Source organism: Methylocystis sp. (assembly GCF_021731785.1).
Taxonomy (GTDB): Bacteria; Pseudomonadota; Alphaproteobacteria; order Rhizobiales; family Beijerinckiaceae; genus Methylocystis.
Genome location: NZ_JAKFWS010000004.1, coordinates 1 through 55526 on the forward strand (window position 1 = coordinate 1; position 55526 = coordinate 55526).

Annotated in this window: 58 protein-coding genes and 2 pseudogenes (1 of these 60 running past the window's edge); 34 read left to right on the forward strand and 26 right to left on the reverse strand. The window is 63.9% G+C overall.

The genetic code is table 11. The annotated features are described in order from the left end of the window. A pseudogene (locus QZ964_RS00285) lies at positions 1-363 on the reverse strand (tRNA pseudouridine(38-40) synthase TruA); the annotation flags it as partial. A gap of 383 nt (positions 364-746) precedes the next feature. Here QZ964_RS00285 and QZ964_RS00290 point away from each other — a divergent pair. The 5 genes from QZ964_RS00290 to QZ964_RS00310 all read left to right on the forward strand — a co-directional run bounded on the left by QZ964_RS00290 (position 747) and on the right by QZ964_RS00310 (position 6424). Continuing rightward, the gene (locus QZ964_RS00290; RefSeq protein WP_292527830.1) at positions 747-1316 is read left to right on the forward strand and encodes a L,D-transpeptidase; all 570 of its coding nucleotides are present in this window, start codon (positions 747-749) and stop codon (positions 1314-1316) included. 151 nt (positions 1317-1467) lie between these two features. Beyond that, positions 1468-3396: a 1-deoxy-D-xylulose-5-phosphate synthase gene (gene dxs / locus QZ964_RS00295; RefSeq protein ID WP_292527831.1), complete on the forward strand. Its 1929-nt coding sequence runs from the start codon at positions 1468-1470 to the stop codon at positions 3394-3396. A 126-nt stretch (positions 3397-3522) separates the two neighbouring features. Continuing rightward, positions 3523-3966 carry a DUF123 domain-containing protein gene (locus QZ964_RS00300; protein ID WP_292527833.1) on the forward strand — a complete coding sequence of 148 codons (444 nt, stop codon included), beginning with the start codon at positions 3523-3525 and terminating at the stop codon, positions 3964-3966. Positions 3967-4036: 70 nt separating this feature from the next. Continuing rightward, on the forward strand, positions 4037-5530 hold the full coding sequence (gene hisS / locus QZ964_RS00305) for a histidine--tRNA ligase (protein ID WP_292527835.1): 1494 nt from the start codon (positions 4037-4039) through the stop codon (positions 5528-5530). Positions 5531-5605: 75 nt separating this feature from the next. Further along, positions 5606-6424, forward strand: a complete 819-nt coding sequence (locus QZ964_RS00310; protein WP_292527836.1) for a universal stress protein — start codon at positions 5606-5608, stop codon at positions 6422-6424. An 85-nt stretch (positions 6425-6509) separates the two neighbouring features. Here QZ964_RS00310 and QZ964_RS00315 read toward each other — a convergent pair whose 3' ends face one another. Both QZ964_RS00315 and QZ964_RS00320 read right to left on the reverse strand, forming a co-directional pair. Continuing rightward, positions 6510-6995, reverse strand: a complete 486-nt coding sequence (locus QZ964_RS00315) for an META domain-containing protein (protein WP_292527838.1) — start codon at positions 6993-6995, stop codon at positions 6510-6512. Positions 6996-7062: 67 nt separating this feature from the next. Continuing rightward, positions 7063-8058, reverse strand: coding sequence for a D-glycerate dehydrogenase (locus tag QZ964_RS00320; RefSeq protein ID WP_292527839.1), 996 nt, complete (start codon positions 8056-8058; stop codon positions 7063-7065). Between the two features lie 360 nt (positions 8059-8418). On the opposite strand from QZ964_RS00320, the gene QZ964_RS00325 reads away from it, so the two are divergent. After that, positions 8419-8874, forward strand: a complete 456-nt coding sequence (locus tag QZ964_RS00325; RefSeq protein WP_292527840.1) for an SH3 domain-containing protein — start codon at positions 8419-8421, stop codon at positions 8872-8874. On the opposite strand, the gene QZ964_RS00330 is transcribed toward QZ964_RS00325, so the two are convergent. The 3 genes from QZ964_RS00330 to irrA form a co-directional block, all read right to left on the reverse strand. Continuing rightward, positions 8875-9249 carry a response regulator gene (locus tag QZ964_RS00330; protein ID WP_292527842.1) on the reverse strand — a complete coding sequence of 125 codons (375 nt, stop codon included), beginning with the start codon at positions 9247-9249 and terminating at the stop codon, positions 8875-8877. Further along, a complete protein-coding gene (locus QZ964_RS00335) occupies positions 9246-10232 on the reverse strand; it encodes an HWE histidine kinase domain-containing protein (protein ID WP_292527844.1) in 987 nt (328 codons plus the stop codon). The genes QZ964_RS00330 and QZ964_RS00335 overlap by 4 nt, the downstream gene beginning before the upstream one ends. Before the next feature lie 80 nt (positions 10233-10312). Continuing rightward, a complete protein-coding gene (gene irrA / locus QZ964_RS00340; RefSeq protein WP_292527846.1) occupies positions 10313-10759 on the reverse strand; it encodes an iron response transcriptional regulator IrrA in 447 nt (148 codons plus the stop codon). 248 nt (positions 10760-11007) lie between these two features. Between irrA and fabA the strand changes: the two genes are divergently transcribed. The 4 genes from fabA to QZ964_RS00360 all read left to right on the forward strand — a co-directional run bounded on the left by fabA (position 11008) and on the right by QZ964_RS00360 (position 14026). Then, positions 11008-11532 (forward strand): 3-hydroxyacyl-[acyl-carrier-protein] dehydratase FabA, encoded by a 525-nt coding sequence (fabA, locus tag QZ964_RS00345; RefSeq protein WP_292527847.1) that lies wholly within the window; start codon positions 11008-11010, stop codon positions 11530-11532. Positions 11533-11576: 44 nt separating this feature from the next. After that, on the forward strand, positions 11577-12800 hold the full coding sequence (fabB, locus tag QZ964_RS00350; RefSeq protein WP_292527848.1) for a beta-ketoacyl-ACP synthase I: 1224 nt from the start codon (positions 11577-11579) through the stop codon (positions 12798-12800). 97 nt (positions 12801-12897) lie between these two features. After that, positions 12898-13707: an enoyl-ACP reductase FabI gene (gene fabI / locus QZ964_RS00355; RefSeq protein WP_292527849.1), complete on the forward strand. Its 810-nt coding sequence runs from the start codon at positions 12898-12900 to the stop codon at positions 13705-13707. A gap of 4 nt (positions 13708-13711) precedes the next feature. Next, complete coding sequence (locus QZ964_RS00360; protein ID WP_292527851.1) at positions 13712-14026, forward strand: cytochrome c; 315 nt, start codon at positions 13712-13714, stop codon at positions 14024-14026. Positions 14027-14051: 25 nt separating this feature from the next. Here QZ964_RS00360 and QZ964_RS00365 read toward each other — a convergent pair whose 3' ends face one another. Continuing rightward, positions 14052-14399, reverse strand: coding sequence for a four-helix bundle copper-binding protein (locus QZ964_RS00365; RefSeq protein ID WP_292527853.1), 348 nt, complete (start codon positions 14397-14399; stop codon positions 14052-14054). A 320-nt stretch (positions 14400-14719) separates the two neighbouring features. Between QZ964_RS00365 and QZ964_RS00370 the strand changes: the two genes are divergently transcribed. The 8 genes from QZ964_RS00370 (at position 14720) to phoB (ending at position 22348) form a co-directional block, all read left to right on the forward strand. Continuing rightward, positions 14720-15793 carry a lysylphosphatidylglycerol synthase domain-containing protein gene (locus QZ964_RS00370; protein WP_292527854.1) on the forward strand — a complete coding sequence of 358 codons (1074 nt, stop codon included), beginning with the start codon at positions 14720-14722 and terminating at the stop codon, positions 15791-15793. Between the two features lie 20 nt (positions 15794-15813). Next, positions 15814-16887, forward strand: a complete 1074-nt coding sequence (locus QZ964_RS00375; RefSeq protein WP_292527856.1) for an ATP-binding protein — start codon at positions 15814-15816, stop codon at positions 16885-16887. A gap of 151 nt (positions 16888-17038) precedes the next feature. Continuing rightward, positions 17039-18082: a phosphate ABC transporter substrate-binding protein PstS gene (gene pstS / locus QZ964_RS00380; RefSeq protein WP_292527857.1), complete on the forward strand. Its 1044-nt coding sequence runs from the start codon at positions 17039-17041 to the stop codon at positions 18080-18082. 233 nt (positions 18083-18315) lie between these two features. Continuing rightward, positions 18316-19233, forward strand: a complete 918-nt coding sequence (pstC, locus tag QZ964_RS00385; RefSeq protein ID WP_292527955.1) for a phosphate ABC transporter permease subunit PstC — start codon at positions 18316-18318, stop codon at positions 19231-19233. A gap of 11 nt (positions 19234-19244) precedes the next feature. Further along, a complete protein-coding gene (pstA, locus tag QZ964_RS00390; RefSeq protein WP_292527858.1) occupies positions 19245-20087 on the forward strand; it encodes a phosphate ABC transporter permease PstA in 843 nt (280 codons plus the stop codon). Next, positions 20084-20869: a phosphate ABC transporter ATP-binding protein PstB gene (gene pstB / locus QZ964_RS00395; RefSeq protein ID WP_292527860.1), complete on the forward strand. Its 786-nt coding sequence runs from the start codon at positions 20084-20086 to the stop codon at positions 20867-20869. The genes pstA and pstB overlap by 4 nt, the downstream gene beginning before the upstream one ends. 22 nt (positions 20870-20891) lie before the next feature. After that, positions 20892-21608, forward strand: a complete 717-nt coding sequence (phoU, locus tag QZ964_RS00400; RefSeq protein WP_292527862.1) for a phosphate signaling complex protein PhoU — start codon at positions 20892-20894, stop codon at positions 21606-21608. Beyond that, on the forward strand, positions 21605-22348 hold the full coding sequence (gene phoB, locus QZ964_RS00405) for a phosphate regulon transcriptional regulator PhoB (protein WP_292527864.1): 744 nt from the start codon (positions 21605-21607) through the stop codon (positions 22346-22348). The genes phoU and phoB overlap by 4 nt, the downstream gene beginning before the upstream one ends. A gap of 12 nt (positions 22349-22360) precedes the next feature. On the opposite strand, the gene QZ964_RS00410 is transcribed toward phoB, so the two are convergent. After that, complete coding sequence (locus tag QZ964_RS00410; protein WP_292527866.1) at positions 22361-22873, reverse strand: GcrA family cell cycle regulator; 513 nt, start codon at positions 22871-22873, stop codon at positions 22361-22363. Between the two features lie 404 nt (positions 22874-23277). On the opposite strand from QZ964_RS00410, the gene QZ964_RS00415 reads away from it, so the two are divergent. The 7 genes from QZ964_RS00415 to prfB all read left to right on the forward strand — a co-directional run bounded on the left by QZ964_RS00415 (position 23278) and on the right by prfB (position 31122). Beyond that, positions 23278-24474 (forward strand): aspartate aminotransferase family protein, encoded by a 1197-nt coding sequence (locus QZ964_RS00415; RefSeq protein ID WP_292527867.1) that lies wholly within the window; start codon positions 23278-23280, stop codon positions 24472-24474. Next, positions 24474-25418 (forward strand): ornithine carbamoyltransferase, encoded by a 945-nt coding sequence (gene argF / locus QZ964_RS00420; RefSeq protein ID WP_292527869.1) that lies wholly within the window; start codon positions 24474-24476, stop codon positions 25416-25418. Before QZ964_RS00415 ends, argF begins: the two co-directional genes overlap by 1 nt. After that, positions 25418-26389: an Hsp33 family molecular chaperone gene (locus tag QZ964_RS00425; protein ID WP_292527957.1), complete on the forward strand. Its 972-nt coding sequence runs from the start codon at positions 25418-25420 to the stop codon at positions 26387-26389. Before argF ends, QZ964_RS00425 begins: the two co-directional genes overlap by 1 nt. 21 nt (positions 26390-26410) lie before the next feature. After that, entirely contained in the window at positions 26411-27118 is a 708-nt protein-coding gene (locus QZ964_RS00430; protein ID WP_292527870.1) for a fumarylacetoacetate hydrolase family protein, read from the forward strand. A gap of 118 nt (positions 27119-27236) precedes the next feature. Next, positions 27237-28733 (forward strand): pyridoxal-dependent decarboxylase, encoded by a 1497-nt coding sequence (locus QZ964_RS00435; protein WP_292527958.1) that lies wholly within the window; start codon positions 27237-27239, stop codon positions 28731-28733. 68 nt (positions 28734-28801) lie between these two features. Beyond that, positions 28802-29890, forward strand: a complete 1089-nt coding sequence (locus tag QZ964_RS00440) for a CorA family divalent cation transporter (RefSeq protein WP_292527872.1) — start codon at positions 28802-28804, stop codon at positions 29888-29890. A 100-nt stretch (positions 29891-29990) separates the two neighbouring features. Then, a protein-coding gene (prfB, locus tag QZ964_RS00445) for a peptide chain release factor 2 (protein ID WP_292527874.1) occupies positions 29991-31122 on the forward strand; the annotation gives its coding sequence in 2 pieces (ribosomal slippage) (positions 29991-30059 and positions 30061-31122; 1131 coding nt in all). 6 nt (positions 31123-31128) lie between these two features. On the opposite strand, the gene QZ964_RS00450 is transcribed toward prfB, so the two are convergent. Then, the gene (locus QZ964_RS00450; RefSeq protein ID WP_292527875.1) at positions 31129-31521 is read right to left on the reverse strand and encodes a PIN domain-containing protein; all 393 of its coding nucleotides are present in this window, start codon (positions 31519-31521) and stop codon (positions 31129-31131) included. Between the two features lie 5 nt (positions 31522-31526). Beyond that, positions 31527-31763 (reverse strand): AbrB/MazE/SpoVT family DNA-binding domain-containing protein, encoded by a 237-nt coding sequence (locus QZ964_RS00455; RefSeq protein ID WP_292527876.1) that lies wholly within the window; start codon positions 31761-31763, stop codon positions 31527-31529. A 294-nt stretch (positions 31764-32057) separates the two neighbouring features. On the opposite strand from QZ964_RS00455, the gene ffh reads away from it, so the two are divergent. From ffh to rimM, 3 genes are all read left to right on the forward strand, one after another. Next, entirely contained in the window at positions 32058-33593 is a 1536-nt protein-coding gene (gene ffh, locus QZ964_RS00460) for a signal recognition particle protein (RefSeq protein ID WP_292527877.1), read from the forward strand. Between the two features lie 70 nt (positions 33594-33663). Further along, the gene (gene rpsP, locus QZ964_RS00465; RefSeq protein WP_292527879.1) at positions 33664-34026 is read left to right on the forward strand and encodes a 30S ribosomal protein S16; all 363 of its coding nucleotides are present in this window, start codon (positions 33664-33666) and stop codon (positions 34024-34026) included. Positions 34027-34229: 203 nt separating this feature from the next. Beyond that, a complete protein-coding gene (gene rimM / locus QZ964_RS00470) occupies positions 34230-34772 on the forward strand; it encodes a ribosome maturation factor RimM (RefSeq protein WP_292527880.1) in 543 nt (180 codons plus the stop codon). On the opposite strand, the gene QZ964_RS00475 is transcribed toward rimM, so the two are convergent. Both QZ964_RS00475 and QZ964_RS00480 read right to left on the reverse strand, forming a co-directional pair. Next, complete coding sequence (locus tag QZ964_RS00475) at positions 34769-35080, reverse strand: hypothetical protein (RefSeq protein WP_292527882.1); 312 nt, start codon at positions 35078-35080, stop codon at positions 34769-34771. The two genes, rimM and QZ964_RS00475, sit on opposite strands and share 4 nt — an antisense overlap. 5 nt (positions 35081-35085) lie before the next feature. Further along, positions 35086-35361: a BrnT family toxin gene (locus tag QZ964_RS00480; protein ID WP_292527883.1), complete on the reverse strand. Its 276-nt coding sequence runs from the start codon at positions 35359-35361 to the stop codon at positions 35086-35088. Positions 35362-35717: 356 nt separating this feature from the next. Here QZ964_RS00480 and trmD point away from each other — a divergent pair, with 356 nt between their 5' ends. Together trmD and QZ964_RS00490 are read left to right on the forward strand one after the other, a co-directional pair. Then, positions 35718-36425: a tRNA (guanosine(37)-N1)-methyltransferase TrmD gene (gene trmD, locus QZ964_RS00485; RefSeq protein WP_292527885.1), complete on the forward strand. Its 708-nt coding sequence runs from the start codon at positions 35718-35720 to the stop codon at positions 36423-36425. Positions 36426-36535: 110 nt separating this feature from the next. After that, positions 36536-37078 carry a DNA starvation/stationary phase protection protein gene (locus tag QZ964_RS00490; protein WP_292527887.1) on the forward strand — a complete coding sequence of 181 codons (543 nt, stop codon included), beginning with the start codon at positions 36536-36538 and terminating at the stop codon, positions 37076-37078. Between the two features lie 21 nt (positions 37079-37099). On the opposite strand, the gene QZ964_RS00495 is transcribed toward QZ964_RS00490, so the two are convergent. The 3 genes from QZ964_RS00495 to QZ964_RS00505 form a co-directional block, all read right to left on the reverse strand. Further along, complete coding sequence (locus QZ964_RS00495) at positions 37100-37981, reverse strand: 3-hydroxybutyryl-CoA dehydrogenase (RefSeq protein WP_292527960.1); 882 nt, start codon at positions 37979-37981, stop codon at positions 37100-37102. A gap of 204 nt (positions 37982-38185) precedes the next feature. After that, entirely contained in the window at positions 38186-39130 is a 945-nt protein-coding gene (locus QZ964_RS00500; protein WP_292527889.1) for an FAD-binding protein, read from the reverse strand. Positions 39131-39132: 2 nt separating this feature from the next. Beyond that, positions 39133-39879, reverse strand: coding sequence for an electron transfer flavoprotein subunit beta/FixA family protein (locus tag QZ964_RS00505; protein ID WP_292527891.1), 747 nt, complete (start codon positions 39877-39879; stop codon positions 39133-39135). 911 nt (positions 39880-40790) lie between these two features. On the opposite strand from QZ964_RS00505, the gene QZ964_RS00510 reads away from it, so the two are divergent. After that, on the forward strand, positions 40791-41612 hold the full coding sequence (locus QZ964_RS00510; RefSeq protein ID WP_292527892.1) for a hypothetical protein: 822 nt from the start codon (positions 40791-40793) through the stop codon (positions 41610-41612). Between the two features lie 150 nt (positions 41613-41762). On the opposite strand, the pseudogene QZ964_RS00515 reads toward QZ964_RS00510, so the two are convergent. The 9 genes and pseudogenes from QZ964_RS00515 to QZ964_RS00555 form a co-directional block, all read right to left on the reverse strand. Next, positions 41763-41858 (reverse strand): annotated as a pseudogene (locus QZ964_RS00515) (IS1595 family transposase); the annotation flags it as partial. 1 nt (position 41859) lies between these two features. Beyond that, a complete protein-coding gene (locus QZ964_RS00520) occupies positions 41860-42678 on the reverse strand; it encodes a rhomboid family intramembrane serine protease (protein ID WP_292527894.1) in 819 nt (272 codons plus the stop codon). A gap of 54 nt (positions 42679-42732) precedes the next feature. Next, positions 42733-44160: a lipopolysaccharide biosynthesis protein gene (locus QZ964_RS00525; protein WP_292527895.1), complete on the reverse strand. Its 1428-nt coding sequence runs from the start codon at positions 44158-44160 to the stop codon at positions 42733-42735. A gap of 115 nt (positions 44161-44275) precedes the next feature. After that, positions 44276-47362 (reverse strand): isoleucine--tRNA ligase, encoded by a 3087-nt coding sequence (gene ileS, locus QZ964_RS00530; protein ID WP_292527896.1) that lies wholly within the window; start codon positions 47360-47362, stop codon positions 44276-44278. 214 nt (positions 47363-47576) lie between these two features. Next, the gene (locus QZ964_RS00535; RefSeq protein ID WP_292527899.1) at positions 47577-47849 is read right to left on the reverse strand and encodes a hypothetical protein; all 273 of its coding nucleotides are present in this window, start codon (positions 47847-47849) and stop codon (positions 47577-47579) included. A 65-nt stretch (positions 47850-47914) separates the two neighbouring features. Beyond that, the gene (locus QZ964_RS00540) at positions 47915-48886 is read right to left on the reverse strand and encodes a bifunctional riboflavin kinase/FAD synthetase (RefSeq protein WP_292527901.1); all 972 of its coding nucleotides are present in this window, start codon (positions 48884-48886) and stop codon (positions 47915-47917) included. A 16-nt stretch (positions 48887-48902) separates the two neighbouring features. Continuing rightward, positions 48903-49388 (reverse strand): MaoC family dehydratase, encoded by a 486-nt coding sequence (locus QZ964_RS00545; RefSeq protein WP_292527903.1) that lies wholly within the window; start codon positions 49386-49388, stop codon positions 48903-48905. Between the two features lie 62 nt (positions 49389-49450). Next, positions 49451-50353, reverse strand: a complete 903-nt coding sequence (locus QZ964_RS00550; RefSeq protein WP_292527905.1) for a TIGR01459 family HAD-type hydrolase — start codon at positions 50351-50353, stop codon at positions 49451-49453. Then, entirely contained in the window at positions 50350-51066 is a 717-nt protein-coding gene (locus QZ964_RS00555; RefSeq protein WP_292527906.1) for a carbonic anhydrase, read from the reverse strand. The genes QZ964_RS00550 and QZ964_RS00555 overlap by 4 nt, the downstream gene beginning before the upstream one ends. A gap of 111 nt (positions 51067-51177) precedes the next feature. Here QZ964_RS00555 and QZ964_RS00560 point away from each other — a divergent pair, with 111 nt between their 5' ends. From QZ964_RS00560 to QZ964_RS00570, 3 genes are all read left to right on the forward strand, one after another. Then, positions 51178-52047, forward strand: a complete 870-nt coding sequence (locus tag QZ964_RS00560; protein WP_292527908.1) for a CoA ester lyase — start codon at positions 51178-51180, stop codon at positions 52045-52047. A gap of 68 nt (positions 52048-52115) precedes the next feature. Next, complete coding sequence (locus tag QZ964_RS00565) at positions 52116-53483, forward strand: hypothetical protein (RefSeq protein WP_292527910.1); 1368 nt, start codon at positions 52116-52118, stop codon at positions 53481-53483. 15 nt (positions 53484-53498) lie between these two features. After that, entirely contained in the window at positions 53499-54899 is a 1401-nt protein-coding gene (locus tag QZ964_RS00570; RefSeq protein ID WP_292527911.1) for a heme biosynthesis HemY N-terminal domain-containing protein, read from the forward strand. A gap of 41 nt (positions 54900-54940) precedes the next feature. On the opposite strand, the gene QZ964_RS00575 is transcribed toward QZ964_RS00570, so the two are convergent. Together QZ964_RS00575 and QZ964_RS00580 are read right to left on the reverse strand one after the other, a co-directional pair. Further along, positions 54941-55483: a Smr/MutS family protein gene (locus QZ964_RS00575; protein ID WP_292527913.1), complete on the reverse strand. Its 543-nt coding sequence runs from the start codon at positions 55481-55483 to the stop codon at positions 54941-54943. Then, a protein-coding gene (locus tag QZ964_RS00580) for an MltA domain-containing protein (protein ID WP_292527915.1) crosses the window boundary here: on the reverse strand, positions 55480-55526 show its 3' portion. Its footprint extends 1072 nt past the window's final position; the window shows 47 of its 1119 coding nt (coding positions 1073-1119); its start codon lies beyond the right edge, outside the window; the stop codon is at positions 55480-55482. Before QZ964_RS00580 ends, QZ964_RS00575 begins: the two co-directional genes overlap by 4 nt.

Consider the following 55526-nt stretch of genomic DNA (forward strand, 5'->3'; position numbering starts at 1 on the left):
CGCGCGGCGATTGTCGATGACATAGAGATAATGGCGGCGGATCGCGGAAAAGCGCGCTTCGAAATCGTCGTCAACCGCCCGCGCCGAAAGCACCGCGATCGGATCGGGCTTCAGATGCGCATTGATCGCGTCGCGCAGCCGGTCGACGCGCCAGTCGCGCGCGAGATCGATATGCGCCACTTGCCCGAGCGCATGCACGCCGGCGTCGGTGCGGCCCGCCCCATGCACGACGGCGCGCGCGCCGCCATTGATGGCGACGACGGCCTCTTCGAGGCGCTGCTGTACGGAAACGCCATTCGCCTGTCGCTGCCAGCCGACAAAAGGCGCGCCGTCATATTCGATGGTCAACGCGAAGCGTGGCACGGCGAATTGTTGGAGCCTGTTTCGAAATTATGAAGTCTCATAGAGGGAGGCGCAGTCACTTTACCTCTGCGGCGCTAGCAAACGCGAAACGCCCTCGACAAATTGGACGGCGATTTCGATAGCTTGTCCGGCTTCAGAAAGGCTAACGCCCACGTCGTCGCCAATGGCATAGTCGGCCGAGGCCTTCAGATTGTATGCGCGCGCCAAAAAAGCAGCAAAGCTCCTATCAATGCCCGGATCTTCCCTAGCGAGACGCGCGAATTCGCTGCGGGCGCCATGGTGACCACTCGGCTGGCCGGACCGCCCTGGTCCGCGCCCCGTTAACCGAAAAAGCTCGTAAATCCGGGCGATTCATCGGCGCGCCTTTACGATTGGGCGCCGGCGTGTTTAGGTCCGACATGGCCAGCGTTCTGCGTTTATTCGCCATCCTCGCCGCGGCTGTTCTGTTGACGGCCGCCCCTGCCGGCACCGCTGTGCGCATCAGAATCGACCTTGCAGCGCAAAGGCTCGAGGCGGTCACGCCGCAGGGCGAGACCGTGACCTGGAAAATCTCAAGCGGCCGCCGGGGTTACGAAACGCCCACGGGACATTACGGCGTCATGCGCATGGAGGCCGATCATCATTCCGACGAATATGAACAGGCGCCAATGCCCTACGCCATCTTCTTTTCACCGCGCGGCCTCGCCATCCACGGCAGCTACGAGCACGGTCTGGGCCGTCCGCTTTCCCATGGCTGCGTGCGGCTCGCGGTTCCCAACGCGCGACAGCTTTTCCAGTGGGTGGAAAAAGATGGAGCGACGATCGAAATCACCGGCGGCGGCGGCGCGATCGCCCGCGATGAGCCCGAGCGCCCGCGCCTGGCGCGCCAGCCGCGCTCCCAGCCGCGCCCCATGTACCGTCCCGATTATCAGGAGCCCGCATTCCCATCCAATATGGGAGACTTTCCCTTCTAACCACGCCTTCGCCTCTATTCGCCCCCGTTGCAACTTGGCAACAGTGTTCGACAGAATCGCGATGGACGCCTCGGCGCGTTTGCTGGGGTGCTTTTTAACGGGTAAAGCTCGGATTTCTGGCGCTTGTTGACGACCGAGCAGAGTAGAGCCATTGACGACATCCAAGACCCCCCTCCTCGACCGGATCGCCACCCCCGAAGATCTGCGCAAGCTGCGCCCCAGCGAACTCAAGCAGGTCGCTGACGATTTGCGCCACGAGACGATCGACGCCGTCTCGGTCACCGGCGGCCATTTGGGGGCTGGTCTCGGCGTGGTCGAGCTGACGGTCGCTCTGCATTATGTTTTCGACACGCCGCGCGACAAGCTGATCTGGGACGTCGGCCACCAGACTTATCCCCACAAAATCCTCACCGGCAGGCGCGACCGCATCCGAACGCTGCGCATGGGCGGCGGCCTTTCCGGCTTCACCAAGCGGGCCGAAAGCGAATATGACGCCTTCGGCGCCGGCCATTCCTCGACCTCGATTTCGGCCGGACTCGGCATGGCCGTGGCGCGGGATCTCGCCGGCGGCGACAATCACGTCGTGGCGGTGATCGGCGACAGTTCGATGTCCGCCGGCATGGCCTACGAGGCCTTGAACAACGCCGGAGCGCTGCGCTCCCGCTTGATCGTCATCCTGAATGACAATGACATGTCGATCGCCCCGCCGACGGGCGCGATGTCCGCCTATCTCGCCCGCCTCGTTTCCGGCGGCGCCTATCGCTCGATCCGGGAGGCGGCCAAACAGCTCGCCAGCCATTTGCCGCGCTTCATCTACGACAAGGCGCGCAAGGCCGAGGAGTTCTCGCGCAGCTTCATCACCGGCGGCACAATGTTCGAGGAACTCGGCTTCTACTATGTCGGGCCGATCGACGGGCACAATCTCGACCATCTGCTGCCCGTCCTCAAGAACGTGCGCGACAAGGACGACGGCCCGGTCCTCGTTCATGTCGTCACCCAGAAGGGCAAGGGTTTCGGACCGGCGGAGGAATCGGCCGACAAATGCCACGCCGTCAACAAATTCGACGTAGCGACCGGCATTCAGATCAAGCCCAAGGCCAATGCCCCGACCTATACGAATGTTTTCGCCAGGGCGCTGATCGCCGAAGCAGAACATGACGACAAGATCGTCGCGGTCACGGCGGCGATGCCATCGGGCACCGGCCTCGACATTTTCGGCAAGGCCTTTCCCCACCGCACCTTCGACGTGGCGATCGCCGAACAGCACGCCGTCACCTTCGCGGCCGGCCTCGCCTGCGAAGGCTACAAGCCGTTCTGCGCGCTCTACTCGACCTTCCTGCAGCGCGGCTACGATCAGGTCGTTCACGATGTGGCGATCCAGAACCTGCCGGTGCGCTTCGCCATGGACCGCGCCGGCCTCGTCGGCGCCGACGGGCCGACTCACGCCGGCGCTTTCGACCTCGCCTATCTCGGCTGCCTGCCGGGTTTCGTCATTATGGCCCCCGCTGACGAGGGCGAGCTGATGCATATGGTGGCGACGGCTTCGGCCTATGACGATGGCCCGATCGCCTTCCGCTATCCGCGTGGCGAGGGGCTGGGCATCGAATTGCCGGAGCGCGGCGACATTCTCGAAATCGGCAAGGGGCGCATCTTGCGCGAGGGCTCAAGGGTCGCGATTCTCTCGCTCGGCACACGGCTCGCCGATTCCTTGAAGGCGGCGGCGGAGCTTGAGAATTACGGAGTTTCGACGACCGTCGCCGACGCCCGCTTCGCCAAGCCCATCGATCGGGATTTGCTGCGCCGGCTTGCCGCCAACCACGAGGCGCTTATCGCCATCGAGGAAGGTGCGATCGGCGGCTTTGGCGCGCAGGTCTTCCAGGCGCTCTCCGAAGATGGGCTGCTGGACGGCGCGCGCGGCGCATTCAAGTTCCGCAGCATGACCCTGCCCGACGCCTATATCGACCACGACAAGCATGAGCTGATGATCGCCAGGGCGATGCTCGACAGCCAGGCGATCGTCTCCAAGGTTCTCGAGCTTTTGGGCGACGAAAAGGGCGCCGCGCGGGTGATGATCGCCTGAAGCGCGCGCACCGCGCTTGCGTGGAAGTCTCCCCAATAGAAATTTGCCGCTCCCGCGCGAGATCAGCGGCGCGCGCCAACCCTCTCCCCTGTGGGAGAGGTGAGCGCGCGGGATTTTTCATTTAGCATGCCGATGATTTTCTGCGTCTCCGCCTCCGACGCGCCATCGTCGCCCGGCGCCTATGTGCTTTGGCTGCAACTCGGCGCGCCGCTCGACGTTCGCATCGGAAAAATCTCGGCGACGCTTCCCGCGGGAGACTATCTTTATTGCGGCTCCGCCAAAGGTCCGGGCGGCCTGCGCGCCCGGCTCGCGCGACATATGCGGAAGAATAAGCGTGCGCATTGGCATGTCGATCAGCTCACCTTCGTGGCGAAGGCGCTCGGCGCCTTTGTCGAAGAAGGCGGCGACGAATGCGCGCTCAACGCCGCGCTCGACGATCTACCAGTCCCGATCGCCGGCTTCGGCAGTTCCGATTGCCGCCGCTGCGCCGCACATTTGCGATTCTGGCCGGAAGGCGCGGCGCTTCCTTCCCGGTGGGAAAATGCTAGGAAGGCGGCGAGATTCACCTAAGAGCGAGCCGCAGAGCGCGGCCCGAACTCTCTAGAGGCGCGGGCGACCGATTCCGCGGCCAAGCAGGCTTATGTCTAAAGACGAAAGCAAATCCAAAGTTGAAGCGCGGACGCCGCGCGGGCTTGCCGATCGCGAGGCCGGCGAACTCGCGGCCACCGGCCGGATGCTCGACGTGATCCGCCAAGTCTACGAGCTTTACGGGTTCGAGGCGCTGGAGACGCCGGCGATCGAATACACCGACGCGCTCGGCAAATTCCTGCCCGACCAGGACCGGCCGAACGAAGGCGTCTTTTCTTTTCAAGACGACGACGAACAATGGCTGTCGCTGCGCTATGACCTGACCGCGCCGCTGGCGCGTTTCGTCGCCCAGAATTTCGACCGGCTGCCCAAGCCTTACCGCTCCTATCGCGTCGGCCCGGTCTATCGCAACGAAAAGCCGGGGCCCGGGCGCTTTCGGCAATTCATGCAGTTCGACGCCGATACGGTCGGCTCCGCCTCGCCCGCCGCCGACGCCGAAATCTGCATGATGGCCGCTGACGCCATGGAGCGGCTGGGGATCGCGCGCGGCGATTACGTCATCAAGATCAACAGCCGCAAGGTTCTCGACGGCGTGATGCAATCGATCGGCCTTTCCGGCGAGGAGAACGCCGGGCGCCGCCTCGTCGTGCTACGCGCGATCGACAAGCTGGATCGCCTTGGTCCGGATGGCGTCCGGCAATTGCTCGCCGAGGGCCGCAAGGACGAAAGCGGCGATTTCACCAAAGGCGCCGGGCTCGATCTGCCGGCGATCGACACGATCCTCTCCTTCAGCCTGGGCGGACAATATCGGGACGGCGCGCCCGCCTTCGATCTCTTCGGTCTGCTCGGCAAAAGCGAGCTCGGCGCGCAGGGCGCCGAAGAGCTTCTGGAAATCGAGGATCTCGCCCGCGACGCCGGCTTCGGGCCGGATCGCATCCGCATCGACCCTTCCGTCGTGCGCGGCCTGGAATATTACACCGGCCCCGTCTTCGAGGCGGACCTCACCTTCGAGACCCGCGACGAGAAAGGACATCCGGTGCGTTTCGGCTCGGTCGGCGGCGGCGGCCGCTATGACGGGCTGGTCGGCCGTTTCAGGCCTGAGAACACGCCCGCGACCGGCTTTTCGATCGGCGTCTCGCGGCTCTTCGCGGCCCTGAAGCTGATCGGCAGCCCGATCGTCTCGGCGCGTCCGCATATCGGCCCCGTGGTGGTGCTGGTCCTCGATCGCGACAGGCTCGCCGACTATCAGCGGATGGCGGCGCAGCTGCGCAACGCCGGAGTAGCCGCCGAAGTCTATCTCGGCGCGGCGGGCATGAAGGCGCAGATGAAATACGCCGACCGGCGCAACAGCCCGCTCGCCATTATCCAGGGCTCGGACGAAAAGGCGCGCGGGGAGGTCACCATCAAGGACCTCGTCGCCGGCGCCAGGGCGGCCGCGAATATCGCAACGAACGAACAATGGAAGGCGCTTCGTCCCGCTCAGTTCGCCATCCCCGAAGCCGAACTCGTCGATCAGGTCAAAAAGGCGCTCGAAGAGCAAATTTAGCCTGCGGCGAAGCTCGTCATTGCCACGCGCGCCGGCGCGTATAGTTTTCGCGAAGGGATAGAGGAGCAAACCGATATGAATGGCGACACGCCCAGATCAATCGTTCATCCGACCGATCTCTCCTTTGCGAGCCTCGACGCCTTCGCGCATGCGCTGCGCATCGCCGTGGCCTGCAAGAGCATGTTGCACATTCTGCACATCGAGGCGCCCGAGACCGAGGAGGACGATTGGGATCGCTTTCCGCAGGTGCGCGAAATGCTGGCGCGCTGGAAGATGATCGCGCCGACCGCGACGCGGGCCGAAGCGGCCGAACAGCTTGGCGTCAAATTCGTCAAGGCCGCGGTCGAATCGGAATCGCCGGTGATGGGGGTTTCCGCCTATGCCGAGCGGCACCTGTGCGACCTTCTGGTGATGATGACGCGGCCACGCAGCGCGCTGGAACGCCTGTTCGAAGGGTCAATCGCGGAGGAGACCGCGCGCGAAACTCATGTGCCGGCGCTGTTCCTGCGCGAGGACCAGAAAGGTTTCGTCGATCGCGACACCGGCGCGGTGTCGCTCAACACCGTGCTGATGCCGGTCGAGGCGACGGTCTCGCCGCTCGACGCCTTCCGCCACGTCGCCGACATTTCCCGTTGTCTCAACCCGGCCGCCGACGTCATGATGCTGCATGTCGGAGACGAACTGCCGCTTTTCGAAGGGCTGCTGCCCCACATCGAGCTGCGTCGGGGGCCGGTGGTCGAGACCATTCTTGCCTACGCTGGGGAAATCAAGGCGGACCTGATCGCCATGCCGACGCGCGGCCGAAAGGGCCTGCTGGAGGCGCTCCGCGGATCGACGACCGAGCGCGTGCTGCATGAGGCGCCTTGTCCGCTGCTCGCCTCGCCGGTGAAATAAATCGCTGTCATTGCGAGGCGTTTGCAACGAAGCAATCCAGAGGCTGGATTGCTTCGTTTTCCCTCACCATGACGGGGCGCGGGCGTTACAGCGACCGCTGGAAATGCAGCACGCCGCCTTGCGCGCCTTTCAGGATCAGGTCGTCGCCCTTGGTGTCCCAATAGGGACCCGAGAGCAGGACCGCCCAATAGTCGCGTTCGACGGCCGCGAGCGGGCCTTCGCATTTCCGTTCGTTGATCGCCGGCATGGTGCGTGGTCCGAGCCGGTTGGGGCCGATGACGAAAATGCCCGACCAGTTCTTGCAGCCTGAAAAGCCGTTGGCGCGGCCTGTCGAGTCGATCGAAATCCACATCTCCACCGGCGGCGGTTTGCCGTTGATCTCCTTGAGCACGAAATTCTGGTTGTGCGGGAACGGTTGATAGCGGGGAATGCCGCCGGAGTCCTTGTTTTCGTCTTCCGGCTGCTTCTGCTCCGCCCCCTGAGGCGACTTTGCGCTCTTGGCGTCGGCTGGCGCAGCGGCGAGCGCAACGGCGCAGAGCGAGGCGGCTAAGGCGAGCAAAATCCTGTTCATCGCGTCAATCACCCTCCAAGTAAGGCGGCTGGCCGCGGCCCCCTCCGGCGCGCCGCGCAACGCCGCCTTATAGCATGCTCGGCAGGACGCGGTCAGGCGGGCGGTGGCCGTCCATGAAAGTTTTGATATTGATGATGACCTTCTCACCCATGTCGATGCGGCCTTCAATGGTCGCGGAGCCCATATGCGGCAGCAGCGTCACCTTGCCGGCCTTGGCGAGCTTCAACAATTTCGGCGAGACGGCGGGCTCATGCTCGAAGACGTCGAGGCCGGCGCCGGCCATCTCGTCGGCTTCCAACATGCGCACAAGAGCGTTCTCGTCGACAATTTCGCCGCGCGCGGTATTGACCATGATCGCGTGCGGACGCAGGTGCGAAAGCCGGCGCGCGGAGAGAAGATGATAGGTTGCCGGCGTGTGCGGGCAGTGGATCGAGACGATATCGACTCGCGCCAGCATCTGATCGAGCGACTCCCAGTAGGTCGCCTCCAATTGCTCTTCGATCTCGGCCGCGACGCGTCGGCGATTATGGTAATGGATCGACAGCCCGAAACTTTTGGCGCGACGCGCCAAGGCCTGGCCGATCCTGCCCATGCCGACGATGCCCAGTCTCTTGCCGGTGATCCGATGGCCGAGCATCCAGGTCGGCGACCAGCCCGGCCAGGAGCCGTCGGGAATCGCGTTCGCGCCTTCGACGAGACGGCGGGCCACCGAAAGGATCAGCGCCATCGTCATGTCGGCGGTGTCTTCGGTCAGAACGCCGGGCGTGTTGGTGACGGTAATCGAGCGGTCGAGCGCCGAGGCGACGTCGATATTGTCGACGCCATTGCCGAAATTGGCGATGAGCTTCATTTGCTCGCCGGCCTGAGCGATGAGATGGGAATCGATGCGATCGGTGATGGTGGGCACCAGCACGTCGGCGGTGCGCATGGCCTCGACGAGTTCGTCATGCGTGAGCGGCTTGTCGCTTTCGTTGAGGCGGGTGTCGAACAGCTCGCACATGCGGGTTTCGATCACCTCGGGCAGCCGGCGCGACACGACAACGAGCGGCTTCTTTTTCGGCATATCCCTGGTCCGCCTCCGCGTTTATGTTGTGTTGCAGCAGCGTTTCTGCGATTGCGACTACGATATTCACCGCTTGCCGGCGGCGGATGAAAAGGCGCCGGCGAGCTTCCCCGGCTTCAACCGGGTCTTAACGGCGGTCAGCGACAAAACCAATACGCGCCCGTTTAGCGGACGTATTCGACTTCCTAGCAGATGACGGGCCAAAGACAAGCGAGCGATCAGTCCACCATGTTGCGAATAAATGCAGAATTTGCGCCAATTTCGACGGCTTTTTCAGAGGCTTCGAAACTTTTCCAAAATCGTCCGCGCGGCGTCTTCGCGACGTTCGCGTCGGCTCTCCTTTCGGTGTTTTTTTGCGCAATGCACGCGCACGCGCTGGAGCCTCAGAAGGGCCCCGTCAGCGGTCTGCCATTGCCGCGCTACGTCAGCCTCAAATCCGATCGCGTGAATGTGCGCGAGGGGCCGAGCAAGGAACATCCGACCTTGTGGATCTACCAACGCGCCGCGCTGCCGGTCGAGGTCACCGCCGAATTCGAAACCTGGCGCAAGATTCGCGATTCCGAAGGCGTCGAAGGCTGGGTGCTGCATTCGCTGCTCTCTGGAAGGCGCACCGCCTTGGTCGCGCCGTGGAAAAAGGAGCCGCAACTGCTCGTCGCCGAAGACCATTCGACTCCGGTGGCGAAGCTCGGCCCCGGCGTCATCGGAAATTTGCGGGGCTGCGACGGCCAATGGTGCCGGATCGCCGGCAAGGGGTTCGACGGCTACATGCAACAGGAAAATCTCTGGGGCGTCTATCCGGGCGAGAAATTCGAATAGTCAGGCGGACGGTCCCGCCGGGAGACGGCTCTTGAGTTTCTCAAGCGCCGCGGCAATGTCGCCTCGACTGAAGGGCTTGGCGACCACCGGCGCATCGGCGTGCGCCTCGAGCACGCCCTGCTCGCCATAGCCGGTAACGAACGCGAAGGGTTTATGCCGGAGCTCCAGGACGCCGGGCAGCACATGCGCCTTCTGGCCGTTGAGGTTGATATCCAGAAAAGCGAGGTCGAAGTCTGCGCTGGTCGCCTTTTGCAAGGCGTCTTGCACATTGCCAGCGACGTCGATGATCTGCGCGCCGAGCTCTTCGAGGAACATCTCCAGCGCCATAGCGATGACCGCCTCGTCTTCCACGATCAGGACGCGCGGGGCGTTCATTTGAGCACGTCCGCGGCGAGAGGAATGTCCATCGTGCAGCGCAATCCTTCGGGCCGGAATTCGACCGCGACGCGAGCGCCCGCTTCGGACGCCAGCGTTTTCTCGATCAGGCGCATGCCAAATCCTTTAACCGACGGGGGCGAGATCGGCGATCCGTCGTATTCGCGCCAGACCAGATGGAGCTTAGGCGTTCGCCCTTCGGCGTCAATGCTCCACTCGACGGCGACCCGTCCGCTCGGCGCCGAAAGCGAGCCGTGTCTGACCGCGTTCGTGCACAATTCATGCAGCGTCATCGCCAGAGCCGACGCGGTGCGCGGGGAGACGTCGACCTGAGGCCCCGAAACGTCGAAATTCTCGCGGCCCGCCGGGGCGATGGCCGTTTGCACGAGTTCGAAGACCTGCGCCTTTGTCCAATTTTCGCGGGTCAGCACATCATGCACGGCGGCGAGCGCCAGCAGACGATTCTCAAAGAGCTCCACCGAATTCTGCTTCAGCTCGCGCAGCGAATGCAAAGCGATCGAGTGAACCGTCGCAAGCGTATTCTTGACGCGATGGTTGAGTTCGTGGATTAGAAGCTGCAGTCGTTCGCGATCGCGTTCCTGTTCGGTGACGTCGGTGTTGGTGCCAAACCATCCGACGACCGCGCCGTTCTCGCGCAACGGTTCGATGCGCGTCAGAAACGGCCGGTAAAGCCCGTCGGCGCCCCTGAGCGGAAAGATCATCTGGAAAAATTCGCCGTGCTGGATCGCATGCGTCCAGCGCTCCAACATCTTCGGCAGAACATCTGGATGATGGACGGATTGCCATCCCCATCCCGCCATCTGCTCGGGCGTCGTGCCGGTATATTCATACCAACGATCATTATACCAGAAGACCCAGCCGTCCGGATGCGCCATCCAGGCGAGGTTCGGCATGGAGTTGGCGAGCGCCTTGAACTGCGCATAGGTGATGTCCGATTCACTTTCGCTCGCAAGCTGCGACATTGCTTAAACACGCCCTCGATCCCGCCCTAAGCGGCCGGACCGCTTGGAGCCTTGCTGTCTGCTTACGATATAGGGCGGGCTTAGGCGCGGCGAAGACGCACGACGACATCTACGCGTGCGACGCGCAAGCCCTCGGGCGGCCGGGGAAGATCGGAGACCGACACACTCGCGCCGGCGATGTCATACAACTCCCCATCGTCTTCGAGCAGGAAATGATGGTGGTCGGCCGTGTTGGTGTCGAAATACACCCGCGCCCCGTCGACGGCGATCTCCCGAAGCAGGCCCGCCTGGGTGAACTGGTGGAGCGCATTATATACGGTCGCAAGCGAGACCGAGAGATTGGTCGCGAGGGCCTCTTCATAAAGCCGCTCCGCGGTCACATGACGATCGTCGCCCTGACCGAACAGCAGTTCGCCCAGCGCCAGCCGCTGGCGCGTCGGCCGCAGCCCGGCGTCGGCCAGCAGCTCGGCGACCGGCTTGCGCGGCGACGAGGCGGGCGGAGCGATCGGCGTTGGGTCAGCGTCCATTACGGCGGCTCGCGTCTTTCTACTCGCGGATTTCCTTTTGGCATCATAGGGGGAATGGCGGGAAATTCAACGCCGCTCGGCTGTTGCGGCCGGTTCGCCGCGACGCTTTCGGCCCGGGCGAGGCTATGTTACGGATCGCTTCGCCCAAGCGCGGCGCCGCTGCCGGCGACGATAAAGATAAGGGCGCGCCTTAGGGCGCTCAGGGAGAATGGGCCTTTCAAAGGCTGCAACGCGAGGAACAAGGAACGATGGGCGAAAGGCGCTCCTCATTCGGCTACGAGGATTTACTGGCGTGCGGCGAAGAAAGGCTGTTCGGCCCCGGCAATGCGCAGCTGCCGCTGCCGCCGATGCTGATGTTCGACCGCATCACCGAGATTTTCGAAGAAGGCGGCGAGCACGGCAAGGGCTATATGCGCGCCGAACTCGACGTCAAGCCAAGCCTCTGGTTCTTCGACTGTCATTTTAAGGGCAATCCCGTAATGCCCGGCTGCCTTGGCCTCGACGCGTTGTGGCAGATGGTCGGCTTCTATCTTGCCTGGCTCGACAATCCCGGGCGGGGCATGGCGCTGGGGGTCGGCGAGGTAAAATTCAGCGGCCAAGTGCGCCCCACCGTGAAGAAGGTGACCTACGGCATCGACTTCAAGCGCGTCTTCAAGGGTAAGCTTGTGCTCGGCATCGCTGATGGCTGGGTCGCGGCGGACGGCGAACGCATCTACGAGGCGAAGGATCTGAAGGTTGGACTCGCCAAGGCCGAAGCGCCGGCCGCCGCCTGAAGCGCACAGAAAGGCGCGGGAAAGCGCCGCCAAGGAGTTGGACAATGAGACGAGTCGTCGTCACCGGCATGGGCATTGTGTCGTCGATCGGCAACACAACCCAGGAAGTCGTCGCATCTTTGCGCGAGGCGAAGTCCGGCGTGGTTCGCGCCGAGAAATACGCCGAACTTGGCTTCCGCTCGCAGGTCCACGGACTGCCGTCGCTGGATCCGTCGACGATCGTCGACCGCCGCGCCATGCGCTTCCATGCGACCGGCACGGCCTGGAACCATGTCGCCATGGATCAGGCGATCACCGACGCCGGCCTGACCGAGGCGGAAATCTCCAATGAGCGCACCGGCATTATCATGGGGTCCGGCGGACCCTCGACCCACACGCTTGTCGAAGCTGCGGACATCACCCGCACCAAAGGACCCAAGCGCGTCGGTCCCTTCGCCGTGCCGAAATGCATGTCGTCGACGGCCTCGGCGACCCTCGCCGTCTGGTTCAAGATCAAGGGCGTCAATTATTCGATCTCATCGGCCTGCGCCACGTCCAATCACTGCATCGGCAACGCCTACGAACTGATCCAGTATGGCAAGCAGGACATGATCTTCGCGGGCGGCTGCGAGGAGTTGGAGTGGGAGCTCTCGGTCCTTTTCGACGCCATGGGCGCGATGTCATCCTCCTATAATGATCGTCCGGCGACGGCCTCGCGCGCCTACGACAAGAATCGTGACGGATTCGTCATCGCCGGCGGCGCTGGCGTGCTGGTGCTGGAAGAGTTCGAACACGCCAAGGCGCGCGGCGCAAAAATCTACGCCGAGGTCGCCGGCTATGGCGCGACATCGGACGGTTACGACATGGTGGCGCCGTCCGGCGAAGGCGCGGTGCGCTGCATGCGCCAGGCGCTTGCGACGGTGAAATGCCCGATCGACTACATCAATCCGCACGCCACCGCGACTCCGGTCGGCGACGCCAAGGAAATCGAAGCGCTGCGCGAAGTGTTCGGCGTCGGCGACAAATGTCCGCCGATCGCCGCGACAAAGTCCCTGACGGGACATTCGCTTGGCGCGACCGGCGTGCAGGAGGCGATCTATTCCCTGTTGATGATGCAGAACGGCTTCATCTGCGAGAGCGCCAATATCGAGGAGCTCGACCCGGATTTCGCCGACATGCCGATCCTGCGCGAGCGGCGCGACAATGTGAAGCTCGGCGCGGTGTTGTCCAATTCCTTCGGCTTCGGCGGCACCAATGCGACATTGGCGTTCAAGCATCCCGACGCGTGACGCCGGACGCACAAGCACGTCATGGCCGGGCTTGTCCCGGCCATGACGTTCGTAGCGATCCGCGTTTTTTTATCTCTCCTGGAATGACAATCACAAGATGACAGTTTCAACCGGTCTCATGCAAGGTAAGCGCGGGCTCGTCATGGGCGTCGCCAATGATCATTCTATCGCCTACGGAATTGCCCGCGTTCTTGCGCGCCACGGCGCGACGCTCGCCTTCACCTATCAAGGCGAAGGTCTCGGCAAACGGGTCAAGCCGCTCGCTCAGGAGCTTGGGTCGAGTCTCGTTCTGCCTTGCGACGTCGAGGATATTTCGACCGTCGATGACGTCTTCGCCCGTCTCGAACATGAGTGGGGCGAAATGGACTTTCTGGTCCATTCCATCGCCTATTCCGACAAGAGCGAATTAAAGGGGCTTTACGCCGAGACTTCGCGCGAGAATTTCATTCGCACGCTGGTGATTTCCTGTTTCTCCTTTACGGAAGCCGCGCAGCGCGCCGCCTCACTCATGAAGAAGGGCGGGTCGCTGCTGACGGTGAGTTTCGGCGGCGGCACCCATGTCATGCCCAATTACAATGTGATGGGCGTGGCGAAAGCCGCGCTCGATTCATCGGTGCGCTATCTTGCCGCCGATTTCGGCGCTCGCGGCGTTCGCGTCAACGCGCTCTCGCCAGGGCCGGTGCGCACCATGGCAGGCGCCGGGATCACGGGCGCGCGCGCGATGGGCGCGTTCCAGAAGAAACATTGTCCATTGCGTCGAATGATCACGCTAGATGAAATCGGCGGCTCGGCGCTCTATTTCCTATCGGAGCTTTCGGGCGGCGTCACCGGCGAAGTCCATCTCGTCGACGCCGGCTACAACATTATGTTGCAGCCGCGTCCGGAAGATCTCAACGGCGAGGAGTGAGCGAATGAGGTTTGCGTTGCCCTTGGCTCTGACCCTCATTGCGGCGCCGGCGATGGCGGCGAGCGCCGATCCGACGACCGGCGAGCAAATCGCCAAAACCGAATGCGCGTCATGCCACGCGATCGGGACCAGCGCCGAGGCCAAGAGCCCCGATCCGAAAGCGCCGCGCTTCGTTGACGTGGCCAAGATGCCGTCGACGACCGAATTGTCCCTCAAAGTGTTCCTGCGCTCGTCGCACCGGAACATGCCGAATTTCATTCTCGCGCGCGAAGAGATCGATTCGATTGCGAGCTATATTTTGGGGCTTGGCGGCAAATAGCCGCCAAGTCGAATGCGGGCGACTGCTACGCGGCCATCTTGCGTCCCGACATCCTGCGACATTCCTCGGCGCAGCGGCGACACTCGTCGGCGCATTCCTTCATGTCCGGGATCGGATCGCATTCCTTGGCGCAGGTTTCGCAAGCTTCGGCGCAAAGCGCGCACATCTGCTTCGCTTGCGGCGAATTCATCAGCATCATATGCGCGCTGTCGCGGCACGTCTCGGCGCAGCCGATCATCGCCCGGAAATGTTTGGGCTTCACATGCTCGCCGCCCTGCTCAAGGCAATGGGTCATCGCCATGCCGAAACACATCTGATAGCAGCTCAAGCAGGCGTCGATGCAGGCCTGCATTTCCTTCGAGATCATGTGCATGATGGGTTCCTTTGGGTTTCCTGTTGAAGGGTTTCCGGCTCACGCCGCCTCGCTCGCAGGCAGCTAGATCGCGCGCCTCGCAGGTCAAGGTTTTGCCGGTCGAAAGGCGGTGGGGCTTGACGTTGACGCGCGCTGCGCCAAGCTCTTAGGAAGCTCGAACGTCTCCGTCTCGCGCTCCAGTCATCGCCATGACATGATTGAGGGATTGAAACGAACGAGGCGTGAAGCGATGAGAAAAACGAACGTCAAACGAAGTGATGATTGCGAGGACTGTCCATTGAACGCTCCAAGAACCTGGCGGCGGCCGGCGCGGGGGCAGCGTGACTCAGCAGGATAACGAACTGGTGCAAGCGGCTGCGCCGGGACTGCCAGTTGTGAGGGCACGAGAAAGCGCTGGATATTTTGAGTCGCTTCGCGACCGGCTGCCCAAAGGGGCATTGAGCGCGCTCGGCGTCGCGGCCAGTCTCGCGGTCTTTGCGCTCGCCGCTTACATTCTCGGAAAGACGCTTTCGAACCTGAGCTACGCCGATCTGCTGAACGCCTTTCGTGCGACGAGCGCCACGCAAATTCTCGCCGCGCTGGCGCTCTCCACGCTCTCTTATCTCTTCCTGACGGGCTATGACGTCGTCGCTCTCCGTCACCTGCGCGCCCACGCGCCTTACAGAGTGGCCGCGCTCGCGTCTTTTGCGAGCTACGCCATTTCTTTCAATCTCGGATTTCCCGTCATCACCAGTGCGGCCGTCCGCTATTGGATCTATTCGCGCGTGGCGCTGAGCGCGCTGCAGGTCGCCAACATCACTGTGTTCGCCGGAGTCACCTTCTGGCTCGGCATGACGCTGATGATGGGCGGAGGCTTCGTTTATGGTGCGAGCGCTCTCGCCGCGATCGACGGAGCGCCCCCCATCCTTCACATCATTGTGGGCGTGTTGATCCTCTCCGGCGTGCTGTTCTATTTCGGCTGGGTGACTGTCGAGCGCCGCAGCATCAAGCTTCGCGGGCACTCTCTTGATCTGCCGGGCTTCGTCCCGACTGCGGCGCAGTTCGCGCTCGGCGTCGCTGATCTATGCTGCGCCTCGGGCGCGCTTTATGTGCTGCTTCCCGCGGGCGTTCCGCTGGACTTCGTGCCATTCGTGGCGGTCTATGTCGTCGCCTGCATTCTCGGCGTGATCAGCCATGCGCCGGGAGGCATCGGCGTCTTTGAAGCGACCATGCTGCACGCCATTCCTGCCGCTTCGCAGGAAAGCGTTCTGGCGTCGCTGCTGCTGTTTCGCATGGTCTATTATTTCATCCCGTTCGTCGTCGCGCTCGCGCTTCTGGGCGCTGACGAAGGCGCGCGCCGCTGGACGACCTTGCGCGAGGCGATCGCGCGTATTCTGGAGGAGCGCTCGAATTGACCGGTGCCGGGCCAGTCGCCATGACCCTATTGGTTCAGCAACGCAGATGGCGCGATCAGGCGATGGCTCTCCTGGCGCCGGTGATCAATGCGCTTCCGGAACCGATTTTCGTCATCGACTCGGAAACGCATGTCGTCGCGGTAAACGCGGCGGCGCAGAGTCTCTCGCCCGCGATTCGGCTGAATGAACCGCTTTCCCGCGGTCTTCGCTCTCCCGACATGCTCGACGCCGTCGCCCGCGTTCTCGGCGGCGGCGAGGCCGAGAAGACCGTCTGGGTCGAGCGCCTGCCGGTGGAATGCTGGTTCGAGGCCCATATCGCGCCGATGCAGATCGAAGGCTTCGAGCCCGCCGCCATGGTGAGCCTGCGCGATCTCACCGAATCCCGGCGCGTCGAGCGCATGCGCGTCGACTTCGTGGCGAACGCCAGCCATGAGCTGCGCACGCCTCTCGCCTCGCTGCTCGGATTTGTCGAGACGCTGCAAGGACCAGCGCGCGAGGACAGCGAAACGCGCGACAAATTCCTCGCCATCATGCGCGAGCAGGCGCAGCGAATGGCGCGGCTGGTCGACGATCTTCTGTCGCTGTCGCGCATCGAGCAGCACATGCATCTTCGGCCCGCGACGCCTGTCGATCTGACGCTGCTCGTCGCCCATATCGTCGATACGCTGTCGCAAATGGCCGAGGACAGGGGCGTCGCCATCAATCTCGATCTGCAACCGAACGTGATTGCGCCGGGCGATCGTGACGAACTTGCCCGCGTCATCGAGAATCTCGTCGAAAACGCCTTGAAATATGGATGCGCCGAGACCGGCGCCTGCAAACCCATCGACATTTCGCTCGTCCGCAAGGGCGCGCTCGTGGTTCTGTCGGTGCGCGACTACGGCGCCGGAGTCGCGCCGGAGCATATTCCGCGCCTGACGGAGCGCTTCTATCGCGTCGATGCGGGCAAGAGCCGCGCCAAGGGCGGCACCGGATTGGGGCTCGCCATCGTCAAGCATATCGTGCTGCGCCATCGCGGTCGGCTCGCGATCGAGTCCGCTCTCGGCGAAGGAACGCTGTTTCGCGTCATTCTGCCGGGAAGCGAGGCGACGTGAATTCATTTAAGCATATGATATTTTAGTAACATCATTGTCATACGACTGTAATCTTATTGTCACAAAAACCTATTGTCGGACCGATAGGTTCTCGCACGCGATGACGCGGGGGCGCATCGCAAATCCGTTCTCGAGCAAAAGAGACCTTCAAATGATCTCGACGATTTTCAAGCGCGGCGCTGGCGCAGCGCTGGCTCTCGCCGTCATGGCTGGGGCGGCAAGCGCGCTGGACATTTCCGGCGCCGGCGCCACCTTCCCCTATCCGATCTACGCCAAATGGGCCGAGGCATATAAGAAAGAGACCGGCAACGGGCTGAACTACCAGTCGATCGGTTCGGGCGGCGGCATCAAGCAGATCAAGGCGCGCACGGTCACTTTCGGCGCTTCCGACCAGCCGCTCAAGGCTGACGACCTCCAGTCTGCCGGCCTTAGTCAGTGGCCCCAGGTGATCGGCGGCATCGTGCCGGTGGTCAATTTGGAAGGCGTGAAGGGCGGCGAGCTTACGCTCGACGGCGATACGCTCGCCAAGATTTTCCTTGGCGAAATCACCAAATGGGACGACGCGCCGATCAAGAAGCTCAACCCGAAGGCGAAGCTGACGTCGGCGCCGATCGTCGTGGTCCATCGTTCGGACGGATCGGGCACGACCTTCAACTTCACCAATTATCTGTCGAAGGTTTCGCCGGACTGGAAGTCGAAAGTCGGCGAGAACGCCTCGGTCGAGTGGCCGGTCGGCATCGGCGCGAAGGGCAATGAAGGCGTCGCTAACAACGTCGCCAACACCAAGGGCGCGATCGGCTACGTCGAATACGCCTACGCCAAGCAAAATCAGCTGACCTTTACGAAGATGTTGAACAAGGACGGCAAGGTGGTCGCGCCGAACATGGAGTCCTTCCAGGCGGCAGCGGCCGGCGCCGACTGGGCCCACGCCAATGGATTCTATGAAATCCTGACCAATGAGCCGGGCGCAAAAGCCTGGCCGATTACGGCGGCGACCTTTATCCTGCTTCCCAAGGAGCCAAAGGACGACGCCGCTGCGGCCGAGGCGCTCAAATTCTTCTCCTGGGCTTTCGCGCATGGCGGCAAAATGGCCGAAGAGCTCGACTACATTCCGATGCCGAAAGCCGTCGTCGAACTCGTGAAGAAGAGCTGGGTCGATATCAAAGCGACCGATGGCAAGCCGCTGTCTCACTGACTCGGCATGATCCGCGCGCTTAAAAATCTCGACGGCCGCTCGCGGCGGCCGTCGGCGGAAATTGGGCCGCCATCGCAGAGGCGGCGGGAGTTGAGCGGATGTTCTCGATCGAGCCGAGCCGGCGAAGCGCGAACGGAGCCGGCGGGGAGGCGGGTTCGGAAATGTCGGAAGTAGTCTTGCAGCAGGCGGCGGCGCAGTCAGCTGTCGCCGATCGATCGCGCGCCCTCGGCAGGATGGCGCTTGTCGACCGGATTTTCCGCGAGGCGACGCGCGCCGCGGCCGTGATCGTTCTGGTGATCCTCGGCGGCGTCATCGTTTCGCTCGTCTACGGCTCGTGGCCGGCGATCAGGGCCTTCGGTTTTGGCTTCTTCGTCTCGCAGTCGTGGAATCCGGTCACCGAGAATTTCGGCGCGCTTCCGGCGATCTACGGCACGATCATGACCTCGACCATCGCCATGCTGATCGCCGTTCCCGTTGGACTCGGCATTGCGGTCTTCCTCACCGAGCTTTGCCCCTATGTTCTGCGCCGGCCGATCGGCACGGCGATCGAACTTCTGGCCGGCATCCCGTCGATCATCTACGGTATTTGGGGCCTCTTCGTGCTGGCCCCGTTTCTCCAGTCGCATGTGCAGCCGGCGCTGATTGCGGCCTTCGGCGACATTCCGGTGTTCTCGACGCTCTTCGCGGGCCCGCCTTACGGCATCGGCATGCTGACGGCGGGCTTCATTCTCGCGATCATGGTGCTGCCCTTCGTCGCTTCGATCTCCCGCGACGTTTTCGAGACGGTCCCACCGGTGTTGAAGGAAGCTGCGACCGGAATCGGCTGCACGACTTGGGAAGTGATGCGCTATGTCGTAATGCCGTATACGCGCGTCGGCGTGATCGGCGGCGTCATGCTCGGGCTCGGTCGAGCGCTTGGCGAAACGATGGCGGTCACTTTCGTCATCGGCAACGCGCATAAGATTTCCGGGTCTCTGCTCGCGCCCGGAACGACGATTTCGGCGACCATCGCCAATGAATTCACCGAGGCGGTCGGCGATCTCTATACGTCGGCGCTGATCGAACTGGGACTCATCCTCTTCCTCATCACCTTCATCGTCCTTGCGATCGCGCGGTATATGCTCATGCGCATCGAGCAGAGATCAGCGTAAGGGAAACCCTCATGTCGCTTTACGCAACTCGACGTAGCGCCAATTCGATCGCGACGACGCTCTGCTGGGTCGCGGCCATATTTGGACTGGCGTGGCTGTTCGTGATCCTCATTGCGCTTCTTTACGAAGGCCTGCGAGGACTCTCTCCCGCGGTCTTCACCGAGATGACGCCGCCCCCCGGCAGCGCCGGCGGATTGCTCAACGCCATTGCCGGCTCGCTCATCATGACCTTAATCGGCGTCGCGGTCGGCACGCCGCTCGGCATGCTGGCCGGAACCTACATGGCCGAATACGGCCGTCACTCGAAACTCACGATGATCGTGCGCTTCATCAACGACATTCTGCTTAGCGCGCCGTCGATCGTCGTCGGCCTGTTCGTTTACACGATGCTCGTGCATCCGATGGGCCACTTTTCGGCGATTTCGGGCGCGGTGGCCCTTGCGCTGCTCGTTGTTCCCGTCGTCGTGCGAACGACGGAGGACATGCTGCTGCTCGTGCCGGGATCGATGCGAGAGGCGGCTTCGGCGCTTGGCGCGCCTCGTGCTCATGTCGTCGGCAAGGTCGCCTATCGCGCCGCCAAGGCAGGGCTGATCACCGGCGTGCTGCTGGCCGTGGCGCGAGTCTCGGGCGAGACGGCGCCGCTTCTTTTCACAGCGCTCAATAACCAATTCTGGAGCACCGATCTTAGCGCGCCGATGGCGAGCCTGCCGGTGGTCATCTTCCAGTTCGCGCTGTCGCCTTACAAGGACTGGCAGCAACTCGCCTGGACAGGCGCGCTGCTGATTACCGTCGCAGTTCTCGCCCTGTCGATCGCCGCGCGCATGTTGAGCGCCGGCCGGAGGAAATCGAAATGAACGCCGCCGTCCATGCCCCGAAAGAGCCACCGACAAAAGTCGCGGTGCGCAGCCTTGATTTCTATTACGGCGCGGATCGTTCGCTCAAGAACGTCAGCCTGCCGCTGCACGCCAACAAGGTGACGGCGTTCATCGGTCCCTCGGGCTGCGGCAAGTCGACCTTGCTGCGCGTGTTGAACCGGATGTACGACCTCTACCCCGGACAGCGGGCGGAGGGCGAGGTGCTCCTCGACGGCGAAAACATTCTGGACCCTGCGATCGACCTCAACGCTTTGCGGTCGCGGGTCGGCATGATCTTCCAGAAGCCCACGCCTTTCCCCATGTCGATCTATGAAAACATCGCCTTCGGCATTCGGCTCTACGAGAAACTGTCGCGCGCCGATCTCGACGAGCGCGTCGAAACGGCGCTGCGCGGCGCCGCGCTTTGGGACGAGGTCAAGGATAAGCTTCAGACGAGCGGCCTCGGTCTTTCGGGCGGGCAGCAGCAGCGCCTCTGCATTGCGCGCAGCGTCGCCGTGCAGCCGGAAGTTATCCTGTTCGACGAGCCCTGTTCCGCGCTCGATCCGATCTCGACGGCGAAAGTCGAGGAGCTGATCGACGAGCTCACGAACCGCTACACGATCGCGATCGTCACACACAATATGCAGCAGGCGGTTCGCGTCTCCGATTACACCGCCTTCATGTATCTCGGCGAACTCGTCGAGTTCGGCGAGACGGACGACGTGTTCAACAAGCCGAAAGAGAAGCGAACGCTCGACTATATCACCGGCCGTTTCGGCTAACAGCTATTCAAGGACGGCGCTCATGAGCGATCACATTGTCAAATCCTACGACCGGGACCTTGAATCTCTCGGACGCCGCATCGCCGAAATGGGCGGCGTCGCCGAAAAAATGCTGGCGGAGGCGATGGACGCCCTGTCGAGCTTCGACGTCGACCTTGCCCACCGCGTCGTCTCCAGCGATCCGCGGCTCGACGCGCTGCAACGTGAAATCGAGGAGAACGCCATTCTCACCATTGCGCGCAGACAGCCGCTCGCCGTCGATCTGCGCGAATGCATCGCCGCGATCCGCATCTCCGGCGATATCGAGCGCGTCGGCGATCTCGCAAAGAACATCGCCAAGCGAACGCTCAAGATCGTGTCGGAAGCCCGCGTCCCGCGCGCCATCGTCGGGCTCAAGTCGATGCATGAAGTCGCCGCGATGCAACTTAAGGACGCGCTCGACGCTTACGCCTTGCGCGATACCGAGCGCGCCCACGCGGTGTGGCAGAATGATTCCGATCTCGACGCGCTGGAGGATTCCGTCTTTCGCGATCTTCTCACTTTCATGATGGAGGATCCGCGCAACATCTCCTTCTGCACGCATCTCCTGTTCTGCTCGAAGAATCTGGAGCGGATCGGCGATCACACGACCAACATTTCGGAAACGGTCATTTATCTCGTCACGGGCGAGGCGATGCCCATCGAGCGGCCGAAGTCGCGCGCTCCCGACTTCGGCGTGAAGGATGAGGCGGCGCAATGAACGAGGTGACTGCCGTCGTACAGCGCAGCGTGAAAAGCGATCGCGCCCCGCGAATCCTCGTCGTCGAGGACGAAACGTCGCTCGCGACGCTGCTCGTCTATAATCTCGAAGCCGAGGGCTATCAGGTCGAGCATGTCGACAACGGCGACGAAGCCGAGCTGCGGCTCGCGGAGTCGCCGCCCGATCTCGTCATTCTCGACTGGATGCTGCCGGGCGTTTCCGGGCTTGAAATCTGCCGCCGCCTGCGCGCGCGCGACAGCGCCAAGGACATGCCGGTGATCATGCTGACCGCGCGCGGCGAGGAAGGCGAGCGCGTGCGCGGCCTTTCGGTCGGCGCCGACGATTATGTCGTCAAGCCGTTTTCGACGCCTGAGCTGATGGCGCGGGTGCGCGCGCTGCTGCGGCGGGCGCGGCCCGAGCGCGTCGCCTCGCGGCTGACCCTCGGCGACATCGATCTCGACCGCGACACCCGTCGCGTGCGGCGCTCAGGCCGCGAAATTCACCTTGGTCCGACGGAGTTCCGGCTGCTCGAATATTTCATGGAGAAGCCGGGACGCGTGTTCACGCGCGCGCAACTGCTCGACAGCGTCTGGGGCATGTCGGCGGAAATCGACGAGCGCACCGTGGACGTCCATGTCGGACGGCTGCGCAAGGCCATGATCCGCGGCCGCGAGAAGGATCCGATCCGCACGGTGCGCGGAGCCGGCTATTCCTTCGACGAGACTTTCGGTCACGAATGACCGCGTCACAGCCTACGCGTAGCGCTGCGCCCTGAACTGATCGCGCGCGCGGCGGCGATCCTGGGCCGGCTGATAGGCGACGCGCGCATGATAGGCGCAATACGGCCCGCCGCCGACGGTTGACTTGCCGCCGCAGAAGCGGAATTCCGCAGATGTCGGATCGCCCATCGGCCAGCGGCACATGGATTCGCGCAGCTCCATGAGCGTGACGCGTTCCGACATCGGAATCACCACTTCTTCTTCCGGCGCATGGCGCGGCGCCGCATGCGGCGCGAAGGCGAGAGCGAGATTGCCATGCGAGGCGGCGCCGTTCATGCGCGGCGGCGCCGGGCGAGGAGCCTTGGCGACCCGCGGTCGCTGTGCGCTGATCGTTTTGGCGCGCTCGGCGAGCCCGAGCCGGTGAATTTTGCCAATGACGGCGTTGCGCGTGATGCCCGGTCCGAGTTCGGCCGCCACTTGGCTGGCGCTCAGCCCCTCGCTCCACAGCTTGCGGAGCAGTTCGACGCGTTCGTCGGTCCATGACATTAGGCTTCTCCATTCTTTCGGGTCGAGCGCGGATCGGAGTCTGCCTCCGACCGCAGCGCAGGCCTGAAGCCCAGCGGCGATGTGACGCGCATCAACACTCGAGAGAACGCGCCCGAACAAACGATGCGGGCGCCCACTAGAAACTTACTGTTTACTTTGAATCACGCGCGAGTCGCGCTGGCAAGCGCGCGCTGGCGTTCTCAACAGCCTTTCACGGAGAGTGTTGCTCGAAGGACTCACCCTTGCGCGGCGGCCCGACGCCAATGATCCTGCGGCATCATGGATTTGACCGCGTAGGGCGGCGCGCTTAAAATCCCCATCGAACTGCCGCCCTCAAAAGGGCGGCGCTTTGTTTTTCGAGCTCCTCTGGCCAAATCCAGTGACGGGAGCATGGAGCAGGGCTTTTGACGTCAGCGCTTTATCCGACCTATCCGCGGGCCGATCTCGCGTTCAAACATGGAGAAGGCGCGTGGTTGATCGCGGACAACGGCGATCGCTATCTCGACTTCAGCGCAGGCGTCGCCGTGCTGTCGCTCGGCCACAATCATCCGCATCTTGTCGAGACGTTGAAGCGCGCCGCTGACGCGCCCTGGCATGTCTCCAATTTGTTCCGCATCCCTCTAGCCGAGCGCCTCGCCGAGCGGCTCTGCGACGTGACATTCGCCGAACTGGTCTTTTTCACCAATTCCGGCGCGGAGGCGGTGGAATGCGCAATCAAGACCGTGCGCAAGTTCCACGCAGTGAATGGGCAGCCGGAGCGCTATCGGCTGATCACCTTCGAAGGCGCCTTCCACGGCCGCACGCTCGCGACCATCGCCGCCGGCGGCAACGCAAAATATCTTGACGGCTTCGGACCACCCGTCGAGGGCTTCGATCAGGTTCCCTTTGGGGACTACGACGCCGTCGAGGCGGCGATCACGCAAGAAACGGCGGGCGTGCTGCTCGAACCGATTCAGGGAGAAGGCGGCCTGCGCGTTTTTTCGCCGTTGTTCCTCGCGCGGTTGCGCGCGCTCTGTGACGCCCGCGGCCTGTTGCTCCTGTTTGACGAAGTGCAGTGCGGCGTCGGCCGCACCGGCAAATTTCTCGCCTGCGAACACGCCGGCGTCGCGCCCGACATCGCGGCGCTCGCCAAGGGGCTTGGCGGCGGCTTTCCGCTCGGCGCCTGTCTGGCGACGCGCGAGGCCGCCAAAGGCATGACGCTTGGCGCGCATGGCTCGACATTCGGCGGCAACCCGCTGGCGACGGCGGTGGGCGGCGCGGTTCTCGACGTCGTGCTCGCCGACGGCTTCATGGCGCGCGTCGCGCGTCTCGGCGCGCTGCTGCGCCAGCGGCTGGCGGAACTCGAGGATCGCTATCCGTCGCTGATCGAAGAGATTCGCGGCGAAGGACTGATGTTCGGCCTTAAGACGAAAATTCCCAATGCCGACTTCGCCTCCGCCGCCCGCACCGAAGGCCTGTTGACGGTGCTGGCCGGGGACAATGTCGTGCGGCTGGTGCCGCCGCTCGTCGTCGACGAGAGCGACATCGCGGCTGCGGCGTCGTGCCTCGCCGCCGCATGCGCCCGGATCGCCGCGCCCGCCGAAAAGCTCGGAGTCGCGTGATGACCGCCCATTCGCTGACGCGGCCGCGCAGCTTTCTCGATCTTTCCGATCACTCCGGCGAAGAGCTGCGCCGCATTCTCGATCTCGCCAAATCGCTCAAGGCGCGCCGCGTGAAAGGCGTGGAGCCGACCGACCGGCCGCTCGCCGGCAAATATCTCGGCATGGTGTTCGACAAGCCGTCGACCCGCACGCGCGTCTCCTTCGATATCGCGATGCGTGAACTCGGCGGCGAGACGATTATGCTGACCGGCGCCGAAATGCAGTTGGGCCGAGGCGAGACCATCGCCGATACAGCGCGCGTTCTGGCGCGGTTTCTCGACGCCGTGATGGTGCGCATTCTCTCCCATCCCGATCTCATGGAGCTGGCGCGCTACGGCAATCTGCCGGTCATCAACGGGCTGACTAAACAGTCGCATCCCTGTCAGGTCATGGCCGACGTCATGACCTTCGAGGAGCATCTGGGTCCGATCGAAGGGCGCACGGTCGCCTGGAGCGGCGACGCCAACAATGTGCTGACAAGCTGGGTGCATGCGGCCGGCCGGCTGGGCTTCGCCATCAATGTCGCGACGCCGAAAGATTTTGCGCCGTCGGAAGAACTCGTCGCCTGGGCGAAAGCCAATGGCGCGAAGATCAATCTGACGAGCGACGCGTATGAAGCGGTCGCGGGCGCCGACGCTGTGATCACCGATTGCTGGGTATCGATGGGCGACGCCGACGAGGATCAACGCCGCGCCGCGCTCGCGCCCTATCAGGTCGACGCGAAACTGATGCGCGCGGCGGCGAAGCATGCGCTGTTCATGCACTGCCTGCCGGCGCATCGCGGCGAGGAAGTCGCCGCGGAGGTGATCGACGGACCGCAGTCGGTCGTCTTCGACGAAGCGGAGAACCGCCTCCACGCCCAGAAGGGGGTGCTGTGCTGGTGTCTCGCGCCGGGGCAGGTCTGATGCCGCAAGGCGGCGACCCGGCGCCGAGCCGGCCAGTTGCGCTTCATTCCCAGGACGACCGGGTCTTGCCCTTCGCGGTCGAAGCGCTCGATCTGCGCGGCCGAATCGTGCGCCTCGGTCCCACGGTCGATTCGATCCTCAATCATTACGCCTATCCGCCGCAGGTCGCCCGCCTGCTCGGCGAGGCGGTGGCGCTTGCCGCGCTGCTCGGCTCGATTCTCGAATCGCATGGCCGCTTTCAGCTGCAGACGCGCAGCGATGGCCCCGTCGACATGCTCGTCGTCGACTATGACGCGCCGGGAAAGCTGCGGGGCTTCGCCCGTTTCGACGCCGAGCGGGTCGCCGAAATCCGCGACGCTGCGCCGGCCGCGCTGTTTGGGCGCGGTCATCTGGCGCTGACCATCGAGCGCGAGGAAGACGCGGCGCGCTATCAAGGCGTCGTGCCGCTCGAGGGCGAGAGCCTCGCCGAGGCGGCGCATCTCTATTTTCAGCAGTCGGAGCAAATTCCGTCTTTCGTCAGACTGGCTGTTGCGGAAAGCCTTACCCCGCAGGGTCATAGCTGGCGCGCCGGCGGACTGCTCCTGCAATATCTGCCGCCCGGCGGCGCGCGCGCCCGCGATCTTCCGCCCGGCGACGCGCCCGAGGGCGAGGATGATCTGTCGGAAGACGACAATGATCATTGGACCGAGGGCCAGGCGCTGGCCGCGACTCTCGAAGACCACGAACTCGTCGATCCGGCGCTGTCGGGCGAGCGATTGCTTTATCGCCTGTTCCATGAGCGCGGCGTCAAAGTCTTCTCCGAACGCGCGCTCGAGGAATTCTGCCGCTGTTCGCATGAGCGCATCGACAGATTGTTGAAGAGCTTCTCGCCGCAAGAGCGCGCCGACATGATCGGCGACGACGGCCGCATCGGCGTCACCTGCGAATTCTGCGGCGCGCAGCGCAGCTTCGATCCCGCCGATTACGATTGACCGGGAGGCGGAAGCAAAGACATGTCCGCTGCATTCATCTTCCCGCCGCCGCTGTGGCCAAGCGTCGCTATCGCGCATGACCCACGGCGATTTCCCGTGCGCAGAATTTTCTGCATCGCGCTGAACTATGCCGCCCACGCGCGCGAGATGGGGAAGGAGCCGGCGAAAGACGCAAGCGCAGAGCCGCCCGTGTTCTTCACCAAGCCCGCCGACGCCGTCGTCGAGAGCGGCGCGACGATTCCCTATCCGACGCTGACGAACGACTTTCACCATGAGATCGAACTGGTTGCGGCGCTGGGCAGCGGCGGCGCGGACATTCCTGCCGGCCAGGCGCTGAACTGCGTCTTCGGTTATGCCGCCGGAATCGACCTGACCCGGCGCGACCTGCAAGCGACGGCGCGCAACGCCGGCCGTCCCTGGGACATGTCAAAAGGCTTCGATTATTCCGCGCCGATCGGCACCATCCGTCCTGTCGCCGCGATCGGTCATCCGGCGCGCGGGCGCATCGCGCTCTCCGTCAATGGCGTCGTTCGACAGGCCGGCGATCTTAGCGATCTCATTTGGAGCGTTGCCGACATCATCGCGGCGCTGTCGCGCAATGTCGCGCTCGCGCCTGGCGATCTCATCTTCACCGGCACGCCTTCGGGCGTCGGGCCGCTTCTCCCTGGCGACCGGGTCGAAGGCGAGGTCGAGCATGTCGGAACAGTGGCCGTAAGCATCGGAAAATAAGTCAGGTTGCGCGGGATAGGGAAACCCGGCTATTTGCAGAAGCGTGAAACGCCTTCGCGCGATCCATCGCAACCGCCGTTGCGCCTCCACTGAGCGGCCGGCGCGCGAGGCTCTGGACATGCCGGTCAATCTCGACCCCGAAGATTGGGACGAATTTCGCGCCGAGAGCCATCGCGCCCTCGATATGATGCTCGACCATCTGCGCGACTTGCGCGAACGCCCGGTCTGGACGGAGCCCCGCGAAGCGGCGCGGACGCGCTTCAAGCGCGAGCTTCCGCAGGAGGGGCGCAATTTCTCCGCCGTCCTCGAGGATTTCGACCGCTTCATCAAACCCTTCGCGACCGGCAACACCCATCCGATGTTCATGGGCTGGGCGCAGGGCGCTGGAACGCCGGCCGGCATGATCGCGGAAATGCTCGCCGCCGGCATGAATTCCAATTGCGGCGGACGCAATCACATCGCCATCGACGTCGAGCGCCAGATCGCCGCCTGGATGGCGCAGGCCTTCGGCTTTCCGGCCGACGCGAGCGGCATTTTCGTCACCGGCACCTCGATCGCCAACTTCCTCTGCCTGCTCGTCGCGCGTGACCAGGCCTATGGCGACAAGGACGTGCGGCTCAACGGCCTCTGCGCGCTTTCCGGCCAGCTCATCGCCTATGCGTCACGGGAGGCGCATAATTGCGTCCGCCAAGCGATGGAGCTGGCGGGGCTCGGCGCAAGGCATCTTCGCCTCATTCCCTCGGACGAGCGCCGGGCCATGAAAGTGCGCGATCTGCGCCGCGCCATCGCCGCCGACCGCGCCGCGGGCTTCAGACCGTTTCTGATCGTCGGCACGGCGGGAACCGTCGATACCGGCGCGATCGATCCGCTTGACCGGCTCGCCGACGTCGCGCACAGCGAGGACATGTGGTTCCACGTCGACGGGGCTTTCGGCGCGCTGGCCGCGCTGTCGCCGACGCTCAAGCCGATGGTCAAAGGGCTGGAGCGCGCCGACAGCGTCGCCTTCGACTTCCATAAATGGTTGCACGTCCCTTACGACGCCGGCTTCTTTCTGGTGCGTGATCCTGAGGCCCACAAGCGCGCCTTCGCCGCCAACGCCGCCTATCTGACGCGGGCGCCGCGCGGCCTTGCGGCGGGAGACGCCTGGCCCTGCGATCTCGGACCCGATCTTTCGCGCGGCTTTCGCGCGCTCAAAGCCTGGTTCACGATCGAAACCTTCGGCGCCAGGCGTCTTGGCCAATGCATCGAGCAGACCTGCCGCATGGCGAAACGTCTTGAGGCCTGGATTGTCCAGTCGGACGCCTTCGTGCTGCGGGCGCCGGTGACGCTCAATATCGTCTGCTTCGGCGTCAAGGACGATGACGACGGTTCGCTCGCCCGCGAGATCGTCATGGAGCTGCATGAGCGCGGCGAGGCGGCGCCTTCGCTGACCATCCTCGACGGGATTCCGGCGATCCGCGCCGCGATCATCAACCATCGGACCGAAGCGCGCGACATCGACGCCTTCATCGGATTTCTCGAGGCTGCGCTTCGACGCGCCCGCAAGGAGCCGCATGACTTCGGCGCGCTTGTCGAACCGCATGGGCCAGGCAAGACCCGGCTGTCCGAGGATTGACGCCGCGCTCGTCGTAAGCCTGTCATGTTTCGCCGAGCTCTGTTTTTGAGCCGTCCCGTGAGCCAGCTATGATCCCACACCGCCTCGCACAAGCGCCGCGCGCCGACATTCCCGGGTGTCTTTGGTTCGTGCGGTTCGGCGCGAACGGCGCAGCCGAGCCGGGAACGGCCGAAGATTTCGAATCCCTCGGCGCGCCGCGCGAAGGATTCTTATGGCTGCACATGGATCTCGCCGACGTGCGCACACGACCGCTGCTCGCGCGGATTGAAGCGCTTCCCGAACACGCGCGGGATTCGCTGTGCGATCCGGTCGACCACCAGCATCTCGAATATTCGGAAGGAATCGTCAGCGGCGCGCTGCTCGATTACGAACGCGATCTCGGCGGTCCGACGTCGCGCACCGACTATGTCCGCTTCGCCTCGGGCGCGAGCTTTTTCATCAGCGCGCGACGGCTGCCGATGGATAGCGTCGAGCAGACGCGCATCGCCGTCGATCGCGGCGCTTGCTTGACGTCGCCGATCGATCTTTTCGAAATGCTGACGGATGCGCTGATCGACGGGCTGGCGCGTAAGGCCGCCGAACTCGGCGCGGCCTTCGATCGCGTCGAGGACCGCATCATCGATCAACGCGGCCGCCAGGCGCGGCCGGCTTTGAGCGCCGCACGCCGTGACGCGGTGCGTCTGGCGCGCCAGATCAGCGGGCTTTCAGCGACGATCGCGCGGCTCGAAACGATCGAGGAGGAGCTCGGCGAGCAGCGGGACGACGATTTGCGTGAGGCTGCCGCGCGACTCGTTCAACACGCCGGCGCCCTGACCCAGGATGTGACGAGCCTTCAGGAGCGCGCCCGCCTCCTGCAGGACGAACTCAACGCCCTGCTGAGCCTCGAGACCAACGACCGGCTCTATGTGTTGACCTTGACTACGATGCTGCTGCTGCCGGCGACCTTCGTCACCGGCTATTTCGGCATGAACACCAAGAATCTGCTGTTTTCGGAAGACGACAACGGCACGCTCTACGCGACAATTCTTTGCGTCCTTGCTTCGGCGACGGCGCTTTTTCTGATGCGTCGCTGGGGTCTCGCCGGCGCGCCCGAAAGCGAGGATCAGAAGCCGGCCGCCCGGGAGCGACGCGATCGGCCGGCGGACAGGAGTTATTGACGTTAGCGGCGTGAGTTGCGGGGTTTACAGGCGTGCGCCCGCCGCCTAATTTCCGCGCCAACAGCGGCGATCCCGCCCGCCAAATGCAACTGGACAGAACATGCGCGCCGAACCGCTTGCGCTCAAAGCCGACATCGAGCAGTCCATCGGGCTGCTGAGGAGGCATCTTTGACGTCGACACGTCGCAACGGCGTCTCGCCGAACTGAACGTCCGCGCGGAAGACCCCGCGCTCTGGAACGACCCCGAAGCCGCGCAGAAGCTGATGCGCGAGCGCACCCAGCTCGAAGAGCAAATGGGCGCGCTCGGCAGCCTCGAACGCGAGCTCGATGACGCGCTGACGCTCGTCGAACTCGGCGAGTCGGAAGGCGACGCGGAAACTGAAAAAGAGGGCGTCGCAGCGCTGAAAGCCATCCTAAGGACGGCGCGCGCCCGCCAGACCGAGGCGCTGTTTTCCGGCGAGGCCGACGCCAACGACACCTTCATCGAGGTTCACTCGGGGGCCGGCGGGACGGAGAGCCAGGATTGGGCGCGCATGCTGTTTCGCATGTACGCCCGCTGGGGCGAGCGTCACAAATTCAAGGTCGAGGTGATTGAAGAGACGCCCGGCGAAGAGGCGGGAATCAAATCGGGGACGATTCTCGTCAAGGGCCATAACGCCCATGGCTGGGCGAAGACCGAATCCGGCGTGCATCGCCTCGTGCGCATCTCGCCCTTCGATTCGAACGCGCGGCGCCATACGAGCTTCGCCTCGGTCTGGGTCTATCCGGTGGTCGACGACCGGATCGAAGTGAACGTCAATGAATCCGATTGCCGTATAGATACGTATAGATCGTCAGGCGCGGGCGGTCAGCACGTCAACACGACCGACTCGGCGATCCGCATCACCCATCTTCCGACCGGCATCGTCGTCGCTTGTCAGGCCGAGCGCTCACAGCACAAGAACCGCGCCACCGCCTGGAACATGCTGCGCGCAAGGCTGTACGAACGCGAGCTCGAAATGCGCGAAGCCGAGGCGAACAAGGTCGCGGCCTCAAAGACCGAGATCGGCTGGGGCCATCAGATCCGCAGCTATGTGCTGCAGCCCTATCAGCTGGTGAAGGATCTGCGCACCGGCTTCACCTCCGGGACGCCATCCGAGGTCCTCGATGGCGAACTCGACGACTTCATGCAGGCCTCTCTGGCGCAACGTATATACGGCGGCGGTCCGGAGGCGGTCGAGGACGCCGACTAACCCGTTTCACGCCCATTTCTCGACGGTCAGGCCGGGGATGTCGTCGAAATCGTCGGTGTTGGCCGCGACGAGCGTCAGGCCAAGGTCGAGCGCCTGCGCGGCGATCATCCGGTCGAGCGTTCGTCGGCGCTTCTGGTCGACCTTGCCGAGCAGCGCGCCATAGGCGGCGGCGGCGGCGCGATCGAAGGGAAGGACATCGATGTTTTCGGAGATCAGCGCTACATTCTCTGCGAGCCGTCGTTGATGTTCGGCGCCGCCCGCGCCGCCCATGGTCTCGGCAAGACTGATCGCCGAGATCGCCACGTCGCCGATTTCTAGCGCGGAGAGCCGGTCGAGCACGCCGGGAAGCCCGTTCGCCGCGGCGATGACGATATTGGTGTCGAGCAGATAGCGGGCCATGCGTGCTAGCGCGCCTCGAACAGCCGCCTGGGCGGCTTGAACTCGGGGCGCGTCATGGCTACCGAAGGCGGCGCCGCCCTCAGGCGCGCCACGAGTTCGGCCATGTCGAGCCGGAGCGGCGTCACCACGAGACTTCCGCCCTGCCGGCGCACGACCACTTCGGCGCCTTCGTCGAAAGCGATTCCGCGCGGAATTCTGACCGCGAGACTATTGCCGGACTTAAATATGCGAGTCGCGCTCATGACAGGAGCGTGACAGCAGTTTTCCAGGATGTCAATCCATGTATATATAATTTTCGCGGATTAGGTAGTGCCGCCCGTCGACCGACCGGAGACGCGAGGTTTGCCGTCGGTGGCGAGCGACAGGGATATTTGATTGACTCGCACCTGCTAAAAACTTAATACCCGCAGCAAATCTCGAAAGAGAGACCGATACCGGCCGAGCCGCCCCAGAGGCGGCAGGCGAACGCCCGGCAGCGCGATGCGCCCCCGGGCGCATTTTGCTTTGGAGCGTTCGCGCTCGCAGGAGAACCTCATATGTTCGAGAGCCTTTCCGACAAGCTCTCCGGCATTTTCGACAAGCTCACGCGGCGCGGCGCGCTCTCGGAAGCCGACGTCAACGAGGCGCTGCGCGAAATCCGCCGCGCGCTGCTCGACGCCGACGTCGCGCTCGACGTCGTGCGCTCCTTCACCGACAAGGTCCGCGACCGTGCGGTCGGCGCCGGCGTCGTCAAATCGGTGACGCCCGGCCAGATGGTCGTCAAGATCGTCAATGACGTGCTGATCGAGACGCTTGGCCAGGACGCGCAGCCGATCGATCTCGCCGCCACGCCGCCGGTCGCGATCATGATGGTCGGCCTGCAGGGGGCCGGCAAAACCACGACCGCGGCCAAAATCGCCAAGCGCTTGAAAGAGCGCTACGGCAAGCGCGTCCTGATGGCGTCGCTCGACGTGAAGCGCCCGGCGGCCCAAGAACAGCTCGCCGTGCTTGGCCGGCAGGTCGAGGTCGACACGCTGCCGATCGTGGCCGGCCAGACCCCGGTGCAGATCGCCAAGCGCGCCATGGAAGCGGCGCGACTGCAGGGCTTTGACGTCGTTCTGCTCGACACCGCCGGCCGCACCCATATCGACGAGCCGTTGATGGCCGAGATGGCGGAGATCAAGACCTCCGCCAAGCCGCATGAAATCCTGCTTGTCGCCGACGCTCTGACCGGACAGGACGCCGTCAATCTCGCCCAGAATTTCGACGAGCGTGTCGGGCTGACCGGCATTGTTTTGACGCGTATGGACGGCGATGGCCGGGGCGGGGCGGCGCTCTCCATGCGCTACGTCACCGGCAAGCCGATCAAGCTCATCGGCGTCGGCGAAAAGATGGACGCGCTCGACGAATTCTCGCCGACGCGCATCGCCAATCGCATTCTCGGCATGGGCGACATCGTCGCGCTGGTCGAAAAGGCCGCGCAGGCGATCGACGCCGAGCAGGCCCGCAAGGCTGCCGAGCGCATGGCCAAGGGCAAGTTCGATCTGCAGGACCTCTGCGATCAGCTCGCCCAGGTGGAAAAGATTGGCGGATTGGGCGGCATCATGGGGCTCCTCCCCGGCGTTGCCAAGATGAAGGATCAGATCGCCGCGTCGGGTTTCGACGATAAAATGGTGAGGCGCCAGCGCGCCATCATCCTCTCGATGACGCCAAGGGAGCGGCGCAATCCCGACCTGCTGAAGGCCTCTCGCAAGAAGCGCATCGCCGCGGGCTCCGGCGCCAAGGTCGAGGAGGTCAACAAGCTTTTGAAGCAGCATCGGCAGATGGCCGATCTGATGAAGTCATTTGGCGCCGGCAAGCGCGGCGGGATGATGGGCAAGGCCGCGCAAATGATGGGGCTCGGCCCCGGCATGCAGATGCCGTCGCAGGAAGAGCTGCAGAAGCTGCAGGAAAAGCTCGGCGTGCAACAGCCGAAGGGCGCCCCCGGCGGCATTCCGGCGGCGCCGCCTCCCGACCTTTTCAGTAAACCGAGCCTGCCGGGGCTCGGCGGCGGGCTGCTGAGCGGACTGAACCCTTTCGGAAAGAAGAAGTAACGGCGGTCGGGCTTAGGCAATCGCCGAAATCCGACCGCCTCGTGCAAACAAACAAAAAGGAAATGAAAACATGTCGCTTAAAATTCGTCTCGCCCGCGGCGGCGCCAAGAAACGTCCGTTCTATCGCGTCGTCGTCGCCGATTCGCGCGCGCCGCGCGACGGCCGCTATATCGAAAAGATCGGCTATTTCGATCCCTTGAAGGAAAAGGACGCCGCCGACCGTCTGGTGCTCGACGCCGAGAAGGCGAAGGCCTGGCTCACTAAGGGCGCCCAGCCGACCGATCGCGTCGCGCGACTGCTCGACGGTCTTGGCCTGATGACGCGCGAGGCGCGCAGCAACCCGCAGAAGGCGCAACCCAAGAAAAAGGCGCAGGAGCGCGCCGCCGCAGCGGCCGAAGCCGCAGGCAAGGCCGCGGAAGCGCCGGCGGCGTAAGGCATGCGTGGCGTTTGCATTCGCCCTCATGCTGAGGAGGCTCCGCAGGAGCCGTCTCGAAGCGCGAGGGCGGCGGCGCGCTGTGCGATTTCCTCGTCCTTCGAGGCGCGAGGATCGATCTCGGGCCTGCCCGAGATCGACGTTTGTTTGCGCAAGTCGGGGATACCCGACTTGCGACGCGTTCCTCAGGATGAGGAAATCGAATGAAAGGGACCGCTGAAGGGCTCGTGCTGCTTGGCCGCTTCGGGGCGCCGCACGGGGTGCGCGGCGAAGTCCGGCTGCAGAGTTTCACTGCCGATCCTTTGGCGATCGCAACTTACGACAGCCTCACCGACAAGAACGGGGCGCGCAATTTCAAGCTGCTGTCCGTGCGTCCGCAGGGCAAGGATATGTTCGTCGCCAAAGTCGAAGGCGTCGACGACCGCGCCGGCGCCGAGGCCTTAAACGGCGTCGAAATCTATCTGCCGCGCGAAAGACTGCCGGCGCCGGAAGAGGACGAATTCTATATCGCCGACCTGATCGGACTACGCGCCGAAACGCGCGAGGGCGCGGAAATCGGCATGATCGTCGCCGTGCGCAATTTCGGCGCTGGCGACATTCTGGAGATCGCGCCCGGCCATGGCGGCGAGATGCTGATGCTTCCCTTCACGAAAGCTGTAGTTCCAACCGTGGACCTTTCCACCGGGCGCGTCGTCATTGCGCCGCCGGCGGAAGTTGAAGACGACGAGGAAGAAAGAAGCGCTTAACCCGCCCGCTTCTTGGCGCCACGCTTCACTGGCGCCGGCTGCGGTTCAACGAGTCTGCCGGTCACATATTTGTGCAGCACGCTCGACATTAACGACTGATAGGCGACGCCCTCGGCGGCCGCCTTCGCCTGCAAATCTTCCAGGTCCCTCAAGGAAATTCTTATGTTCACGCGCTTGTCTTTCGCAAGCGCAGCCTTCGCGTAAGCCGTGTGACGGTCGATTTCGGACCGCACATTCTTGACCTGGCGCCACTCGCCGCGCTCGAATGATGCGAGAATTTCTTCATCGAGCTGTCGCTCGTCATCCATCTGATTCACTCCGACGCGATATAGTCTCGGGTCGCTTTGCGACTCGGTATGATCGTCTTGAGGAAGACGTCGTTATTCGTTTCGACAAAGGGCACGAGATAAACGTAGCCCCGAGCGCGAACGACGAACAGCCGCTGATGGGCGTAGCGCGACTTATTTGGGTGTTCGAGTTCGTCGAGCAAGCCTCCGTGGGCCATCGCCGAAACAACCTCTTCGAAGGAAATGCCCCTCTCGGCGATGAGCTTTCGGTTCTTGTCAGCGCTCCACCGAAAGGGCTTCATCCCTGCTAATCTAATTCGTGTGCAGATTGTCATCAAACGAATCCTCACCGCTTGGAGAATTCGAGTTGAAGCGAGGCCTGAACCCGTCAATTTAGCGCAACCTCGCTCGTTGGCCTCCAATGTCAGCAACTTACTGATTTAACGTATATATTTCCCCTATGGGCCAATCTCTTAGTGAAATCCGCCTTTTCAGGCGGTCCCACTTAATCCTAAGCTTATCAAGGCCCTACCCCGCTCCGGTTCGCAGCCTCAATTGACAATGCACTATTGCACTTTGACGCCGCTAGGACGGTAATTGCCCTTAAGTTGTATCGTTCGGCTTCGTCCTCCTCCGGCCGCATGCCATAACCACCGTCATGTTCCGCGCGACGGTCCTGACCCTCTTTCCCGAAATGTTTCCAGGTCCCTTGGGCCTGTCGCTCGCCGGCGACGCGCTGTCGCGCGGCGTTTGGGCGCTGGAGACGAAACAGATCCGAGAGCATGGGCTCGGCCGCCATCGCGCCGTCGACGACACGCCAGCCGGCGGCGGCCCCGGCATGGTGATGCGCGCCGACGTGCTGGCGGCGGCCATCGACGCGGCGGCGCCTAAAGACGATCCGCGCCCGCGCCTGCTGATGACGCCGCGCGGCGCGCCGCTGACCCAGGCGCGCGCCCGCGAACTCGCCCAAGGCCCCGGCGCGATTATCCTGTGCGCGCGGTTCGAGGGCGTCGATGAGCGCATTATCGACGCCCGCGCGCTCGAAGAAATGTCAATTGGCGATTTCGTGCTTTCGGGCGGCGAGATCGCAGCGCTGGCGCTGATCGACGCCTGCGTCCGGCTGATACCCGGCGTGATGGGCGAAGAAGCGTCCGGCGTCGCAGAAAGTTTCGAATCCGGAATGCTCGAATATCCCCATTACACGCGGCCGCGCGACTTCGAAGGACGCGACATCCCGGACGTGCTGCTTTCCGGCGATCACGCGAAGATCGCCAAATGGCGCCATGAGCAGGCCTTGGCGCTCACCCGCGCGCGGCGCCCCGACCTCTTGGCGCCGCAGCTCGGCGAACCTTCCCGCCGCCGCTGAATCTCTGCGCCCTGCTCTATTTTTCATCTGGTCCGCCAGCGCGCGCGATCTAGCTAATGTGCAGCTCACCCGAGCTTGAGCCTAGAGCCAGTGCGCGAGGAGGCCTGCACATGCAGCAGAAAGCAAAAACGCCGATCAATCCCGACACAGACCGTTCGGCGCTCCATACGCCGACAGATCTCGAAAAACAGTCGACGATGAAGGTCGCGGCTGAAATCAACAAGCTCGTCGCCGACGCCTTGACGCTCTATCTCAAGACGAAGAATTTTCACTGGCACATGAGCGGTCCGCATTTCCGCGACTATCATCTGCTGCTCGACGAGCAGGCGAGCCAGATCTACGCCACTGTCGACCCGCTAGCGGAGCGCGTGCGCAAACTCGGTCAGCCGACGCTGCGCTCGATCGGGCACATCGCCAAACTGTCGCGGGTCAAGGACAATGATAAGGAATTCGTTTCGCCATACGACATGCTGTGCGAATTGCTCGAAGACAACAAGGCGATGGCCGAATCGCTGCGAAACGCTCATAAGGTCTGCGACGACAATGAAGACATCGCGACGGCCAGTCTGCTCGAAGTCTATGTCGATGAGACCGAGAAGCGCACCTGGTTCCTGTTCGAGGCGGCGCGCGGCGCCGGTCTCGGCGGCCACTGAGCGGAGGTCGCCTCGTGGGCGCTATCGCGTCGGCACCGGCGTGCCGCTGCGATAATCGTAAAAGCCGCGCTGGGTCTTTTTGCCGAGCCAGCCGGCTTCGACATATTTCACCAGCAGCGGGCAGGGGCGGTATTTTGAATCCGCCAGGCCCTCGTGCAGCACCTGCATGACCGAAAGACAAGTGTCGAGACCGATGAAATCAGCGAGTTGCAGCGGTCCCATCGGATGGTTGGCGCCGAGCTTCATCGCCGTATCGATCGCCTCGACCGAGCCCACGCCTTCGTAAAGCGTATAAATCGCCTCATTGATCATCGGCAGCAGAATGCGGTTGACGATGAAGGCGGGAAAGTCCTCCGAGACGCTGATCGTCTTGCCGAGCTTGGCGACAAACGCCTTCGTCTCCTCGAAAGTGACGTCATCGGTCGCAATGCCGCGAATGAGTTCGACGAGCTGCATGCGCGGCACCGGATTCATGAAATGAATGCCGATGAAGCGTTCGGGCCGGCCGGTGACCGACGCAAGACGCGTGATCGAAATCGACGAGGTGTTGGAGCTGATGATCGCGCCGGGCTTCGCGAACTGCGCGAGTTCGGTCAGGATCTTTCGCTTCACCTCCTCGACTTCGGTCGCCGCCTCGATGATGATGTCGGCGTCGGCGAAGTCGGCCATTTTTGGGGCGCCGGAGATATGCGCGAGCGCCGGCTCGACGGCCGAAGCTTCGAGTTGACCGCGCTCGACGGCACGTCGCATCTGCGCCGCGACATCGGCCACGCCCGCGTCGATGCGCTCCTGCGAAATGTCGTTCAGGGCGACGTCATAGCCGGCGAGCGCGCAGACATGCGCGATCCCCTTCCCCATCTGGCCCGCGCCGATGACGCCGATCTTGCGAATCTCGAAGCCCATGTTGTGACCACCGTCAGCCAAGCCAGCGCCGGACAACTCGCGACGCGCCGCGCTGAAGCGTGCCGCAGTGCAATATAACTTGCGTTCCTGTGCAAGGAAAACAAAGAAAAAGCAACTGCGGAGCCCCCGAGACCGAGCGCTTCGCCCATTTCACGGCCGCCGCGCCGGCCATCGGCGCCGTCGCGGCGGGCGCCTTTTTTCCGATCAGCGGCCGATTTTCGCCAACTCCGCCTCTAGCTCGGGCAGAGCCGTGAAGAGGTCGGCGACAAGGCCGTAGTCGGCGACCTGGAAGATCGGCGCCTCCTCGTCCTTGTTGATCGCGACAATGACCTTCGAATCCTTCATGCCCGCGAGGTGCTGGATCGCGCCGGAAATGCCGGCGGCGATATAGAGATCCGGCGCGACCGCCTTTCCGGTCTGGCCGACCTGCAGGTCGTTTGGCGCATAGCCGGCGTCGACGGCGGCGCGCGAGGCGCCGATCGCGGCGTTAAGCCGCGTCGCGACGGGATCGAGCACTTTCTGAAAATTCTCCGCCGAGCCGAGCGCGCGGCCGCCGGAAAGGATGACGCGGGCCGAGGTGAGTTCGGGACGCTCCGACTTCGCCAGCTCTTCGCGCGTGAAGGCGGAAACGCCGGGGTCGGTCGCGGCGGCGATCGCCTCGACCGGCGCCGACCCGCCTTCGGGCGCGGGCGCAAAGGCGGTGGTGCGCACGGTGATGACTTTCTTTGCGTCCTTCGCCCGCACCGTCTGGATGGCGTTGCCGGCGTAGATCGGGCGTTCGAAGGTGTCGGCGGATGCGACTTTCACGATGTCGGAGACCTGCATGACGTCGAGCAGCGCCGCGACCCGCGGCAGCACGTTCTTGGTCGCAGAGGTCGACGGCGCGATAATCACGTCATAGCCGCCAGCGAGCGAGACGATCAGCGCCGCGACCGTCTCGGCGAGAACATGATTGAGCGAGGCGTCTTCGGCGTAGAGAACCTTCTCGACGCCAGCGAGCTTTGCCGCCTGCTCGGCGGCGCCCTTCAGGCCCGGCCCGGCGACAAGAATGTGAATGGGGCCGCCAATCTCCTTGGCGGCGGTGAGCGCTTTAGAGGTCGCGGGCGCAAGCGCGTCGCCGGCGGTTTCGGCGAGAAGCAGAATCGTCATCTTTACAGCACTCCCGCTTCCTTGAGCTTGCCGACGAGTTCGACCACCGAGCCGACCTTGACGCCAGCCTTGCGCTTCGCGGGCTCGGCGGTCTTTAAGACTTCGAGGCGCGGCGAAATATCGACGCCGTAGTCGGCGGGCGATTTCACCGCGACCTCTTTCTTTTTCGCCTTGATGATATTTGGCAGCGAGGCGTAGCGCGGCTCGTTCAGCCGCAAATCGGTGGTGACGACCGCCGGCAGTTTCAGGCTGACGGTCTGCAGCCCGCCGTCGATCTCGCGCGTCACGTCGACGGTGCCCTCAGTCATCTCGACCTTCGACGCGAACGTGCCCTGGCCCCAGCCAAGCAACGCCGCGAGCATCTGGCCGGTCTGATTGCAGTCGTCGTCGATCGCCTGCTTGCCCATGATGACGAGCTGCGGCTGTTCCTCCGCAACGATCTTGGCGATGATCTTGGCGACCGCGAGCGGCTCGACGGTCTCGTCGGTCTTGACCAGAATTCCGCGGTCGGCGCCCATGGCGAGCCCGGAGCGCAAGGTTTCGTCGGCCTTGGCCGGTCCGATCGTGACCAGGACGACTTCCGTCGCTTTGCCGGCTTCCTTTAAGCGCAGCGCTTCTTCGACGGCGATCTCGTCGAACGGGTTCATCGACATTTTCACATTGGCGAGATCGACGCCGGAACCGTCCGCCTTGACCCTGATCTTGACGTTGTAATCGACGACCCGTTTGACGGGCACGAGAATCTTCATCGCGCGACCCCTTGGTCTCCCTTGACCCTTTGGCGAGACGGTTCAGGAGCGCCGCCTGCGCGCGCTCCATTCTGGCTAAAGCCGTTGCGCGGTCTGGTAGCGGGGGCGCGCGCCCAAGTCAAACCAAGGGGCCGGCGATCGCGGCTCCGGGTTTGAACTTTGCGAAGAGTCTCGCCAAATGACCCCAATTTTCCCATCTCAAGAAAGGACGAGAGACTGGGACTAGCCATTCCCGTTATTTACAGCATCTTGCCATTGATACTTCGGCATGGTCGCTTGGACGTGGTTCAATCGGCGCTGCCGTGGCGGCGCCCAGCACCACGTCGGCAGCGGCGGTTTCGAGCGATGCATCGCCCTGCCCGCGGTGATCGAGGTCTGACGAGAGCAGTCGAGGCGTTCATTAAGTGTAGGCCTGGCTTTTTAAGCGCCGCGCGTCCGCCGCCGCAGGTAGGGCAAACAAAGCGGTTCGGCCTCGCCCCGCCAGAGGAGCATCGCCGCAGGACGCGGTTTCCATGAGTTTGCCCGTCCGCAGAAAGATTGATAACTAGCGGTCAGCTGAAATTGCTTTACGGGCGGTCGCCAATTACGGAGCTGGCGCGTTGTCGCGGATTGCAGAAAATCTGTTGCTTGCGCTGGTTTCGACGATCCTCACTTTGGCGGTCCTAGAAGGAACGTTTCGCCTCCGTGGCGATGCTCCCCCAGCGAGCGGCTGGCGCTCGTTGTGCCCCACGGCGCAAATGAATGAGTTCGGCTATCGCGGACGGCGAGTGAGCTATTCCGACGATGATTATGTGATCGTCCTGCTCGGCGACTCGCAGCTCGAAACCTGCGGCCTCCCGGACGATCCGATGCCCGAGATCCTGCTGGAAAAGAGCCTCGGCGCCTTGGGGCGCAAAACGAGAGTCATAGGATTGGGCGCGAGCGGCTATGGACAGGATCAGGAATTATTGGCGCTCGAAGAATACCTTCAAAAATATCGCGCCGATCTCGTCATCGTATGGCTGATGCCCGGCAACGACATTTGGAACAATACCTTCCGCACCCATACCGTCTCTCGAACCGACGGGCCGCCGAAACCCGCGTTCTGGCTCGAAAATCACGTGTTGAAGGGTCCGACCGAACGGATCGGGGAGCGAACGTCCAGCCTTTACCTATTGCAGTTGCTCCGGAACGCGTTTGGAGGGTTCGAGGCCGCCTGGTCGCGGCGGCTGCCACCTGCGGACAAAGGCATGGCCGCCATTCCCCCGGAGTTTGCCACGACCACGGCGGCCACCCAAGAAGCCATTGAAACTCAACAAAGCCATTGGAGCATGTTTCTCACGCCGACGCCGCCCCGGGTCCAATACGGCATCGAGCTAACCCGGGCGCTCCTAACGAGGATCCAAAATACGGCGGCGCGTCACGGCGCTCGGTTCGCGACGATGGCCGAAGACAGGACGACGGCGGCGGCGCGAGCCGCTTGGACGGGGGGCGCGAACCCGTTCTTCGAACCGCCCCAGCCCAAAGCGGTCGAGCGTGACCGCCGCTATTGGATTGCGGATTTAGAAGCTTATAAAAACAACGTAAGCGAGACGACGAAAGGGTTTCCGCTTTTTCTCATTCCCATCAGGATAATCGACCACCATAAAGAGGGCGACGCTCACCTAAACGTCGGCGGCAATACTCAGATCATGACTGATTTCGCGGCTCGACTGGTCGAAAGCGGCTTTGTCGACCGACAAACAGATGGTTAGACCCATCCAATGATGTCCCGCTGTCCCAGGTTCGTCCATATGTATGGGGCTGCGGCGGGTGGCGAGGTGATTCGAGCGCTGGTCACTCGTTGCGCGTGCGCCGTCCTGTCGCATCCGGCAGCTGTCTTCCTTTGGCGCGTCGCCTTCCCAAAAAGGGATTTCCGCCTGATCGACCTTGACGACCCCTTTGAGGGGCTCTCGGTTCGGGTCGATCATCGATCGCCGCAGCTTCTGCGCCAGCAGCCACTCAGGGCGCGTCCTCGCCGGCGTCCTGCGCGCGCGGCGGGGAGGCGAGCGGACCGCCGCGGTCGAAAAGCCTGTGCCGGCGGCGCTTGAACAGCGGCGTCAGCACCAGGCCTGCGGCAATCCCTCCGACATGCGCCATCCAGGCGACCGCGCCGCCCTCGCCCATAGAGGCATTGATAAGCTGCATCAAAATCCAGACGCCGACGAAGAGCCAGCCCGAGGCGACGAAGGAGAAGAGCGGCGCCCGCAGCCCCAGAATCGACTTCAGGCGCGTCCCCGAGAGCCAGGCTCCAAGCCAGATCGGCGCAAGCGCCAAGGAGAGCGGCGGAAAGATTCCGGCGACCGTCGCGCGCGGATGGAGCAGCAGAAAGGCGGCGCAGACGCCCGAGATCGCGCCGGACGCGCCGATCAGCGGCGTGATCGAATGCGGCGTGGCGTAAATGTAAAATACGCCTGAGGCGACGCCGCAGGAAAGGTAGAACAGCAGATAATGGAGCGAACCCATCGCGTCTTCGACATTGTCGCCGAAGACATAGAGGAACAGCATGTTCGAGCTGAGGTGCACCACCGACGAGTGAAAGAACAGCGCGGTGACGAGAGTGGCCGCCGCCGGCGGTCCGACGATCCAATCAGCGAGTTCGGCTTCGCCAAACAGCACGCGCGGGATGATGGCGAAGCCGCGGACGACGGTCAGCGGATCGCCGAACAGTTCGCTTTGCACGACAAGGAAGACGATGACGTTGAGTGCGATCAGCGTCCAATTCACGATCGGCCGGCGCAGGTAACGCAGCGGCGCATCGTCATAGATCGGCATCACCATCGGCGCGCTCCTATCAATCGCAAGCCTAACATATGGCGACCCCAATAGGCCGCGTCACGGCCGGACGAAGCGACGGCCGAGCCAAGTCGCGGCGAGATCGCCCAGCCCGGCGATGTCGAAGGCGACAGTCAGGAGCCCGTAGACCGAAGCGCCGACCAGAATTTGCGCGATCAGCGTCAGGATGCCGGGCGTCATTTCGCGCAGAGGCGTGAGCGCGAGCGACATCGCGCCCGTCGCCACCAGCGCGGCGAACATGTCCCAGAACGACGGCCAGACCGGCTGCGTGCGCAGCGCGAAATAGACCGTCGCGACAAGCGCGGCGACATAGGCGCCGCCCTGCGCGATGGCGAGATTGGAGGCGTCCTCGCCCCACGGCAGGATAAAGAGCAGCGCGAGGCCGAAGACGACAGCGGCAAGCGCCGCGACGATGAGCGGCGTCGTCTTCTTTTCAATCTGAAACACCGGATTGAGGCCGAAGAGAATGACGCCCATCGCGAACAGTCCCGGCAGCAGCAGGCCGAGATAGTGGCCGAACGGACCGCGATATTGCGCGGGCACGATCAGCGCTTCGATCGAGGGCATGACGAACCAGAGTCCGGCGCAGGCCGGCAACAGAAAGGCGACGATGACTCCCAGATTGCGCGCGACCTGCGCCTTCGCGCGGTCGACGCCATGGCGCTCATGCGCGGCGACGGCGATCTGAAAAAGAAGCACGTCGAGCGCGGACCCGAGCGCCTGCACCGCGCGCACGCCGAGATCGTAGGCGAGCGCGAACTGGCCGGTCTCGGCGAAGCCGAACACGCTCGCGACGATGGAGCGAGCGGCGAGCGGCATCGCCTGATAGAGAAGATGCGCGGCGACGATCGGCGCGCTATAGGCTGCAAGCGCGCGCGCATTCTGACTGGACGCAGCGCGAATGTCGGCGCCCGGATCGAGCAGCGCGCCGCGCCCGAGAACGACCGTGCCGAACAGGCTTGCGACGCCGCCGGCGAGGGCCACCGCAGCCGACTGAAAGACAAAGGCGCCGCCGCCGATCAGGACGAGCGCCAGCGCATTTTTTGCGAGCATCAATCGCACATAGGCGCGGTCGTGAAAGCGTGCGCGCACCAGCGCGGTGCAATAGTCGAACAATCCGTTGGCGACTGCTGTCAGCAGCGCGAGCAGAATAAGGTTGGTTTCGAAATCGAGCGGCGGGCCGACGAGCGCGTAAATCCCTGTCGCCGCGCCAAGGAACAGCGTGACGGCGATGAAGGACGCATCGAGAGTGGAGCGCACGACGGGCTCCTTGTCGCGCGTGCGCTTGGAGTAGAAGCGCGTCGCCGACAGGCGCAACCAGTCATAGAGTGCGGTCTGCACGACGACCGCGATCGAGAAGGCGAGCGCGAAACGGCCGTATTCTTCGGGGCCGAGAAATTTCGCCACCGTCAGGCCGATAACGAAATTGACGATCGTATTGGCGAGAAAGGCGAGGAGGACGTTCAAGAGGCGCGATCCTTTCGCGGCGCCTTCGCGCGGGGCCCGGGATTTAGTCGGATGGAATCTTGCGTCATCCGCCTCTCGCTGCCTTTCAACTGCATTTGCGACATAGGCAGGCCGCTCACGCGCTCGCGCCCAAGCGGCCGAGCGCGACAAGTTCTCGCAACGCCTGCGCGTCGCGCGGCGTCACGTCGGGATAGTCCGGGTCCGCCGTCGCGGGATCGAAGTATTTCCACGAGCGCGCGCATTTGACGCCGAGCGCGCGTTGCGGAACCACCGCGACGCCGGGCGCTTCCGGCAGGCGGAACGCCGCCGCCGGACCTTCTTCCGGCACAACCCGAATGTCGGACGCAATGCAGATTTCGGCGAAATCGACGCCCTCTAACGCCGCGCGCAGCGCGTCATCCGTAATGTAAACGATCGGCGCCGCCTCTAACGAAGAACCAATGCGCTTTTGCGCGCGCTCGATTTCCAGCGCGCCGGTGACGACCGAACGCAGTTTGCGAATCTTCTCCCATTTGGCGGCAAGCGCGTCGTCACGCCATCCATCGGGAATCGTCGGAAAATGCTCCAGATGCGCGGACTGCGCATCCGGATAGCGAGACAGCCACGCCTCTTCCGCGGTGAAGACGAGAATCGGCGCGAGCCATGCAGTGACGCTGCGAAAAATCCGGTCGATGGTCGCGAGCGCCGCCTTGCGTTTGACGCTCGACGGCGGGTCGCAGTAGAGCGCGTCCTTACGCACGTCGAAATAGAAGGCCGAAAGCTCGCTCGTCATGAAATGCGTGAGCAGCGCGACGACCCGCTTATAATCATAGGCCGCATAAGCGGCGCGGATCGACTCGTCGAGCTGATGCAGGCGATGCAGCATGAGCCGTTCGAGTTCTCCCGCCTCGCGCATCGCCGCATCGTCATTGGGGTGATAATGCGCAAGCGCGCCGATCATCCAGCGCAGCGTGTTGCGCAGCTTGCGATAAAGCTCGACAAAGGTTTTTAGGATTTCCGGACCGACGCGCAGATCGTCGGCGTAATCGGACGCCGCGACCCACAGTCGCATGATGTCGGCGCCCGAATCAGCGATGATTTTTTGCGGCGCGACGACATTGCCGAGCGACTTCGACATTTTTCGCCCTCGCTCGTCGAGCACGAAGCCGTGCGTCAGCACGGAATCATAGGGCGCGCGACCACGCGTGCCGCAGCTTTCAAGCAGCGAGGAATGAAACCAGCCGCGATGCTGATCGGAGCCTTCGAGATACATGATCTCGTCTTCGCCGCCGTCGCGCTTGCGGCGGATGCCGGCGAGCATCGGGAAATGCTGCGGGTCTTCGAGCGTGAAGGCGTGAGTCGAGCCTGAATCGAACCACACGTCGAGAACGTCGGAGATTTTCTCGTAATCCTGCGCCTTGTAATCGGGCGAAAGAAAACGTTCCGCCGCATTCGCTTCGTACCAGGCGTCGGCGCCCTCCTTCTCGAACGCGTCGATGATGCGGGAGTTGACGCGCGCGTCGACAAGCGGCTCGTGCGTTCCTTTCTTGACGAAGACCGCGATCGGCACGCCCCAGGCGCGCTGGCGCGACACGACCCAGTCGGGACGATTTTGAATCATGCCGCGGATGCGGTTCTCTCCCGCCGCAGGCGTCCATGTCGTGCGCGCGATTTCTTCAAGCGCGATGTCGCGCAGCGTCGATTGATTTCCGCGAACCTCATCCTGAGGAGCGTGCGAAGCACGCGTCTCGAATGATGCGGCCGCCGCCGAACCCTCGTCCTTCGAGACGGCGCTACGCGCCTCCTCAGGATGAGGGTTCGACTGAGAGAAGGGTCGGTCCATCGCGATGAACCATTGCGGCGTGTTGCGGAAGATCACCGGCTTCTTCGAGCGCCAGCTATGCGGATATTGATGCTTGAGCTTTCCGCGCGCGATGAGATTGCCAGCTTGAATCAGCGCGGCGATCACAGCGTCGTTGGCGTCGCCTTTCTCGCCCTTGTCGGTGATGACGCGCTTTCCTTCAAAACCGGGCGCGTCCTTCGTATAGAAGCCGTCCTCTTCGACCGTATAGGGAATACGCGTATCGATTCCGCGCGACTGCAGCGGGCGCGCATGCGCCATCCAGATGTCGAAGTCCTCGCGGCCGTGGCCCGGCGCCGTATGCACGAAGCCAGTGCCAGTATCGTCGGTGACATGCTCGCCGTCGAAGAGCGGCACGTCGAAATCGTAACCAAGATGCGCGAGTGGATGGGCGCAGATCAGTTCGCCGAGCATCGACGCGGGCACGTCGTGAAGCCGCTCATAGCCATCGACCTTCGCCGCCTTGAACGCGTCGCTCGCGAGCTTGTCGGCGATGACGAAGCTTGCGCCGGGAAGCGCCCAATTTCCATCCGGCGCATGGGTGACGCGATAGAGTCCGTAATCGATCTTCGACGAGAAGGAGATCGCGCGATTGCCGGGAAGCGTCCAGGGCGTCGTCGTCCAGATCATGATGCGCGCTTCGCTCAGCTCGCCCTCTGCGCCGCGCGGGATCGGAAACGCCACCCATACCTGGTCGCTCGTATAATCCTCGTATTCGACTTCCGCTTCCGCAAGCGCCGTCTTTTCGACGACGCTCCACATCACCGGCTTCGAGCCGCGATAGAGCAGGCCATTGGCGGCGAATTTCATGATCTCGCGGGCGATCGTCGCTTCCGCCGCGAAAGCCATCGTCGAATAAGGATGGCCCCATTCGCCGGCTACCCCTAAGCGCTTGAATTCCTCGCGCTGCACCGAGAGCCAATGTTCCGCATAGGCGCGGCATTCGCGCCGGAAGGCGATCATCGCGTCGGGATGGGCGAAATCGGGCTTCTGCTTGCCCTTGGCGCGGTAGTTCTCTTCCTCGATCTTCCATTCGATCGGCAGGCCATGGCAGTCCCAGCCCGGCACGTAGACGCAGTCCTTGCCCGTCATGCGCTGGCTGCGCGTCACCAGATCCTTGAGGATCTTATTGAGCGCATGGCCGATATGAATATTGCCGTTGGCGTAGGGCGGCCCGTCATGCAGCGTGAATTTCGGCCGGCCGGCGGCGGCCTCGCGCATTTTCTGCTCCAGGCCGATCGTTTCCCACCGCTTGAGAATTTCCGGCTCGCGCTGCGGCAGGCCGGCGCGCATCGGAAAATCCGTGGCCGGCAGATAGAGGCTTTTCGAATAATCCGGCCCCTTGGGGGTGTCGTCGTTCATCGTCGTGAAAACCGCCTCGGGCGATGCGGCGCGCTATAACCGCCGCCGTCGCCGCGCTGATTAGAGGATTTGGGAAAGAGCGCCAATCGCGCCGCACCCGGACCTTGCGAGCGTCAGCTCCAAGCGCGGTCCGGGCCGGTAATTCGATGGGCGGTCAAGAAAAGCATCCGGTCCTCATTAGCAGCGCAAACCCAACTGGAAAAGGGGGTTGAGCCTAGCGCGGCCGTCTCAGTCCCAGCAGGCCGGCGAGATAAGCAAAGCCGGCCGCCACGACGGCGATCACCAGCAACACCAGAAACGCCCCGGAAAGCAGGGTAAAGCCGATGAACAGAAACAGCAGCAGCGCCGCCGTGACGAGCAGGCTCTGCCACGGCGACAACTTGACGACCTTGACCCGGCCGGCGCCGGTCGCGACCCAGATTCGCGAGGCGTCCGTTTCCTCGCCCGGCAAGATGATTTCGACCCGTCCCTTGGGCTCTTCGTTCATGGCGCATTCCCTCCCGTCGAGGATGATGTCTCCAAGCTAGATCGCGCGCAAATTATGGCAACACGTCATGGACTCGGCCCCGCCGCGCCGCTTTCGGCCAATCCTCTTCGCGCTTCTGCGACGTCAACGCGCATTCTTGCAACGAGCGCTTCGACACTGTCGAATTTCGCTTCGGCGCGTATGAAGCCATAAAAGGCGACTTCGACTTCCTTGCCGTAGAGATCGCCGTCGAAATCGAAGACGAAGACTTCAAGGAGCGGCGCGCCATTGTCAAAGGTCGGCCGCCGGCCGAAGCTCGCGACGCCCTGATGAATCCTTCCGTCGATTTCGATCGTCACGGCATAAATGCCATGCTTGAGCCGATTGGCGGGATCGAGCGCAATATTGGCGGTGGGAAAGCCGAGCGCGCGCCCGCGCTTGTCGCCGTGGCGCACCACGCCCCGAACGAAATAAGGATGGCCGAGAAGGCGGCGCGCCAGCGCCGCATCGCCCCGTTCGAGCGCTTCCCGCGTCGCCGTTGAGGAGACAGCCTCTAAGCTGCCCTCTTCGTCCTGGGTGATGCGGTCGACGATTTCGACGATCATGCCGAGCCGCGCGCCTTCCGCGCGCAAGAACTCCGGTCCGCCCTCGCGGCCGGCGCCGAAGCGGAAATCATAGCCGGCGACCACGGCCGAAAGCCGCAGCCGCTCGTGCAGGATTTTCTCGGTGAAGACGCGCGCCGGGCTTTGCGCGAAGTCCTTGTCGAAGGTGAGCACGACCATGCCGTCGAGCCCCAGTCGCGACGCTTGCGCCGCTTTGGCGTCGGGCGGCGTGAGCCGGAAAATCACCGGTTGTCCAGCGAAGAAATCAGCCGGATGAGGCTCGAAGGTCAAGAGAATACAGGGGCGCGAGAGTCTTGCGGCGAGCGCCTGGGCGCGGGCGACGACGCCGCGGTGGCCCCTGTGCAACCCGTCGAAATTGCCAATCGCCGCGACCGCGCCTTCCAAGCCCGGCGGCGGCGCCTGAGGATCGCGCGCGACGATGAAGGGTGCGGACAAGGCGCGGGCCTGGAATTCAAGCTGAGGCCGGCCTCTCCTCCGCCGGCGCTGGCGTTGCGGCGCGCATCGCCTGCTCGCGGCTCGGCACCATCACGAAGGCCTCGCCGTCGAGCACGACCTTGCCGTCAACAAGACATTCGCATTTAAGCTTCGCGCGCCGGCCTTTTTCGATCAGCTCGACGACCTCGACAATGACGGTGATGACGTCGCCGATCTTCACGGGGGCGCGAAAATTCAGGGTCTGCGACAGATAGACGGCGCCGGGGCCGGGCAGATACATGCCGATGACCGTCGAAATCAGAGAGGCCGTATAAAGCCCGTGGACAATGCGCTCGCCAAAGCGCGTCTTTGACGCGAAGTGGTCGGAGAGATGAATCGGATTGCGGTCGCCCGAAAGATCGGCGAAGGCGATGACGTCGTCGTCCATCACCGCCTTCATCAGCGTCTCGCGCATGCCGACGCTCAGATCTTCGAAATAATAGATTTTGAACGGCGTCGACATGGAGGCACCGGAAGGTTGCGTCGCTGAGCGTAACCGCAGGAACGAGGCCCGCGCAGCCCCTTTTACCAGAAAAGCTCGCGAGCCAAAGCCTTGGGACGCGCGCCGGCGCGCAGGAAGAGCGATTCGAGCGCCGTTTCGTCGAGCGCGCCGCCTTCTGGATACAGCGCTTGGCGGTGCACCCCATGGATGATGAAGAGGCAATCGAACCCGGCGCGGCCGGCGCCGGCGAGATCGGTGAAGGCACCGTCGCCAATCGCCAAAATGCGCGATTTATCGATATCGCCGCGCAGGTTTTTCAGCCGCTCGCAGGCCGCGGCGTAAATTGGCGCATGGGGCTTGCCGAGGGTCAGGACGCGCCCGCCGATCGCCGCGTAACGCTCCGCCAGGGCACCGGCGCAGTAGACGAGATCATTGCCGATCGCGACGACGATGTCGGGATTGGCGCACAGCATGGTCAGGTCGCGCGCTTTCAGCGTCTCCAACTGTGCGTCGTAGTCCGCGGGCGTTTCGTTGCGCTCGTTCAGGAGGCCGGTGCAGACGACATAATCGGCGGCTTCCGGTCCAACTCGCATGACCGGCGCGCCAAGGCGACGCGCCGCCTCGCGGAACAGACCGTCGTCGCGCGCCGGTCCAAGGTGATAGACCGCCTGCCCGTCGCGCGTGACGATTTCGCGCAGCGCGAGCTCCCCCGCCGACACTAGATCGTCGAAACAATCCTGCGGAACGCCGAGGCCCAGGAGCTGGCGGCGGACCTCGTCGTCAGGGCGCGAGGCGTTGGTGATCAGCACGACCACGCCGCCCGTGGCGCGAAACCGCCGCAGGGCCTCTGCAGCTTCCGGGAAGTGGCGCCGACCGTCGATCAGCACGCCCCAGCCGTCGCATAGGATCGCGTCGTAGCCGCCGGCGAGTTCATGGAGACCAGCGATGAAAGGCACGCGGCTCTCGTCGAATGCGCCCGCCGTCAAAAGCGCGCCTCAGCGAACGCGGCCGCATAGGCCCCTTCGCAGACGGGATTGAAGTCCCCGGTCGATTCGTCCAGCCAGAACAATCGCCCGTCCATGATTCGAAACAAGGCGCCGTGCAGCCGCAGATGCCGGTGATGTTCGAGCACCTGGATCATCGGAAAGGAGCGTAGATTGCACAGCGTCTGCTTCACCGACTCGAACTCCAGGCGCTCCACATAGGCCGCGTCTTTGGGGTTGGGCCGAACGCCGAGGCGATCAGCCGCTGGGCCAAGCATTTTGATCCAATCGCCGATGAAGTCGCTGTGGCTCAGCCGCGGCGCCTCAGGGTTCGCGGCGATTTCCGCATAGGCTTTAACCCCGCCGCACTGGCCGTGGCCGAGCACGACGATGTCGGAAACTTTCAAGGCCATGACGGCGTATTCGAGCGCCGCCGACGCCCCGTGATAATGATCGTCGGGCTCATAGGGCGGCACCAGCGCGGCGACGTTTCGCAGCACGAAAAGCTCGCCGGGGCCGGCGTTGAATATAGCTTCCGGGGCCACGCGCGAGTCGCAACAGCTGATGATCATCGTTTTGGGCGTCTGGCCCCTGACCGCCAACTCTTCAAATCGGTCGTGATCGGCCAGGAAACGCCCGCTGATGAAGGCTTCGTAGCCCTCGATGAGCGCTTCCGGCAGACCGGTCGCGCCGGACGACGGCTCGTCATCTGCCATTTTACGTATCCTTCTTGCGCGTTGCCGGGGCGGATGGCGGACGCCGCGGTTATTGTGTAGATCACGCAGCGGGGTCAAGCGAGCCAAACCGTCTCGACGTTGGAGTTTTGAATGATTTCGCGACTGAAGCGCAGCGTGCTGGCCATGCCGGGCTCGAACGCCCGAGCGCTGGAGAAAGGCAAGACGCTTTCCGCCGACGTCCTGATGTTTGAACTCGAAGACGGCGTGGCGGAATCCGCCAAGGCGGCGGCCCGCGAGCAGGTTGCGGCGGCGGTGGCGGACGGCGGCTATGGCGCGCGCCAACTTGTCGTGCGCGCCAACGCCCGCGGCTCCGCGTGGTATAAGCCCGACCTGGCCGCTATCGCGCCGCTCGGACCGGACGCCATCGTCATTCCCAAGGTCAATTCGCGCGACGAGATCCTGAAGGCGGCCGCAGATATCGTCGCCGCGGGCGCGCCGCGCAAGACGCGTCTTTGGGCGATGATCGAGACTCCGCGCGCGGTGCTTGACATCGAAAAGATCGCGAGCGCCGCGGACGATCCGGCTTCGCGCCTGGAAGTTCTGATCCTTGGGCCCAACGACATCGCCAAATCGACGCGCGCGCGACTGACGCCGGGCCGGCAGGCGCTGCTCTCCTGGCTTTCGGCGGGCGTGCTCGCGGCGCGGGTCCACAACATCGAGATCATCGACGGCATCTACAATGACTTCAACGACCTTGACGGTCTGCGCCGCGAGGCCGAACAGGGCCGCGACTTCGGCTTTGACGGGAAAATGTTGATTCATCCAAGCCAGATCGCTCCCGTGAACGAAATTTTCGCGCCCAGCGCCGAAGAGGTCGATTTCGCTCGCCGGATCATCGCGGTGTTTGACGAGCCGGACAACGCCGACAAGGGCGTGGTGCAGATCGACGGCAAAATGGTGGAGCGTCTGCATCTCGACATCGCCCGGCGCACATTGCAGCTTGTCGAGGCGGCGAGCTGACGCGGCCGCCTGTTTTGCGGGCGCCGAACGCATCAACTATAAGAGGCCGGGAAGTCAAGGATTAGCCAATGGTCTCGCCGGACGACGAAGAACCAAACCGCATCGAACTCTCGGAAGCGCCGGTCGATCCGGTGGAAATCCCCCCTGATCCGCCGCCCGTGACACGCAAGCGCCGCTCCGTTTTCGCCTCGCTGTTGTCGACGCTGCTGCTTATCGCCGTCCTCGCAGGCGCCGCTCTTTATGCGGCGATCGCGTTCAAGGACAGAGACGAGCGGTTGAAGGCCGTCGCCGATTATGCGGAGCCTTATGTCGATCAGGCGAGCGCCGCCTTCGACGAACTGAAGAACCGGCTCGGCGCGCTGCTTGGCGAGAAAGCGTCGACGCAAACCACTGCGGTCGCGCCCGAGCCAGCTCAAATCGCGCCGGCAAAACCCGCCGAAAAAGAGCAAACGACTGCGGTCGCGCCTGAGGCTCCGCCCGCCGCGCCGCCCGAACCCGTCCAACTCGCCCCGGCAAAACCCGCCGAAACGGCGGCCAGGCCGATGCCGAACGAGCCGCGCCCGGACTCCGTGGCCAACGCCGCGGTCGAGGCGCAGAACGCGGCCGTCGCGGCGTTACAGAGTCGCGTCGATGCAGCCGAAGCATTGGCGCAGCGGGCCTTGCGCGCCGCCGAGGCGGCGGAAGAAGCCGCCAACGCCGCACGGACGGCCGCGGAAGCGGCGGCGAAGGCGCGCCCGGCGGCCGATCCCGCTGGTGGCGGCCAGGGAGCCGCGCTCACCGCCAGCGATCAACTGACCGCGCTGGAAGGCCGCATCGACGAGCTCGGCGATGAAATGAAAGCGGTGCGCGGACGGCTCGAGTCGCCCAAAAACGAAACGCGCGCGGCGCCGGAAGCTTCCGCGGCCAAGACGCCCGAGGGACCTGCCGCCCTCGTCGTCGTCGCCTATGCGCTACAGCGCGAGTTCGAGGCGGGCCGGCCCTACTCCGTGGAGGCGAAGGCGCTGGCGCGACTCGGCGCCGATCCCGCTGCGCTGGCGGCGCTTTCGCCCTTTGCCGAAAAAGGCGCGCCGACCGCGGCGCAATTGAAAGCCGACTTCGCGCCAGCCGCAAAACGCATTCACGCGCTCGAGGGCGGAGACTCCGGGGATATCGCGCAGCATTTGATGAAAGGCGCGAGCAAGCTCGTGCGCGTTCGTCCGTCCGGCGCGCCAACTGGCGAGGCTCAGTCGGTCGAAGAAAAAGTCGTTCACATCGACGCCGCGCTTGCGCATGGCGATCTTGCTCAGGCCGCGGCGCTTTTCGCGGCGCTTCCCGAAGCGGCGCAGAACGAGGCCAAGGACTTCGGCGCCGCGCTGCGGGCGCGCATCGACGCGGCGAAGTCGGCTGAAAATCTCTTGCATGGCGCGATCGCCGCGCTCGTCGCAACGAAGGAATGAGCGGGATCAATCGCCATGCTGTTTCTCCTCTTTTTCATCATTGCGCTTGCGGCGGTCGCATATGGCCTTGAATGGCTGATCGAACAGCCAGGATCGCTGACGCTGGATTTCGCCGGCTATCAGTTCGAGGCGTCGATACCGGTGGCGGTCGCGGGCCTGCTGCTGATCGTCGCCGCGACGATCGTGCTTTGGGCGATCGTCATGGCGGCGCTGCGCATGCCCGGCCGCTGGAGCGGCGGGGCGCGGACGAAACGCCGGGATCAGGGATTCGACGCGCTGTCGCAGGGCCTGATCGCGGTGGGGACAGGCGACGCCGCCCGCGCCCGCAAGGCCGCGCTCGTCGCGGAGCGGCTGCTGCCGAACGAGCCGCTGACGCAATTTTTAAAGGCCCAGGCGGCGCAGCTGATCGGCGACCGACGGCTGGCGGAAGAGACCTTTCATAAGATGACGCTGACGCCGGAAACGAAGCTTCTCGGCCTGCGCGGACTGCATATCGAGGCGCGCCGACGCGAGGACGTCGACGCGGCGCACCATTTCGCCAAGGAGGCGCACGCCATCGCGCCGGTGCCCTGGGCGGGGTCCGCCATGCTCGAACATCTCGCCGCGCAGGGCGACTGGGAGAAAGCGCGCGAGACGATCGAAGCCAGTCTCGCCGCCAAGGCGATCGACGCGCCGTCGGCGCAGAACCTGCGCGCCGTCGTCGAAACCGCGATGGCGATGGAGAAGGAGCGCGATCATCCCCATGACGCGCTGCATCTCGCGCGCCAGGCGCTGAAGCGCCGGCCGGGTTTCGCCCCCGCTGCCGTCGCCGCGGCGCGCGTGCTCGTCCGCCATGGCGACCGCAAGCAGGCGCTAAAGCTGATCGAAACGGTATGGGCGACGAAGCCCCATCCAGATCTCGCCGCCGCCTATCTCGAGGCGCTCTCGGGCGAATCGAACGCCGCCAGACTCGCGCGGGTGGAAAAGCTGGCGCGGACGGCGCCTAATGCGCCGGAGAGCCGGCATATCGTCGCCGAGGTCGCGCTGTCGGCCCGCAATTTCGCCAAGGCCCGCGAGGCGCTGGCGCCGCTCATCGCTAGCGGGCGACACCCGACCGCCCACACCTGCCTGTTGATGGCGGAGATCGAGGACGGCGCACAGGGCCCTTCGGGGCCGGTGCGCGAATGGCTCGCCCGCGGATCGCGCGCGCCGCGCGATCCGGTCTGGATCGCCGACGGCGTCGTCTCGAAAAACTGGCTGCCGATGTCGCCGGTCACCGGCAGGCTTGACGCCTTCGAATGGAAGCCGCCGCCGGACTCCGCGCAACATTTGACTGAGGAAGGCAAGCCCAATATTCCGGCCGCCTTTTTGACCCGTCCCGCCGAACCCGTCGCGCTGCCGTCGGGCGATGCCTCAGGGGAAGCGGCGACGAGCTAGCTCGCCTGCGTTCAAACTAATTGTCCGAAAAGGAAAAGGACCTACCGCGCGCGGTCGGCGCGGCGAATGCGCACGTAAAGCGCGCCTTCGCCGCCGTGATGGCGCGCGGCTTCGCCAAAGCCCACTACCACGTCGCGCAGATTCGGCGCTTCGAGCCACATCGGCACCACGCGGCGCAGCACGCCGCCCTCATCGCGTGTCAGCCCCTTACCTGTCACGATGACGGCGATGCGCGCGCCATTCGACTGACATCGGCGCAGGAAAGCCGTCAAAGAGCGCTGCGCCTCGGCCTGTCGCAGGCCGTGAAGATCGAGCTTCGCGTCGACCTCCAGCCGCCCGCGTTTGAGCTTGGCGAAGGTGCGCGGGTCTATGTCGATCGGCCGCGGCGGAGATTTCGGCGGTGGCGGGCGGTCGCTGACAACGGAAGAGGCGGGCGGCGTGCGCGCCTCGACGGCAGGCGGCGCCGCCGGCAGTTTTTTCGCGCGCGCGCGCGACGGCCGAACGTCGGCGGTCGCCATCATCCACAGCTCGGCTTCGGCCTGCGACAGCCGGCGGGCGTATCGGCGAGAATTTTCCTCGCTCACGGATCGTCTCCAACGTCCTTCGGCAGCAGCACGAACATTTGGG

Coding starts and splice junctions, on each gene's coding strand:
- QZ964_RS00300 (WP_292527833.1), top strand. CDS start 3,523: ATGCCGATGATTTTCTGCGTCTCCGCCTCCGACGCGCCATCGTCGCCC.
- hisS (WP_292527835.1), top strand. CDS start 4,037: ATGTCTAAAGACGAAAGCAAATCCAAAGTTGAAGCGCGGACGCCGCGC.
- QZ964_RS00310 (WP_292527836.1), top strand. CDS start 5,606: ATGAATGGCGACACGCCCAGATCAATCGTTCATCCGACCGATCTCTCC.
- QZ964_RS00315 (WP_292527838.1), bottom strand. CDS start 6,995: ATGAACAGGATTTTGCTCGCCTTAGCCGCCTCGCTCTGCGCCGTTGCG.
- QZ964_RS00320 (WP_292527839.1), bottom strand. CDS start 8,058: ATGCCGAAAAAGAAGCCGCTCGTTGTCGTGTCGCGCCGGCTGCCCGAG.
- QZ964_RS00325 (WP_292527840.1), top strand. CDS start 8,419: ATGCACGCGCACGCGCTGGAGCCTCAGAAGGGCCCCGTCAGCGGTCTG.
- QZ964_RS00330 (WP_292527842.1), bottom strand. CDS start 9,249: ATGAACGCCCCGCGCGTCCTGATCGTGGAAGACGAGGCGGTCATCGCT.
- QZ964_RS00335 (WP_292527844.1), bottom strand. CDS start 10,232: ATGTCGCAGCTTGCGAGCGAAAGTGAATCGGACATCACCTATGCGCAG.
- irrA (WP_292527846.1), bottom strand. CDS start 10,759: ATGGACGCTGACCCAACGCCGATCGCTCCGCCCGCCTCGTCGCCGCGC.
- fabA (WP_292527847.1), top strand. CDS start 11,008: ATGGGCGAAAGGCGCTCCTCATTCGGCTACGAGGATTTACTGGCGTGC.
- fabB (WP_292527848.1), top strand. CDS start 11,577: ATGAGACGAGTCGTCGTCACCGGCATGGGCATTGTGTCGTCGATCGGC.
- fabI (WP_292527849.1), top strand. CDS start 12,898: ATGACAGTTTCAACCGGTCTCATGCAAGGTAAGCGCGGGCTCGTCATG.
- QZ964_RS00360 (WP_292527851.1), top strand. CDS start 13,712: ATGAGGTTTGCGTTGCCCTTGGCTCTGACCCTCATTGCGGCGCCGGCG.
- QZ964_RS00365 (WP_292527853.1), bottom strand. CDS start 14,399: ATGCACATGATCTCGAAGGAAATGCAGGCCTGCATCGACGCCTGCTTG.
- QZ964_RS00375 (WP_292527856.1), top strand. CDS start 15,814: ATGACCCTATTGGTTCAGCAACGCAGATGGCGCGATCAGGCGATGGCT.
- pstS (WP_292527857.1), top strand. CDS start 17,039: ATGATCTCGACGATTTTCAAGCGCGGCGCTGGCGCAGCGCTGGCTCTC.
- pstC (WP_292527955.1), top strand. CDS start 18,316: ATGGCGCTTGTCGACCGGATTTTCCGCGAGGCGACGCGCGCCGCGGCC.
- pstA (WP_292527858.1), top strand. CDS start 19,245: ATGTCGCTTTACGCAACTCGACGTAGCGCCAATTCGATCGCGACGACG.
- pstB (WP_292527860.1), top strand. CDS start 20,084: ATGAACGCCGCCGTCCATGCCCCGAAAGAGCCACCGACAAAAGTCGCG.
- phoU (WP_292527862.1), top strand. CDS start 20,892: ATGAGCGATCACATTGTCAAATCCTACGACCGGGACCTTGAATCTCTC.
- phoB (WP_292527864.1), top strand. CDS start 21,605: ATGAACGAGGTGACTGCCGTCGTACAGCGCAGCGTGAAAAGCGATCGC.
- QZ964_RS00410 (WP_292527866.1), bottom strand. CDS start 22,873: ATGTCATGGACCGACGAACGCGTCGAACTGCTCCGCAAGCTGTGGAGC.
- argF (WP_292527869.1), top strand. CDS start 24,474: ATGACCGCCCATTCGCTGACGCGGCCGCGCAGCTTTCTCGATCTTTCC.
- QZ964_RS00425 (WP_292527957.1), top strand. CDS start 25,418: ATGCCGCAAGGCGGCGACCCGGCGCCGAGCCGGCCAGTTGCGCTTCAT.
- QZ964_RS00430 (WP_292527870.1), top strand. CDS start 26,411: ATGTCCGCTGCATTCATCTTCCCGCCGCCGCTGTGGCCAAGCGTCGCT.
- QZ964_RS00435 (WP_292527958.1), top strand. CDS start 27,237: ATGCCGGTCAATCTCGACCCCGAAGATTGGGACGAATTTCGCGCCGAG.
- QZ964_RS00440 (WP_292527872.1), top strand. CDS start 28,802: ATGATCCCACACCGCCTCGCACAAGCGCCGCGCGCCGACATTCCCGGG.
- QZ964_RS00450 (WP_292527875.1), bottom strand. CDS start 31,521: ATGGCCCGCTATCTGCTCGACACCAATATCGTCATCGCCGCGGCGAAC.
- QZ964_RS00455 (WP_292527876.1), bottom strand. CDS start 31,763: ATGAGCGCGACTCGCATATTTAAGTCCGGCAATAGTCTCGCGGTCAGA.
- ffh (WP_292527877.1), top strand. CDS start 32,058: ATGTTCGAGAGCCTTTCCGACAAGCTCTCCGGCATTTTCGACAAGCTC.
- rpsP (WP_292527879.1), top strand. CDS start 33,664: ATGTCGCTTAAAATTCGTCTCGCCCGCGGCGGCGCCAAGAAACGTCCG.
- rimM (WP_292527880.1), top strand. CDS start 34,230: ATGAAAGGGACCGCTGAAGGGCTCGTGCTGCTTGGCCGCTTCGGGGCG.
- QZ964_RS00475 (WP_292527882.1), bottom strand. CDS start 35,080: ATGGATGACGAGCGACAGCTCGATGAAGAAATTCTCGCATCATTCGAG.
- QZ964_RS00480 (WP_292527883.1), bottom strand. CDS start 35,361: ATGAAGCCCTTTCGGTGGAGCGCTGACAAGAACCGAAAGCTCATCGCC.
- trmD (WP_292527885.1), top strand. CDS start 35,718: ATGTTCCGCGCGACGGTCCTGACCCTCTTTCCCGAAATGTTTCCAGGT.
- QZ964_RS00490 (WP_292527887.1), top strand. CDS start 36,536: ATGCAGCAGAAAGCAAAAACGCCGATCAATCCCGACACAGACCGTTCG.
- QZ964_RS00495 (WP_292527960.1), bottom strand. CDS start 37,981: ATGGGCTTCGAGATTCGCAAGATCGGCGTCATCGGCGCGGGCCAGATG.
- QZ964_RS00500 (WP_292527889.1), bottom strand. CDS start 39,130: ATGACGATTCTGCTTCTCGCCGAAACCGCCGGCGACGCGCTTGCGCCC.
- QZ964_RS00505 (WP_292527891.1), bottom strand. CDS start 39,879: ATGAAGATTCTCGTGCCCGTCAAACGGGTCGTCGATTACAACGTCAAG.
- QZ964_RS00520 (WP_292527894.1), bottom strand. CDS start 42,678: ATGGTGATGCCGATCTATGACGATGCGCCGCTGCGTTACCTGCGCCGG.
- ileS (WP_292527896.1), bottom strand. CDS start 47,362: ATGAACGACGACACCCCCAAGGGGCCGGATTATTCGAAAAGCCTCTAT.
- QZ964_RS00535 (WP_292527899.1), bottom strand. CDS start 47,849: ATGAACGAAGAGCCCAAGGGACGGGTCGAAATCATCTTGCCGGGCGAG.
- QZ964_RS00545 (WP_292527903.1), bottom strand. CDS start 49,388: ATGTCGACGCCGTTCAAAATCTATTATTTCGAAGATCTGAGCGTCGGC.
- QZ964_RS00555 (WP_292527906.1), bottom strand. CDS start 51,066: ATGGCAGATGACGAGCCGTCGTCCGGCGCGACCGGTCTGCCGGAAGCG.
- QZ964_RS00560 (WP_292527908.1), top strand. CDS start 51,178: ATGATTTCGCGACTGAAGCGCAGCGTGCTGGCCATGCCGGGCTCGAAC.
- QZ964_RS00565 (WP_292527910.1), top strand. CDS start 52,116: ATGGTCTCGCCGGACGACGAAGAACCAAACCGCATCGAACTCTCGGAA.
- QZ964_RS00570 (WP_292527911.1), top strand. CDS start 53,499: ATGCTGTTTCTCCTCTTTTTCATCATTGCGCTTGCGGCGGTCGCATAT.